The organism is Actinomadura sp. HBU206391, from assembly GCF_014323665.1.
GTDB lineage: Bacteria > Actinomycetota > Actinomycetes > Streptosporangiales > Streptosporangiaceae > Actinomadura_C.
Map to the genome: position 1 here is coordinate 1 of NZ_JABVEB010000005.1, position 56,083 is coordinate 56,083.

A 56,083-nucleotide genomic window follows, 5' to 3' on the forward strand; every position below is an offset into this window, starting at 1 on the left:
AACTGAATCACCATGTACGAACTGCTGGCCGAAGTCGTGCGCAACGACTTCGTGGAGAGCGTGCACCTCGGAAGCGTCGCCGGGATGGCACCGGACGGAACACTCGCGTACACACGTGGGGACGTCGCGGCGACCATACTGCCCCGCTCCTCCGTCAAGCCGTTCCAGGCGATGGCCTTTCTGGTGGCGGGCGCTCCCCTGACCGGTGAGCGCCTCGCCATCGCCGCGGCCAGTCACACCGGCCAGGACTTCCACATCAAGGCCGTGGAGGCCATCCTCGGCGATGCCGGGCTCGGCTTCGACGCCCTCCAGTGCCCGCCGAGCCTGCCGTGGGACGAGTCGGCCATGGCGGCCGTGATCCGAGCGGGCGAAAGCCGGAGCCGGCAGTACATGAACTGCTCTGGCAAGCACGCCGCCATGCTGGCGGCCTGCGCGGTCAACGGCTGGCCTGTCGACTCCTACCTGGAGCCCTCGCACCCCCTCCAGCAGCTCGTCCGCGCTTCGCTCACGGAGATGGCCGGCGAGCAGTCGGAGCCCTTGGCCGTGGACGGGTGCGGAGCGCCGCTGTTCGGACTCTCCCTGGTCGGTCTGGCGCGGGCGGGGCGCGCGCTGGCCACGGCCGGAGAGGGTCCGGCGTACGCGGTGGCCGAAGCCATTCAGGAGCACCCTGAGTACGTCGCCGGCACAGGGCACGTCAACACCGATCTGATGCTCGCGCTGCCCGGCACCATCGCCAAGGGCGGCGCTGAGGGTGTGCTCCTCGTCGCCACGGCCGAGGGACACGCGGTGGCGGTCAAGGTGGCCGATGGCAATGCCCGCGCGACCACCGCCATCGCGCTGGCCGCGCTGGAGGAGCTTGGAGCGGACGTCTCGGGCGCCGCCGCGCTACGAACCGTGCCGGTCATCGGCGGCGAGCGCACCGTCGGTGAGATCCGCGTTTCCCGAACGCCGGTCCTGAACGCCGGTCGGCTCAGATCCAGCCCATGGTCTCGGCGGCACGGACGGCGCCCAGCCGATTGGACTCGCCGAGCTTGGCCATGGCGCCGGAGAGGTAGTTGCGTACCGTTCCCTCGGACAGATGGAGGGTCCGGGCGATCCGGGCGGTGTCGATGCCCTTGCCGGTGAGCCGCAGGACGTCCCGTTCCCGCTCGGTCAGCGGGTTGTCACCCGCGGCCATGGCGGTGGCGGCGAGTTCGGCGTCCAGGTAGCGGCCACCCGCGTGCACCTTGCGGACGGCCGCGGCGAGCTCTTCGGCCGAGGCGTCCTTGGCGACGAAGCCCTGGACGCCCGCAGCCATCGCCCTGCGCAGATAGCCGGGTCTCCCGAGACTGGTCAGGATGCAGACGGCGCACCGGGCGTTCGCGTCGTCCCTCAGTCTCTCGGCCACGGTGAGCCCGTCGGCGCCGGGCATGTCGATATCAAGGACGGCCACATCGGGATCGTGCCGCTTGACGGCTTCGACGACCTCGTCCCCACGTCCGACCTCGACGACGACCTCCAGGTCGGGTTGCAGGCCGAGCAGCGCGGCGACCGCGCCCCGGATGAGGTGCTCGTCATCGGCCAGCAGGATGCGGATCACGCCACCCTCTCCGCCCTTTCCGCGTTGTCCACGACCTCCGCGTCGTCGGTGGAGGGCGGAAGGTCTCCGGCCTGGGGAGCCCTTTCGGGCAGTGGAATCGCGGCGCGCAGCAGAAACCGGCTCTGACCGGCGTGTTCGGCGGTGATGCTGCCGCCGAGCACCGCCGTTCGCTCATTCAGCCCGGTGAGCCCGGTGCCGATGTCGGCGCCGGCCGGATGCGCGCCGTCGTTGACCATCTCGAGCACCACCGACCCCTCGACGGGGGCGAAGGAGATCTCACAACGCCGTGCGTCGCTGTGCTTGAGCACGTTGGTCGCTCCCTCGCGTACCACCCACGCGAGCACGCCACGCACCGCGGGCGGCAGATCACCCGGTGGCTCGGCCACCGTACAGCGGACCCCGGCCGCCTCCAGCACCGCTCGTACGCCGGCCAGCTCGGCGTCGAGTTCGACGACGCGATACCCGCGCACCGCGGCGCGCACCTCACGCAGCGCTTCGCGGGCGGCCTGGCGTACGTCGATCATCTCGGCCTTGGCCCGGCCGGTGTCACCATCGGCCATCCGGATGGCCAGTTCGCTCTTGACGGCGATCAGCGAGAGGTTGTGCCCGAGCAGGTCGTGCAGGTCACGGGCGAACCGCAGCCGTTCCTCGATGACCGCCAGCCGGGTCTGTGCCTCCCGTGCCGCGTACGCCTCCTGGATGAGGTCCCACAACCATTTCTGCAGCAGGTTCGCGCCCACCGCCAGCCCACAGACCGTCGCGAGGAGGGCGAACATGACCGGCCACATGTACCAGTGCGGAGTGCGTTCGGCGGCGGGCAGCGACACCAATGCGCCCACCGCCGCGACCCCCGCGCAGAGCGCGATGATCTGGCGGCCGGACGACAGGCCGAGTGCCACGATGGAGGCCCAGGCGGGTCCGAGCATGATCCAGAGAGGATCCGTGATCATCATGCCGCTCAGCAACGCGGCGAGCACTCCGCTCACCACGACGTCCGCCGTTCGCAGACTGCCCGTCAGCACGGTGTTGATCATCCGGATGTAGAAGCCGATGAACGCGACGACGGCCGCACCGGCACCGGCCGTCAGCGGGACACCGATCTCACTCTTGCCATAGGACCCGAGCAGCGCCATCAGGGGAAAGACGGCGATGGCGAACGCCGAGCACAGGAATGTTCCGAAGACCACCCGACGAGCCTTCTCGAGGCGCCGTGTGGCACGTGCCGCTATGCCGGCGGACGTCTCTGCACTCACCCGAACCTCCAGTCGGTAAGCCTATGCCCGTCAGGCGTTACGGGGCTCCCAGCGGAACCAGCGCCGAGCGGCGTACGTCCCCACGACGACCCACCCGGCGAGGATCAGCAGTGCCGGGCCGCAGGCGGCCCAGGAGTCGACGAACCCGAGCTGCTCACGGCCGCCACCGGCGGTGAAGTCCTGGCCGAGGTACGCGGTGCGGACGATCTCGACGACCGGGGTGAGGGGAAGTCCCTGGGCGAAGGGCCGGAGGCCATCGGGCAGCTCGTCCACCGGGAACATGAACCCAGACCCCGCGATACAGATGATCATTATCGGCAGCACGGTCATCTGGGCCAGCTCCGTGGTCGGGGTGAGCCCCGACAGCGCGAACGCGAGCAGCGCGAACACGACCGCGCCGAGAAGCATGCCCAGCACCAGGAGAAGAACGTTGGCCGGGGCTCCCGCGCCCAGGGCGGTCGCGATGATCACGATGACCACGCCCGCCTGGATGAGGTAGAGCGCCGTGGCGCTCACGACGCTGCCGCCGAGGATCTCCACATCGGACAGTGCTCCGCCGCGCAGCCGCTTGAGCGTGAGATCTTCGCGGCGGGCCGTGAAGACGTTCACCAGGTTGACGAACACCGCGAAGATGACGAAGAAGGCGAGGTCACCGGTGCCCGTGTAGAGCACCGCGTCCAGCCCTGCGGTCTTGTTCCCGTTGCCGCGCGAGACCAGCAGCATCGCGCCGAAGAACAACGGGACGCCTATCACGCTGAACAACGCGGTGCGGTTGCGCCACAACAGCGTCAGGTCGAGCCGGGCGATCCGCAGCATGTATCCCGGTCGCGCCGACTGTGCGAGCCGCCTGGGGGAGGCGAGCTCCAGCGATCGCACGAGGCTCATCGGTCGTCCTCTCCGGTGGTGTGTCCCACCACGTGCAGGAACACGTCTTCCAGGGATGCGCTGCGGACCTGCAGCCCGGACAGTCGCAGGTCCCGCTCGTCGGCCCACCTCAGCAGCTCGCCCAGCGCGTGCTGCAGGCCGGCCTCCTCGGTGAGGCGGTAGGTCGCGACGGTCTGACCGCCGTTCACGGCGACCTGCGCGTCGACGCTGCTCCCGGACGGCGCGGGCAGCGTGAGCGAGGGCAGCTCGGCCACCGGCAGTTGCGGAGGAACGCGGAAACCGATCCGGTCGCCGTGACCGGCCAGCACCTCCCCCACGGTGCCCGCGATCTCGATCCGGCCCTGGTGCATGATGGCCAGGCGATCTGCGAGCTGCTCGGCCTCCTCCAGGTAGTGCGTGGTGAGGAGCACGGTCGTGCCGTCGGCCACCAGATCACGGATGATCTGCCAGGTGTCGCCGCGGGCCTCGGGGTCCATCCCGGTCGTGGGCTCGTCCAGGAAGAGCACCTTCGCGTGTCCGACGATGGCGAGCGCCAGGTCCAGCCGGCGCTTCTGCCCGCCGGACAGCTGACGGACCCGGACCTTCTCCTGCTTGAGCAGCCCGGCCAGCTCCAGCAGCTCGGCGCGGTCACGCGCTCGTGGCGTGAGGTCTCGCCACACGTCGATGGTCTCGGCGACGGTGAGGTCGGCGAAGAAACCGCCCTCCTGCAACATGATCCCCACGCTGGGCCGCACCTCACGGCGGTCACGGTGCGGATCACGGCCGAGCACCCGCACAGTGCCTGCGTGTGCGGACCGGTAACCCTCGAGGGTTTCGAGTGTGGTCGTCTTGCCGGCCCCGTTGGTGCCGAGCAGCGCGAAGAGCTCACCCGGCCGCACCTCCAACGACACTCCCCGTACGGCCTCGAAATCCCCGTACCGCTGCCGCAGGCCCACCACCTCTATGGCCTTCTCCGTATGCATGCCCCCACCTTCGCGCCCGTGCCGGCGGAGCAGTAGTCGTCGCTGTCACCGGCGCGGGCGGCGCCTGTCATCCGACCGGCATGACATCTGTCATTTGTGGGCGGGCACCGAGGCCGGCGCCATGGAAAGGGCATGGAGCGCCGAAGAGGCCAGTGACAACGCACCGCGTCAGCGCGAGAATCCGGTAAGACTCCCCGGGACATGGAGGCGTTGTGCGGAGCACGATGCAGGACTTTCCTTTGACGGTTGCCTCGATCATGAATTACGGAACGTCGGCGTTCGGCGACAGCGAGGTCGCCACCTTCACGGGTGAAGACCTGCGCCGTACGTCGTACGCGCAGCTCGGGGAACGCGCCGCCCGCCTGGCCGGTGCGCTGCGACGGCTCGGGGTGGACGGCGACCAGCGGGTCGCGACGTTCATGTGGAACAACACCGAGCACCTGGAGGCCTATCTGGCGGTCCCCTCGATGGGAGCGGTGCTCCACCCGCTCAACATCCGGCTCTTCACCGACCAGCTCGCCTACGTCGCGACGCATGCCGAGGACGAGATCGTCATCGCCGACGGCTCACTGGTGCCGTTGCTCGCGACCGTACTGCCGCAGATGGAGACGGTACGGCAGGTCATCGTGGTGGGCGAGGCCGATGTCGCGCCTCTCGCGGGGGCCGGCAAGGAACTCCACTCGTACGAGGAACTGCTGGCCGAGGCGCCGGCGTCGTTCGACTGGCCCGAGGACATCGACGAGCGGTCCGCGGCCGCGATGTGCTACACGAGCGGCACCACCGGCCACCCGAAGGGCGTGGTCTACTCCCACCGTTCGGCGTTCCTGCACTCGATGTCGGCGTGCAGCGGCAACGGGTTCGGGCTGACCAGCTCCGACAAGGTGCTGCCGGTGGTGCCGATGTTCCACGCCAACGCGTGGGGGCTGCCCTACGCGGCGATGCTCGCGGGCAGCTCGCTGCTCATGCCCGACCGGTTCCTGCAGGGCGAGGCCCTCGTTCGGATGATCGAGAGCGAGCGGCCCACCATCTCGGGCGCGGTGCCGACCATCTGGGGTGAGGTGCTGCGGTACGCCCGTGAACACGGCTCCGACCTGACGTCGTTGCGCATGGTCCCCTGCGGCGGGTCGGCGGTGCCCGAGTCGTTGATGCGCGGCTTCGACGAACTGGGCGTACGCATCGTGCACGCATGGGGGATGACCGAGACGTCGCCGCTGGCGTCGGTCGCGCACCCGCCGGCGGGCGTCTCGGAGGAGCAGGCCTGGTACTACCGCATGACGCAGGGCCGCAGAATGGCCGGCGTCGAGGCGCGGGTGGTCGGTGACGGCGACGTCGAGCTGCCCTCGGACGGAGAAGCGGTCGGCGAGATCGAGGTCCGCGGCCCCTGGGTCACAGGGTCGTACTACAAGGACGAGGACCCCACCAGGTTCCACGACGGCTGGCTGCGCACCGGCGACGTCGGCACGGTCTCGCCGGACGGCTTCCTGGTGCTGACCGACCGGGCGAAGGACGTCATCAAGTCCGGCGGCGAGTGGATCTCCTCGGTCGACCTCGAGAACCAGTTGATGGCGCACCCCGACGTCATCGAGGCCGCCGTCGTCGGCGTACCCGACGACCGCTGGCAGGAGCGCCCGCTCGCGTCCGTGGTGCTGCGCGACGGAGCGACGGTGACGGCGGGGGAGCTCAGCCGGTTCATCGCCGGCCGGGTGGCCAAATGGCAGGTGCCGGAGCGGTGGAGCTTCATCGCCGAAGTGCCGAAGACCAGCGTCGGGAAGTTCGACAAGAAGGTGCTGCGCAAGCGCTACGCCGACGGCGACCTCGCCGTCACCCGGCTCGACGCCGCCCAGCCGCACAGCGCCCCTGCGGGCGCGAGCGGCGCCGGCACAGCCCACACCACCAGGCCCGACATTCCTCAGCCCGACATCAGGTAGCCCCACACCCGAGCCCGATCGGGCTCTGTCGGCTCCCTCGGACCCGGTCAGGTGAGGAGGGAGCCGGCCCAGGTGACCGTGACCGTTTGCGGGCGGCCACCGACGCTGGTGAGCGTGATCGTGGCGTGCCCCTCCAGCTGGATCAGCCCGCGCTGGAACATGATGTCGATCCGGGTGGTGCCCCCCTTGGGGATCTTTCCTCCCTCGGCCGAGAGGGTGAGCTGCGGGCTGGACGTCGCCGCGCTCCACGTCACCGCTCCCTGGGACGCCGAGAGGTTGAGATGAGTCTCCCGCTCACGGGCGCCGAGCCCGATCTCGGTCGCGCCGAGGATCAGCCGGCCCGGCTGAGGTGGCAGCCGAGGAGTGCGCGGCCCGGGTGAGGGTGTTCTCAGCCTGCCGTCCAGCTGAGGAGCGGCGACGCGACGGCCCGAGCCGGGACCCGCGTCCCCGGGTGGGGCGGCCTGCTCCCGGCCGGGCATGGACTGGCTCGGGAGCGGTGGAGAGGGCGTCTTGTGCCGTGGCCCGGACGGCCAGTAGATCTGCGGGCCCGGCAGATCCGGTCCGATGATCACTATCGCGACGGCCGCCGTGACCAGCGCTCCGACCAGGCCGCCCGCCGCGAACATCCAGCGCCGCGCGAACGGCGGCGCGACGTCCGGCTGGCGAGGCAGGCCCTGGGTGGTGAGATTGCCGCCCCGGCCCGCGATGTCGGCGCGGTAGCCCGCCAGCTCCGGGTCGGTCGCGGTGTGGAAGACCCGGCGGCGCAGCGCGGCCGGCGGGGCGGGCGCCTGCGCGAGGTCGAGCAGGCGGTTGAGAGTGATCCGATCACGCCATTCAGCGGCCGGGTCGCCCGCACCGTCCGAGCCATCGGGGTCGGCACGGTGATCGCGCTGGGCGGTGTGGCCGCTGCTGCGCGCCTCATCCATCCCGCGGGCGGAGGCCGCCGCCGTTCCCGCCTTACCGGCGGCCTCGATGACCGTCTTGAGCGACTCCCGAGACCGCACGGGCTCTGGACGGTCTGCGGCTTCGGGCGTTTCGCGGTCCTCAACCGCCTCGACCGCCGCGGAGTCGACCGCTGCGGAGCCGAGCGCATCGGAATCGACCGATCCGGTGGCAGTGTGTTCGGTCTGACGGGTGGGTCCGGCCGGCCGGGCACCGGTCTGCTCAGTGTCGGCACATCGCCACGACAGCACCCGCAGTTCTGAGTTCAACGCCGCGTCGGCCTGGGCCCGTGCCCGGGCCAGCCGGGAGGCGGCCCGCCGGCCGGACACTCCGAGCGTCGCGGCGAGGTCGGACCCGGTGACCTCATGGCGCAGCGCCAGGAGCAGCGCCTCCTGCTCGGAGAAGTCCAGCCTGGCGAGCGTCAGTTCGAGCAGCTCCCGGCGCTCGTCAAGGGACAGACCGGAAACGTCGTACTCATCGCTCCCGAACTCGCCACGGGGCAGGCGATCTTCGGCGCCGTCATCCTCGTGCGCCTCTTCGCGAGCCGCGTGGGGTGCCTGGGCGGCGGCCCACTCCCAGTGCAGTCCCCCGCTTCGCCCGCGCTGCAGGCAGCGCCGGCGCGCGGCGCCGTACAGCCAGGCTCGCAGCCGCATCCGATCCCGCATCCGCGGCGCGCGGCGGCTGGCGTCGATGAGGCAGTCGTGGACGGTGTCGGCTGCCACCTTCGAATCACAGACCAGCGACACACAGTAGTCGTACAGTCGCTCTGCGTATGTGTCATAAAGTGCGATAAGGGTGTCTTCGTTGCCTTCGTTCAAACCCCTGACCAACCTGCGGTCAGCGTCGGGGTCGAAGGGCGACCACCTTGACATGCGCGCTCCCGACACCTAGCGGCGCAACTTGCTTACACCAAGCGGACCTGGCGGCACAACGAGATTTTCAGAACTGGCCTGCGTCACCGAGACACCATCGCACTGATCACCGTTGCCCGCCCGTACCCCGCGTGCGTTCTGCAGCGGGACATATCGCCCGATGCGGGCGACAAAGGAAGCGTAGGGGCCACGGGCCGGTTGATCAACGCCAGTAGAGGACCTTGGCGGATCCGTTCACCACGGATCCGGTGGCGGTCCCCGACTGGAGCACCTGGACCCGGAGCCGCCGGTTGACACCGAGCGTGTCCGCGGGCAGCGCGTAGAGCACGCTCGTGTCACCGCTGGTGGCGATGAAGTCCTGGATCGGCGAGCTGCCGAAGTCGGCCGTGTCGTCGGCGTGGACCTCCACCGCCCGCAACTGGCCCTCCGTACCCACCGGCAGGCCCCGTAGCGTGAGCGAGGCGGTCAGCGAGTACTTCGCCGCCCCGTTGAGAATGCTCGGGCCGCCCTGGTCACTGTGCTGGTGGGCGCTGTCGGAGAAATCCCGGCCCCAGGTGATGGTGACCCACTCGTTGGGTGGGAGCTCCTGCTCGGCGGTGATGCCGACGGATACGTACTCGGGCACGTCTTCGTCCTCCTCGTCTGGCCGGGGTGCGCCTTCCTTCACCCACGCGTACAGCGGCCCGCCGGGACAGTCGGTGGCGTAGCCGTCCCGGTGACCTTTGATCTCCGTGCCCGCGTCGCCCTCGCGGCGAAGCCATTCGATCGCGTCGCGGATGCCGCGCAGCATCGCGTTCGTCGGCTTGGTGAGACCTTTGTTGCCCACGAGGCCGCACACGGCGTAATGGCCGCTGTTGAGGCCGGCGCCGTTGGCGGCCGGCAGCGCGTGCGGTCCGCGACCCACGAAGACATGGGCATGCGGGCAGACCAGGGCCGAGTAGCCGACGTCGTTCCAGCCATTGCCGTCCATATGGGCGTTCTGGATCTGCCGGACCCGCGCGACACAGCGATCATGGTCGTCTTCGAGCCGCGGATCGACGTTGTCGCCGGTGTAGTGGACCTTGACGCCTTTGGTGGACGACAGGCGCTCGGGCGTGGCGCGAGGCGATCGGGCCCCCCATGCCTCGCGAGTCACCAATTGCATGATCAACCTCTGGGCGGGTGAGCAGGAACACGGGCGCCGAGTCGCGCAGCGTCTACGCCGATCGGCCACAGCCGGGGCAATAGTACATTTACCACGAACATCAAAAAATCAGATTCGTTGTACGTACCGCCCCAACGCGGAGCGCAATTCGCAGATCGTCCGCAATGCGGCGGAGTCATGGTGCGCACGAGGTCAGCCGGCTCGCTCTTCACCCACGGCAGGGCCGGACAGCGTGCCGGCGAAGTCGTGCTCGAGCTCTGCGTCCACCCTGAGCTTGGCCATGGCCCGCGACACGGTGCTCTTCACGGTTCCGACGCTGATGCCGAGGATGTCGGCGATCTCGGCCTCGGACATGTCCTCGTAGTAGCGGAGCATCACCGCGAGACGCTGGCGTTTCGGGAGCTTGTCGAGCGCCCGGCCGAGCGCGTCGTGCAGCTCGCTGCGCCCGGTGTGATCGTCGACGGGCAGCTCGGGAAGCTCATCGGTCGGATAGACCTCCAGCTTGCGCCGCCGCCACCAGGAGATCTGCGTGTTGACCATGGCCCGGCGCACATATCCGTCCACCGCGGCCCGGTCGTTGATCCGGTCCCAGGCGAGATAGGTCTTGGCCAGGGCCGACTGCAGCAGATCCTCGGCCTCGGCCCGATCACTGGTGAGGAGCATCGCGGCCCGGAGCAGCGCGGAACCACGAGCCGCCACATAGTCGCGGAACTCGTCGTGCTTGGCCTTGCTCACGTCACCACCGACCCCAGGGGATTGAGGGAGGTTCTGTCCGACGGCGCGGTGCGCACTGCTCCGTACGACCTCTGGGAGAAGCTGTGCACAACATGCCGATGACTCTGACGATCGCACGAAGATCGTAATTCTGGCTCAACAGAAAAGCCATATTCGGGTCAACCGGTGGAGGAACTCCTCCACCAAGTACATAGAACCTCTACCGCAACACTGGCGAATGTGGACAGATACATCGACATAGTTGAGCGCCTGAGTAACTCTTGACGCGTTGTCATCAGCGAAGTGTGTATGGGCCGACTCACCTCTGCCGGGAGGGCTCATGTCGCAACCCCGCCATCACTCCGGAGCGATGCCGGATCAGGTCGGTTACCTGCGCCGTCGTCGCCGGACCGCCGTGCTCGGCCGGCTTCCCGACGCGCCGGCCACCGATCGGCCGCCGCTGCGCTCCGTGACCGGCACGGTGATCGAGGCCGACTCGGAGTTGCTCTTGCTGCGCACGCGTGAGGGCGACGGGGACGGGGACCAGATACGCCTGTGGATCTCCAGCGCCACGACGGTCTGGTACGGCGGACGCGCCGGAATGGAGGCCGTACGCCCCGGGCGGAAGGTGCTCGTACGATGCACCGTCGACGGCCTCGGAGCCGACCGGATCTGGGTGGACTTCGTGCGGGCGACCGGCACGATCGTGGACATCGGGAAGGGTTTCGTGGAGGTGGACGCCGGCCCGCACCGCGGACGGCTGCACATCGTCATCCCGTCGCGATCGCTGAGCCGGGTGCTCGTCCGGCACCCGATCTTCGAGCCCGGCTTTCTCTTCGACGTGATCGGGATCAGCTCGACCGACGGCCCCCTGGCCCTGCTCCCTGGAACATCGCAGCCGGGCTACCGCGCCGACGAGGTCACTGCGCCGAGGACGACCGGCACGGTCTCGCGCGAACTACGGGGCACCGTCACCTGGTTCGACGCGGCGGGCCCCGGGGCCGCCTACCCGGCCCTCGACTCAGCAGGACAGGCGGGCGGCTGCCCCGACGCGCCGGTCGGCTGCGCCGGGCTGCCTTTGCTCTCCCTTGGCAGCGACCTGCTGGTCCGCAACGAGTGCGCCAAACGATCGGCCACCGTCGCCGTGACCGAATGCGGCTGTACGGCGGCGCTGTTCTGCGATCGCTGCGTCGAGTGCGGCACGTCCAGGCGAGGCCGCATCGTCGAGCTCACCGCTGCGAGCTTCGTGGATCTCGGCGGGGAGCTCGAGGACGGCTGCTTCAACGCCACGGTCACGGTGAGGTGAGCCGTGATCGAAGCCCTTCAGCACAGTCAGCTCCTGCTCGTGTCGGCCGCCCTCATCACCGCCTGCCTGACCAAACTGGCCAACCCGGACCTGCGAACCCCCGTGGCGTACGGCGACCCGGCGCCCTCACCCGCCTTCGTGGTGCGTGACAGCCGGCCGATGGCGATCGGGCTGGCGCTGTCGGAGGGGGCTCTGGGCGTGGCCCTGCTCGTGACCCCGCACCCTTCGGTCCGGGTGCTCACGGTGCTGGGATTCGCCTCCGCGACCTGGGTGGTCAGCGAGCTGCGAACCTACCGGCCGGAGGACGGGTGCGGCTGCTTCGGCGCCCTGAGCGCAGGCCGGATCGGGATCCGTTGTGTCGCCCGAACCGCGCTGTTCACCGCGGCGGCGATCGTCGCGCTCGGCGTGCCGCACACTGGGATCGACGTGCTCCGGACGAGCCTCGGCTGGGTCGGGATCATGCTCACCGCCGAGATCCTGTTGTTCATCGCGGTGTCGCCGGAAGCCGACGTACTGCTGGACCGCCTCCGCTCTCGGGTGCCGTGCGAGCTGCGCACCGCTCCTCTCAGCGAGACCTACGACATCCTGCGGGCGAGCACCGCATGGCGGGAGCATGAGGATCTGCTCGTCAGCCGCACCCCCGTGGACGTATGGCGAGAACTGTGCTGGCGCCTCTTCGCCTATCAAGGCCGGGTGGCCGGCCAGGACGTCGAGATCGTTTTCGCCGTCTCGATGGAGGAGCACCATCCGGCCGTACGCAGCGCGATCTTAGAAGGCGTGGGCTCGGAGATCTCGGCTCCGGCGGCCGAACAAACCTCGGCAGCGGGTCGACCGATCGCACCGTCATCGACCGCGGCCGACCAGCAGGACGACACGGCCGGAAAAGGGCTCCAAGGCCACGTCCCGCATGGGGGCGGGGACGGGGACACCGATCCAGGCGGGGACGGCGGCAGGGCCGATGCGGGCGGCGACACCGGCCCCGGCTCCGTGCCGGCCGTCCCCGCAGGAACCTGACGAACGCCGACATAGAGCGACCGTCTTCATGGGCGGTGGCCCGGACGGGACTCTCTGCCGCTGTCTTAGACCATCTAGCGCTGTCGCTAGAGGTGCCTAGAAAACGTCAGAAAGCGATGAGCGACAGAGCTCGATGCTGCTTTATGTCGCTCTCTAGCGACAGCACTAGAGAGCGTTAGACAGTCGTAGCGAACCGCTCTAGGCCGGTTGGGCACGCAGGAACTTGCCGAAGTGCGGAACGGTGAAGGCCACCAGACCACGTTCGGCGCTGTAGATGAGCCCCTTCTTGATCAGGCCGTCCCTGGCGGGCGACACGCTCGACGGCTTCCGGCCCAGCTCATCGGCCACGGACGCCGTCGGCACCGGGTCGTCGCCCAGCATCGCCATGGCCCGCATGTAGTCGCGCTCGGCCGGAGTCGCGCGCTCGTAGCGGCTGCCGAAGAAGCCGACGGCCAGCTCGGTCTCGGCCTCAGGGGCGGCCACCTTGATGTCCTCGGTGGTGATCGGTGTCTCGGGGGCGATGTCCCAGACCACCTTGGCGTAGGCCTGGACGAAGTACGGGTATCCGTCCGCCGCGTCGTAGAGCGCGTCGAGCGCGTCCTCGGTGAACGTCACGTTCTCGCGCTCCGCCGGAGCGAGCAGCGCCAGATCCGCGGACTCACGGTCGAGCCGGTCGATGCGGGCATAGCGAAAGAGACGCTCGGAATAGGACTTGCTCGCCGACAGAACCGCGGGGAGGTGCGGCAGCCCCGCACCGACGACGATCAACGGCCCCCCGGTCTGCGACAACTCGTGACAGGCCGCGCAGAGCGCGGAGACGTCATCGGGCGGGATGTCCTGCATCTCGTCGACGAACAGCCCGATGCCGACACCGAGATCGGTGGCGACCGAGGCGGCGTCGACGAACAGCTCGGTCAGGTCGATCTCCAGGTCGCCGGAGTCGGCACGACCCCGTGCGGCCGGCACATCGATGCCGGGCTGCCAGCGATGCACCCGCGCCTTGCCCTTGGCCCCGCTCTCCTCGCCGGCCTGCGCGAACGCCTTGAGCACGCCCAGGAACTGTTCGATGCGGTCGGGGCCGCGGTGCCGGGGGGCGAGCTCACGGATCGCCATGTGCAACGCGGCGGCGACCGGCCGGCGGATCGATTGGTCCGGCCGGGCCTCGATCTTGCCGGTGCCCCACAACCGCTGGATGGCCATGGATCGGAAGGCGTTGAGCAGGACGGTCTTGCCGACTCCGCGCAGGCCAGTGATGATCATGCTGCGCTCGGGCCGGTCACGGGCCACACGTTCGAGCACGACCTCGAACTGCCGTAGCTCCCGGTCGCGGCCGGCGAGCTCGGGAGGGCGCTGTCCGGCGCCGGGCGCGTAGGGATTCCGCACTGGGTCCACGGTCTCGGACTCTATGAGCCGATATAGCTGTGGCCGTAGATTTCCATAGAAAGTGCTACGGCGTGTCGCGCACCTTCGTCGCGCGGTACGGCGCACCGCCTCTGGCGCGGTGAGGGCAACCATCATGCCCGCCTCCCCATGCGGGGTAACCGCAGGTCGAATCTCTGTTCGAGGAATTCGAACACAGTAGCCCACGATCGGCGCTCGCGTCACCCGAGCGCGAGGTCGGACTCGAAAATATCTTCGGCCCCACCCGCCCGACGGCTTCGGTCAGGGAACTTGACCGAGAAGCACCGAATTCCCCGGGGAAACTAGTTGAATATTCAATGGATGCCGTATACTAACGATATGAGTGAACCACGTTGGCTCGATGCCGGCCAGCAGCGAAACTGGCGGGCCTTCCTCGAGGGCAGCGTGCGGCTGTGGGACCTGATCGATCGAGACCTCAAGGCCAAGCACGGTCTGACGGGGGCGGAGTACGAGATCCTCGTTCGGCTGTCGGAAGCGCCGGAAAAGCGTATGCGCATGGCCGAACTGGCCGAGTCGGCCAGCCAGTCCCGTAGCCGGCTGTCGCACACGTGCGGGCGGCTGGAGGCCAAGAAGCTCGTTCACCGCGAGACCTGCCCCGGCGACAAGCGCGGTGTCTTCGCGGTGCTCACCGACGAGGGCTTCGCCGTGCTCGACATCGCCGCACGCGATCATGTCAACACGGTGCGAGATTTCTTCATCGACGTCATGGAGCCGGGCGACCTCGAGGCGGTGGGCCGCGCCTTTCGCGCGGTGACCGACCGTATCGCCGAGGTGCAGTGACCCGCCGCCTGCGGCGGTGACCGCCCATAGGCGTCGAAGGCGGGCTCACGGATTCAGGCCTGTGAGGAAGCCGGCGGACACCAGGGTCATGAAGACCCAGCCCAGCATCAACCCGATCCCGAACGGCCGCCAGGCTCCTCTGACATGCCACACCAGCAGGCCGCCGAGGCCGAAGGCCAGCAGTAGCAAGGTCAGCAGTTGAGGCAGGAGGCTCGGCGCCTCCTTCATCTGGAACGGCGCGTACATCATCACGCAGTCGATGAGGATGAACGTCCCGAAGCCCGCGACCATGACGGCGAGATCCCTGCACCCGGGTTCATCGCCGGTCGGCCAGGTGCGCAAGGTCCGCCAGGTCGGCAGGGCTCGCCGGAGCGGCGCAGGCGTCTGCGGCCGTGACGGGGCCGGCCGCGGGGCGGGCGCCGGGTCGTCCGGCGCGGTCACGGGCTCCATGCCGAACAACTCGTCTTCCAGCGTGGGCGGCTCCCGCTCAGCGTCCCGTTCATCTGGGGAACCTGCCCGGTCGCCCGAACCGGGCGGTTCCAGGTTCGGTTCCTGCGAGGGCGGCTCTCTGCGGTCCGACATTCGTGTGGTCCCTGTGACCGGAGGTGTTGACGGCACGGTAGCCAAACGCTCCGATATCTCCAGGGCCGCACGGGAGGTGCACTTCACATGCCATCCTGCCGTTATGCAGGGAAAACAACTGGTGGTCACCGCGATGATCGTGGCCGAGGCGGCCGTCTTGCTGGCCGGATGTGGCCGCGGGGGCGGCCCAGAGCAGCCTGTGTCGCCCGGTACCGACGCCGGCTCGAGCTCCCCCTCGCCGGCTGAGCCATCGGATCAGCCGAGCCCGTCGGCCACCTCGCGCAAGCCCCGCCCTGCCACCCAGAGCTTCAGCGGCACGATCCACAAGATCCCGTCACGCGCGACGGTGAAGTATTCGTGGCGGGAGAACTGCCCGGTTCCGCTGTCGGGCCTGCGGCTGCTCCGGATGACCTACTGGGGCTTCGACCACAGGCCGCACACTGGCGAGATGATCGTGAACGCCCGGTCGGCCGCCGACGTGGTCAAGGTGTTCAAGCGGCTGTACCAGCAGCGCTACCCGATCCGGCGGATGCAGCTCGTCGACGCCTACAAGGGCAGCGACTTCGACTCGATCGAGGCCGACAACACCTCCGCGTTCAACTGCCGGGCCGCGACCGGTTCGAGCAGCTGGTCACAGCACGCCTACGGTCTGGCGATCGACCTCAACCCGTGTGAGAACCCGTACGTCACCGCGAGCGGCCAGACGGCGCACAAGAAATGCAGGAAATACACGAACCGTGCCCGCCGCGATCCCGGGGTGATCCACGCCGGTGACCGGACCGTACAGGCGTTCCGGTCGATCGGATGGGGCTGGGGCGGAGCCTGGTCGGGGACCAAGGACTACCAGCACTTCTCGTCCAGCGGCCGCTGATCGGTCACGCCGGTGGCCGTCTCGCCGGCGGCCGGTCTCGCCCGCCGCCGGCGCGACTCCCGTGCTTCCCCCTGATGGTCCCCCAGATGGGAGGCGCGCTCAGATGGCCGGATTCAGATGGCCAGATAGGCCACTACCGCGATCACGATCACGACTGCGGCGAGACCAACGAGGATCAGTGCGATGTTGGGCCCCCCGGCCGTGCTCTCGGCTTCGCCACCGCGGGCGAAGGCTCGGAACTGCTCGGTGTCCCCTGACGGTTCGTTCTGATATTCAGACATGCGCACGACCTTAACGAAGGATTCCTCGGTCACTGTCGCCTTTTAGGCAACATGTCTAGGATCCAGCCCGCCGTCCGCGAGCGAGTCAGCGGTCGTGCCGTCCAGGTGTGAGCGCGGCGACGACCCCGAGGCCGATGAAGGTGCAGCCGACCACGTAGCGCTCACCGCGCAGAAAACGCGTGCTCCGGCGCAGCCAGGGCCCCACCGCACCCGCCAGCAGCGCATAGCCGGCGTCCGTGCACAGGCCGAGCGCAACGAACACCAGACCGAAGACCGCGATCTGGACGGTGACCGCGCCCCTCGCCGGGTCGACGAACTGCGGCAGAAAGGCCAGGAAGAACAGCGCCAGCTTGGGGTTGAGGATGTTGACCAGAATGCCCTCGCTGAACAGCCGGGCGGCGCTCTTGGGCTCGCCCACCTCGACCATCTCGGCGTTCTGCCGGGTCAGCAAAGCCCGTACGCCAAGGTAGATCAGGTAGGCGGCGCCGACGTACTTGACGACCGTGAACGCGAAGGCCGACGACAACAGCAGCCAGGACAGGCCCGCCACCGCTGCAGCGACCTGTACGAGGGTGCCCACGTGGATGCCGAGCACCGCGGTGACGCCCGCCCGCGCGCCATGCCGTACGCCCTGCGAGACGACGTACAGGACGGCGGGCCCGGGAACGAGCAGGACGATCGTGGCGGTGGCCACGTACAGGGCGAGCGTCGATGGACTCGGCATGCGGCCACGTAATCACGAACCCCGCAGCATCAGCCAGCGAATATCCGGCCACCGCCCCGGTAGGCGGCGTCGAGGGAAGCGGTACGGCGGCTTTTCCCAATAACAGGTGAAACCGCCGGCCGAGAGGGGTCACATGAGCGCGTGGCAACAGTCACCGCGGGAGCCGAGTCACGCGAGTGGTTCGCGATGAGCGAATCGGGCGTGGGGTGAGGGGCGAGGTGCGGGCCCGGACCGACGCAGAGATCATCGAGGCGTCTCTGAGCGAGCCGGAGTGCTTCACGGCGCTGTACGACCGCTACCACGAGCTGATCCATCGCTATATCGCGCGCCGTCTCGGCCGGGATCTCGCCGATGATCTGATGGCGGAGACGTTCCTGATCGCGTTCGGCCGACGAGAACACTACGACCTGGCCAGGTTCGACGCCGCGCCGTGGCTGTACGGCATCGCGACCAATCTCGTCGGTCAGCATCGGCGTGCGGAGGTCCGGTTCTGGCGGCTCATCGAGCGGACCGGCGTCGACCCGGCGGTGGAGCCGCCGGCCGAGGTGGTGGTCGATCGCGTGACCGCGCAGGCGTCGCGACGGGAGCTGGCGGCCGCGCTCGCCGGACTGCCCCGCGGGCAACGGGACGTCCTGCTGCTGACGGCCGCCGGCGGTCTGTCCGCCGAGGAGATAGCGACGGCCCTCGGCATCGCCAAGGGGACCGTGCACTCCCGGCTGAATCGAGCTCGTAAGAAGACACGCCACGCGCTGGGTGGGACGGATCCCCGAGGAACAGGTGAGACCGATGAACGATCTTGAGCGCATGTGCAGCGAGGTCCCGCCGCCCGACGCGACGGCCGTGGCAGAGGGACGCCGCAGGCTGCTCGCCGCGGCCCGCGGCGACGTACCGCGAAGCTCCGAGGGCCCGCCGAGAACGCGGCGGCGCAGGTCGCGGCCGCTACGGATCGGCCTTCCGCGGATGGGCGTACGACTGGTGGCCGTCGGAACCGCGGCCGTCGCGATCGCCGCGGGCACGACGCTGGCGCAGCTCCCGCACGGCATCGACGACAAGGGCCGTCCTCGGCAGGTCATCCCCGGGCTCCCCGCGGGCCCGGTGGCCAACGCGGCGGAACTGATGGACCGGGCCGCGACCGCCGTCGAGTCGCGGCCGTTCACGCCGCCCCGGCCGGATCAGTGGATCTTCGTCGAGCACAGGCAGCGCTTCCCCGCCATCGGGACCCGGGTGAACGCCCCCGGGGTACGGCTCGTGACCCACATCGAGCGAACCTGGTGGCGCGCGGACGGCACGCAGGTCGCCAGAACCCGAAAGGGCCATTACGGCGACGGCAGGCTGCAGATCGAGGACGGTCCTGCAGGTTGGAAACATCATTACCCTTCGCTGGCCGCGCTGCCGACCGATCCGAAGGCGCTGCCCGGCGCCATGGCGGCGAAGGGGTATCTCGACGGGTTCGACGAGCAGACCGCGCGGGAACGCGCCGAGACGCTGTACCTGGAGTACAACGCGATCCTGCGCAACGGCGTGGCACCGCCGAAGCTCGAGGGCGCGATCTTCCGATCGATCGCGAGCCTTCCCGGAGTGACCCTCAGAAGGAACGCGGTGGACGTGGCCGGACGGCCGGCGATCGCGGTCGCCCGGATCATCGACGGCTTCCTCCATTACGAGATCCTGGTCGACCGCACCACCTACCGGTACATGGGCGAGCGGATCATCGCGATCACGGACCACACGTCCACCGGTACGGACGGCACCTGGCGCGTCAAGAAGGGCGCCATCCTGAACCTCCAAACACGGACCGATTCCGGCAGCATCGTCGACGCGCCGGGCCGGATCCCGTGACCTGAGCCGGTCGCTCTGGTGCGGGCTTGACCTCGACCTTGGTTGACGTAACAGGCTGAGCGCAGCAAGCCCGTCGAGGGAGAACCTGCGAGACCGCACCAGGGAGACCGCCCACATGTTCCTCGTCACCGGGGCGACCGGCAATGTCGGCCGGCACGTCGTGTCCCAACTGTCCAGTACGGGCGCCGCCGTGCGCGCGTTGACCCGCGATCCCGGCGCGGCCCGGCTGCCCGACGGCGTCGAGGTCGTACGAGGCGACCTGTCCGAACCGGGCGGGCTCGGCGCGGCCCTCGCGGGGGTCGAGTCGGTGTTCCTGGTCTGGCCCACCCTGTCGGCCGATCATGCGGCGCCCGCGACCCTGGAGACGATCGCGAAGCACGCGCGCCGCGTCGTCTACCTGTCCGCACGGGGCGTGCCGGACGCCTCCGAGGATCAGACGGCCGAGTCGATCCTCGGATCGCACGCCCGGATCGAGCGCCTGATCGAGCGGTCCGGGATGGAGTGGACCTTCCTGCGGCCCGGTGGATTCGCCACCAACACGCTGGCCTGGGCCCCGCAGATCCGCGCCGGCGGCGTGGTCCGCTGGATCCACGGTAAGGCGGGGCGGTCGCTCATCCACGAGCGGGACATCGCGGCCGTGGCGGCTCGCGTACTCACCGAGGACGGGCATGCCACGAAGAAGTACGAGCTCACCGGGCCCGAGACGCTCACCCAGATCGAACAGGTGCACGCCATCGGTACGGCGATCGGCCGGCCACTGCGCTTCGAGGAGTTCTCGCTGGATGCCGCACGGCAGCAGATGCTCGCCCAGGGGATGCCGCCCGACCTGGTGGATCCCATTCTGAACGGACATGCCGCGATGGTGTCCGACCCGGAGTCGGTCACCGACGCGGTGGAGGAACTTACCGGGACGCCCGCGCGCACCTACCTCCAGTGGGCGATCGACCACGCCGACGACTTCCGCTGACGACACCCCCCGCCCCGGCACCCGCCCGGGGGCTACTACGGTCCTCGGCTATGACCGAAGCCTCCTACCTGAACACCACCAGGACCGACTACGACGCCGTCGCCGTCCGCTATGCCGAGTTGTTCGCGAACGCACACCGCGAGGTGCCGCTGGACCGTGCGATCCTCACCGCGTTCGCCGAGCTCGTACGAGTGGCGGACGTCGGCCCGGTCGCCGATCTCGGCTGCGGTCCGGGGCAGGTGACGGCCTACTTCCGCGACCTCGGCGTGACCGCCTTCGGCATCGACCTGTCGCCGACGATGATCGCGCTGGCCCGTCAGGCGTACCCGGACCTTCGGTTCGAGGAGGGCACGATGACCGACCTCGACCTGGCGGACGGCACCGCCGGCGGCATCCTTTCCTGGTACTCGATCATCCACACCCCGCCGGAGCAACTGCCACTGGTCTTCGCCGAGTTCGACCGCGTGCTGGCCCCGGGCGGCCACATATTGCTCGGCTTCTTCCAGGCCGACGACGACGCACCGCAGCCGGCGCAGGCGTTCGACCACAAGGCGTCGGCCGCCTACCGGTGGTCGCTCAACGGTGTCGCCGAGCTTGCCCGCAAGGCCGGCTTCGTCGAGGTCGCCCGGATGGTGCGCGAGCCCGGTGACACCGAGAGATTCCGACAGGGCCGCCTCCTGGCCCGCAAACCCAGCCGAGCGTAGCCACCCGGTCACGACGGCGATCCAGGCCGGAGGCCTGTCAGCCCTCCGCTGCGAGGGCCGACAGCAGCCGGGAACGGAGGCCATCGGCATCGTCGTGGCCGGGGTGCCAGGTGCAGCCGATGTCCACGGCGACGACCCGACCGGTGGCGAAGACTCTGCGGGCCGCGTCGAGCACGGACGAGGTCGTCGGCCCGGCCGGTGCCGGATACCGCAGCCCCGCCAGTTCCGCTGAATCGATCACGTCCAGGTCCATGTGCAGCAGGAGAGGGCCTGGCGGCAGCACGTCGGCCGACACCTCGTCGACGCCGCATCGGCGGATCTCCGAGGTCGCCAGGTAGTCGGCCTCCGGTGGATCGAGGTCCCGACCGTCCACCAGGACCACCCGGTTCTCCGGCACTAGGCGCAATCCCAGACGCTCGGAGATCAGGTCAGGGCGGTAGCCGACCAGGATGCGAAGGGGCATGCCGCCCAGGTAGCCCGAGGCGGTGGTCTCGAGGGTCTGCACATCGCCATGCGCGTCGAACCAGACCACGGAGGCGTCCACCTCCGCCTGCTGAAGGCCCGCCACAGTGCCGAGCGAGGCTGTGCAGTCGCCAGACACCACGGTCGGCACCTGCCCCTTCCGCACGACTTGAGCGACGGCCTCGGCCACCGACTCGTACAGGCGCCCGAGACGCGTCCAGGTGTCCCCGTCGGGCAGCGCCACCGCAACCGTCGTGACGTCGCGACCTGGCGGGAGAGGGATGTTCAGGTCGGGGAGGTACTCGTCCAGGTGATACGGCACGGAGATGATCGCCACGCCTAGAACCGTACGCGATGCCGCCACCGACGTGCGGGTTACGAGTCGCCGTACCTGCTCGTCTTGACGTCTGCGACGAAGGCGGCCCACTCGCGCGCGGTGAACGCCAGCTTCGGACCGTCCGGGTTCTTGGAATCGCGGACGGCCACCACCCCGGGCAGCCCGGCCAGCTCGACGCAGTCGTCGCCACCCTGACCGCTGTGGCTGCTCTTGCGCCAGTGCGCGGCGGCGACCTCCACACAGTCCTGACCGCCCTGAGCGCTACGGCTGCTCTTGCGCCAGCGCATCGCGGAGAGATCCAACCTGGTCACGTAAGGTCCTCCAGCCTTTCCAGCAGCATCTGTTGGGACGCGCTACGGGGCAGCGCCTCACCCATGACCAAGTCGAACCGCGCGGCGCAGTCGGCCACGGTGCTCGGGTCCTCGATCAACTGGCTGAAACCCGGCCCCTCCTGATACAGGATCTCCGTGCCGTCACCGAGCCGCAAGAGGGTGAACTTGCCATCCAAACCGGCATAGGTCGTCGATGCGAACGGCAGAATCCGCACCTGAACGTTCGGCGAGACGACCAATCCTGCGAGCAGCTTCAATTGCTCGCGCATCACCTCTTGCCCGCCGAACGGTCGGTGCAGGACCGCCTCGTCCAGCACGAACCAGGCGTACGGCGGCCTCTCCACCCGAAAGATGCCTTGCTGCTCCATGCGTGTCGCCACCCGCTCGCCCACCGGGGCCGGGTCGGGCCAGGCGTTGATGACCGCCCGGGCATAATCCTCGGTCTGGAGCAGGCCCGGCACGAGTTGCGCCACGAACGAGCGGATGAGCACCGCCTGGGCTTCCAGTTCGATGTACGCGGGGAAGCCGGGGAGCAGCACCTGGCTGCGGCCGGCGCGCTTGATGGCTTTCCACAGCCTGTGGAAACTGCCGCCGGTTTCGAAATAGGTGTCCAGGTCATTGCCGAACTGCTCGGACGGCGGCTTCTCGGCCAGCTCGACCTGTCCGATCCATTGCGGCGTGTAGCCGAGTGCGGCGGCGAGCTGCGCCATCGACAGGTTGGCCTGGTTGCGGCGCGTTCTCAACTCGGCGCCGAAGTAGCCGACGAGTGAGTTCGGGTCGAGCTCACGCTGAGGACGAGGCATGGGGGGAGCCTCCCGGAGTTGTCCACGGCGGCCGCTTGACGTGCGGCCCGAGCCGGTTTCGTTGCGGGTGGTGACCGTTGGTAGCCGAGCGTAATGCCTTCGAGTCAGCCTGGTCATGGAAATGGACCCTGAGGAGGAATCCCCCCATGACAACAGGAACGATGACGGTGGCCCCCATGCCTCGGCCGACGGGCGCACCGGTCCGGCGACTGCTCCCCACGTGCACGTTCCTCGAGGACCTGACGCGGAGGTTCCCCGGGACGTCGTTCTGGTGGGGGCGGCATACCGGCAGCTGGTGGGCGTTCCATCCGTCGCTGCGGCGGCTGGTCGAGGCGACCTCGCCGAATGAACTGGCGGCCCTGCTGCACGCGGTACTGCGGAGGGCCCCGGCCACCGGCGTCGACCAGCACCGGACGGCGCACGCTCGATGACGGACGAGGAGCGCCTCACCAGGCTCCGGGCGGAGCATCCTGGGTGGAACATCTGGCGAGCCCGCACTGCCACGGGCGGGCCCGGCATGTGGATGGCCACGCGCGATCGCGTACTGACCACCGAGGAGATGTACGACGGATTGGCGCACACGCTCGCCGAGGACCGCTCCGACCTGCTCGGCGACGCACTGGCGGCGCAACGCCGGATCGAGATCGCGCGTGCGCAGGAGCTGATCTGAGCATGGGCGTTTCCTGGGTGGACCCCATCGGGCCACCGCTCACGCGGCACGCGGACGTAACCGCGGCGACCGGCGCTCGACAAGACACCGGTTCCGAGCCTGGCCGGCTCTGTTCAGCAGCCGAGGTCCATGATCGAACCGGCGCGGGCGACGCTGATCTGGCCGCCGAACGCCTCCCCGGCCACATGACGCGCGGCGGCCGGGTCGGTGCCCGGCCACAGATGCGTCAGGACGAGCCCGCCGACCGCGGCCTCAGTGGCCTGCCGCCCGGCCTGCCGGGCGGTGGTGAGGTAGGGGGCGTCCTCCTGTGGAACCTCGTCGACATAGGTGGCCTCGGCGAGCAGCAGATCCGCCTCGCGGGCGAGTACGACCACGTCTGGGCTCGGCCCGGTGTCGCCCGTGTAGGCGAGAGCGGCGCCCCCGGCGGTGAGCCGGATCCCCACGTTCGGCACGTGGTGCGGCAGCAGACGGGTGTCGACCCGGAACGGACCGATCTCATGCGAACCGCCGATGGTGAAGTCGGGCAGGACATAGGCGTCCGCCAGCATGGCGGGCTTGTCCAGAGCGAGGACCGAGTCCAGACCGCCGTCCGGCGCGTAGACGGGAAGGGCGGACGGCGAATCGCCGCCCAGCGCCCGAGCACGCAGCAGCGGGTTCAGGTCCGCGCAGTGGTCAGGGTGCCCATGGCTGATCCACACCGCGTCGACCTGCTCGGCCGTGACGTGTTCCAGCAGCCGTGGCAGCGTCGCGTATCCCGGATCCATGAGCAGCCGAAAACCGTCGTGCTCGACGAGGTAACCACTGCACGCCTGATCGGCCATAGGCCATGCCCCGCAGCCTCCGAGCACGGTAATCCTCACATCGGCGACCTTACGACTTGGTGCGCGATGGTGGAGCGTATGCGTCCAAGGTGGCCCGTGCCGGCGTGGTCAGTTCGCCGGGTGTGGCTGTGCGGCAGGTCGGTTCAGCGGGGATGGCCGGTGTGCGGGCCATGCGGTCAGGGCCAGCTCGGCAACCTGAGTGAGTTCGGTCTTGTCGGCTCCGTCTCGGGCGCGTTGTGACATTCCTTGGATGATGGTGGCGAAGTATCCGGCCAGGGCGCGGGGGTTGGTGTCGCGGGGCAGTTCTCCTGCTTGTTGTGCGGCGGTAAGGCGGTCCTGGAAGATTCTGAGGTTGGCGTTGCGCAGGTCGCGCAGGAACGTCTCGATGCCGGCGTCCTGTACGGCGACGTTGGTGGCGGCGGTGATGGTCAGGCACCCGGCGGGGTGGGAGGAGTCGGAGTAGATCTCCGCGGCCTCGCGCAGGATGCGGGCGAACGCGGCGTAGGCGGTGGGTTCCTCCCCCAGGGCCGCACCCACGAAGGCGCCAGCGGGTGAGTGCCCGTAGGCGGCCACCACCTCCTTGAACAGCGACTGTTTGTCGCCGAAGGCGGCGTACAGACTTGCCGGCCGGATGCCCATCGCCCCGGTGAGCTCACTGACCGAGGTGGCCTGGTAGCCGCGCTCCCAGAACAGCCGGGTGGCCGCGGCCAGCGCCGCGTCGCGGTCGAAGGTCCGGGGGCGTCCCCGTGTCGCGCCTGTCGTGCTCATGCCGCCATTGTAGAGCGATCGCTCAACAAGACGTGCTAGCTTATTTCTTGAGTCATCGATCAACAAATGGAAGGAACCGGCCATGAGCGCGCACGCACTGGACGGCAAGGTCGCATTGGTCACCGGCGGCAGCAGGGGAATCGGCCAGGCCATCGCCCAGCGGCTGGGCCGCGACGGCGCCGTCGTCGCGGTCGCCTACGCCCGCGACCAGACCGCGGCCACCGAGGTCGTCGAGCGGATCGGCAAGAACGGCGGCCGGGCCTTTGCGATCCGGGCGGCACTGGGCGGCCACGGCGACGCGGCCGCACTGTGGGCTGCCTTCGACGCCCAGATCGGCACCCACGCCCCCGGCGATGGCGTCGACATCATCGTCAATAACGCCGGGATCGGCCGTAGCGCCGACCTGGACTCGCTCACCGAGGAGGAGTTCGATGAGGTCTTCGCCGTGAACGTCCGGGCACCGTTCTTCATCATCAAGGAAGGGCTGAAGCGGCTGCGCGACGGCGGCCGGATCATCAACATCTCCAGCGGCGCGGCTCGCCTGGCCATGCCTGAGGCCATCGCCTACGGCTCCACAAAGGGTGCCCTGGACACCTTCACCCTCAACCTGGCCAAGCACCTGGGCCCGCGCGGCATCACCGCCAACTCGGTGGCTCCCGGAATCGTCGACACCGACGTCAACGCCGGATGGCTGCGCGGAAACCCCGGCGCCCAGGCCCACGCCGCCTCCCTGGCCGCCCTCGGTCGCGTCGGACAACCCGCCGACATCGCCGACATCGTCGCCTTCCTCGCCTCCGACGACGCCCGCTGGGTCACCGGCAGAGTGATCGACGCAACCGGCGGCGCCGGGCTGTAAGCCCGATCCTCCTCGCGGATCGTTCGTGGTTGTCGGCAGGTCGCACCACGGACATCATGACGCCATGACAGTCACCGATCGTGTCCCCGATAGTGCGCCGCTCGTCGCTCGGCCGCGAGTCGGCCGTCTCACCGCCATATTCGGCCCGCACATCGCCTTCTATGGTCTCTGGGCGGTGGGGGCGGTCGTGCTGTCACTGCTCTGGCTCGACACCCTCGGCAGGGTGATCGCCATCGGGATCTTCGCTCAGCTCTCGTTCTACAACATGCTGCTGTACGTGCACCTGCTCCGCATGTCCGCCTTCTCCGGCCCCTACCTCGCCGCGGACGAGAACTGGGTATGGCTGCGGGTCGGCGGTTTCCGCAAGCCACGCGTGGTGGTGCTGCCGTGGGCCGCGATCGAGCACGTCGAACTGCGCAAGGTCTCCAAGGGAATGTTCTCGGTGCAGCACATCTGCCTGTACGCCCCCTCGATGGTCGCGCAGGCCAATGCGGATCGCGGCGTCGCCCGCGACACGAGAGCCGCCATGAAAGCGACCGGCACCCCTTTCTGCGTCAACATCCGCCAGGTTCACGGCGACCCCGCCACTCTGGAGGCGAGGCTGAGGGAATACGCCCGCACGGCCTCCCGGTACTGACCACGTCGCCGTCGGCATCGCCGAGAACGCCCATGTCTTCGTTGGCGGCTAGAGGTCGTTCCTCCTCAGAGCCGAAGTCGTCACCGGCGAGCTGGAAATGAACGATGACTGCGTGTTCGACGGCCATGCGTCTCCCTCGATCGGTGGCCGCCCATCAGCCAGGCCACCCGGCTGTGCCGGATACTCAAGTAAGGCGTGCCCGTAGAGCTCCACCGTCGGCGGCGTTGCGTGGCCGGACATGGATCCACGGCCTAGGGTTGGCGGATGCGCGGAAGAGTCCTCGGGGCGGTCGGCGCGGGAGCCGTCGCGATCGCCACAGTGACGATTCTTGTGTGGCCGGGCCCGGGAGCGCCCCAGGTCGAACCGCGGCTGCGCGCCGAACTCACCCCGGTGATCCGGCAGCACCTCGAGACACGAGATGACCACGGCGGCGCGCTCGCCGAGCGGCCGGAGTCGAAGAGCCGGTGGTTCTGCCAGGTCCATCTCATCGAGACGCGCCGCGGTGGCCCGGAGCTGCTGGCAGGTATCGCCGCGCACTGCTCTGAATACGCGCGACGGGGCTCCGCCCTCCTCCAGGGCACCGGCTTCTCGGTACCGGCGCTGATCACCCTCCGCTCTCGGGACGGCTCCTACGAGGTGACGGAGATGCGGGAGGGCGGAAAGCTCAACGGCGACCCGGACTACCGACGCACGTTCACCAAGGTGGGAAAGGCCGAGTTCCTGCGCATCGAACAGCACGGGTACCCGGAGACCGCCGAGCGGCCGCTCGACCGGGCGCGCCGGGCATACGGCCTACCGCCCAACGCTCCCGTCCAGGACGCGTTCTAGGGCGTACCTCAAGGTCGGCTGCCCTACTGCGCGACCCCCCTGCTCGCCTCGCCCGGTACGGTCGCGAGAATGTTCTCGCTGCGGGAGCCCATGAGACCCGCGCGAGCCACCCCGGTAGTCCCCACGCTGAGAGTAGGTTTCGTCAATGGCATGCCGTATCAGCGAGCTCGTGCTCAGTTGCCGCGACCCTGAGGTGCTGGCGCGGTTCTGGTGCGAGGTCTTGGACTTCGTCGTGCTCGATCGCGAGGACGACGGCTCGGTGGAGATCGGGCCGCGCGAAGGGTTCGGTGGTCCGCAGCCGACGATCATCCTCAGTCGCAGGGATGAGCCGGAGAAGGGGAAATCCCGGCTGCACATCGACGTCAACGCCACCGACCGCGATCAGGACGCCGAACTCGAACGCCTCCTGAAGCTCGGGGCACGCCCGGCCGACATCGGCCAGACCGGCGAGGAGCCCTGGCACGTCCTCACCGATCCCGAAGGCAACGAGTTCTGCCTGCTCAAGACTCGCCTCGACCCACTCTGACGGCCCTCGACATGGAGCGGCGATCCCTGGATCGAGGGCTGAAGCGCGGCAGTTTCCTGCCGATCCTGGCCGGGATCGCCTCGGCTGCCCATGATCGGTTTCAGCGGGTGGCGCCCGGCCGTGTCGCCGTCACTGCTTCTTCTGCCATGAGGCGGCTTCGAGAATACCTGCCACGTGTTCTGCGGCTCCAGGATCAAGCAAGGGCAGATGCGTGGCCAACGGCTCGACGATCTCAGGGGGAACGACGCCATACTCGACCAGATGCCCTAGCGAGTGAGCGATCTCTTCTTGAACGTCGGCTTCAACCTCCCGAAGAAGAGCGCCAACCAGCGCGTTGACGACACCGCTGACATCCCACCGGCTTCGGCACGCTCCTATGAGCCAGTCACCAAGGTAGGCGGCTGCCGGCTCACGGACTCGCCGGTCGTGGCTATCGAGATCGGCGATGTGGTTTTGCGCGCTTTGGTCCACGCCCTGATTCTGCCGCGTGCGCCGCGCACACCCGGCCGCACATGCCGATCAAGGTCTCTCGTCAGGTTCCCGGGGCTTGACCTGCGGAGATCGAGGTGAGCGGAGGGTGTGGGATTCGAACCCACGAGACCGGTCACCCGGCCTAGCGGTTTTCAAGACCGCCGCCATCGTCCACTAGGCGAACCCTCCTGGTGGTGCCCCACCCTACCGCCCAAGCGATCTGGGCCGCGACGCGATATCGCCAGGCCGCGCCGTGATCCCGCCGACGCGACGGGATCACGGGCGGGCCCGGCTCGGCTCAGCGTGAACGGCCGAAGCCGTCGCCGATCGTCGCGGCCAGCACGAGGTAGGCGTCCTGGGTCGCGGGGGTGAGCTGGTCGAGCTCGACCTCGGCGCCCTCCTCCAGATGCGCGTCGTACGGGATGCGCACGACGGCCCGGCAGCGGCTCTCGAAATGCTGCTGCAGCCGGTCCAGGTCCACCGTGCTCTTGCTGCGCGATCGCACCATCGAGAGCACGACCACGCCGCCTCGCACGAGATCGCCGTGTTCGTGCGCCTCCAGCCAGTCCAGGGTCGCGCTCGCCGACCGGGCGCCGTCCACCGACGGGGAACTGACCAGGACCAGCTGGTCGGCGAGCGCCAGCACACCGGCCATGGCCGAGTGCAGCAGGCCGGTGCCGCAGTCGGTAAGGCAGATCGAGTAGTAGTGCTCCAGCACCCGGGTGACCGAGCGGTAGTCCTCCTCGCTGAAGGCCTCCGACATCGCGGGGTCCCGGTCCGAAGCGAGCACCTCCAGCCTCGAGGAGGACTGAGAGGTGAACGCCCGTACGTCGGCGTAACGCTGGATCTGCTCCCGCTCGTTGAGCAGGTCGCGTACGGTCGCCGCCGTCTCGAGCCGCACCTTGTCCGACAGCGTGCCGCGGTCGGGGTTGGCGTCCACGGCGATGACGCGGTCACCGCGCAGCGAGGCCAGGCTCGCGCCGAGCCCCACAGTGGTCGTCGTCTTGCCGACGCCACCCTTGAGGCTCATGACCGCGACGCGGTGGTGGCCGCTGGCCACGGGCGTACGAGCGCGTGCCAGCAGCTCACGCCGGCGCAGTTCGCCGGGCGCCTCGCCCGGATGGATCGCACCTGCCGTGGCCTTGTAGACCGCCCGCCGCCAGCCGCTCGCCGGGGCGCTGCGCCGGTTGCGGAGCAGCGTGTCCGCGCTCAGGCTGTCGGAGGTCTGCGGCACGGCCGAGCCGGCCTGCTGTGGCACTCCTGGAATGGACGGGGAGACCGGCGGCTGCTGCTGGAGCGGGTACGCCCCGGCCGGGGGCGCCTGGCCCGGGCCCTGACCCTGTTGCGGCGGGTACGGAGCAGTCCCGTCGGTCTGCTGATGCGGCGCGTACGGGGCGGCGGCGCCCTGCGACTCACCCTGCTGGTACGGGGGGTACGGGGCCTGCGCCTCACCCTGCTGCTGGTACGGAGGGTAAGGGGCGGCCGGGCCTTGGGCCTCACCCTGCTGCTGGTAGGGCGCGTACGGGGCGGCCGAACCCTGGGCCTCGTACGGCGGGTACGGAGCGGCGGGCCCCTGCGGCTCACCCTGCTCGTACGACGAGTAAGGGGCCATGGGCTCAGGTCCCTCCGCCTGCTGCTGCGGGGGCGCTTCGTAGGACTGGGCGGCGCCCCACGGGTAGGCCTGCTGAGGCTGCTCCGGGAGGTTCTGCGTGTTCTGCTCCGGACCGTATTCCGGCAGCGGCTCGAGCGGTGGCGGCGGCTGGCTGCCCGCCGGCGGCGTACCCGGATAGAAGTTCGCAGGCGGGTACTGCGCCTGCTGCTGAGCACCGTAGTCCGGCGCCGGCGTGGCGTAACCCGGCGGAGGTGGCATCGGAACGTGCTGCTGCTGCCCACCCTGGACCGGTCCCGCGGAGCCGGGCGGCGGCAGCGGAGCGTACGGCGCGGGCTGCTGCCCGGAATACGGGGGCGGCGGGTCGTTCAGCCACGGATTGACCGGGAACTCGACGTCATTGCCGTTCTGCAGCTCATCGAGAGATTTAAGGTCGTCCGCCGGAAGTGTCGGCTCCTCGGCGTCTTCGGGCCCACCGGACGAGGTTTCGAGCTTCGATTCGTCGGTCACGGATTCCTTGGCCGCCGATTCGTTGGTCATCGCGTCCAGGGAAGCGAGCTGTTCCTCCAGGGAACGGCCATCATGCTCGTTCTTTGCCACCGGTTCCCCCTCGATGCCAGGCGTCGCACGCTAGTCAAGAAAGGCAACTGAAAGCCTAAGGCACTGCGCGACCGACCCCATACCGTCTGCTCTCTCCCAGCGTCTCAGGTGACCTACTAACGTGATCGGCATGCGCGCAATCGTTATCAACGAACCCGGCGGTCCCGACGCTCTGCAGTGGACCGAGGTCGACGATCCCATCCCAGGTCCCGATGAGGTTCTGCTCGACGTCGCCGCGACGGCCGTCAACCGGGCCGATGTCATGCAGCGCCAGGGCCACTATCCTCCGCCGCCCGGGGCCTCCCCCTACCCGGGACTGGAGGCCTCGGGGCGCATCGCCGCCCTGGGCGATGGTGTCACCGGCTGGAAGGTCGGCGATGAGGTCTGTGCCCTGCTGAGCGGCGGCGGATACGCCCAGCGCGTGGCGGTGCCGGCCGGCCAGTTGCTGCCCGTACCGCACGGTGTGAGCCTGGTCGACGCGGCGGCGCTGCCCGAGGTCGCGTGCACGGTTTGGTCCAACGTGTTCATGATCGGTCAATTGCGTGCAGGCGAGACGTTTCTCGTACACGGCGGAGGCAGCGGAATCGGGACGATGGCGATCCAGCTCGCCCACGCCCGCGGGGCACGCGTGCTGTGCACCGTGGGCAGCGAGGAGAAGGCGGCCAGATGTCGCGAACTCGGTGCCGACGTGGCGATCAACTATCGCGAGGAGGACTTCGTTGAGATCGCCAAGCCGGTCGACGTCATCCTCGACAACATGGGGGCGAAGTACCTGCCTCGCAACGTCAAGGCCCTCGCGGTCGGCGGCCGGCTGGTGGTGATCGGGCTGCAGGGCGGCGCGCGCGGTGAGCTGGACCTCGGCGCGCTGCTGCGCAAGCGGGCGGCCGTGCACGCAACCGGGCTGCGAGCCCGTCCGTTGGACGAGAAGGCCTCGATCGTGGCCTCGGTGCGTGAGAACGTCTGGCCGCTGATCGAGTCCGGTGACGTACGGCCGATCATCGATCGCCGGTTGCCGATGTCGGAGGCCGCCCAGGCTCACCGGGTCATGGAGGGCAGTGGTCACGTCGGCAAAATCCTGCTGGAAGACTGAGGACTTATGAACCACCCGTTGAACAACGACTCCGAACAGGACCCGCAGGTCGTCGTGGTCGGCCCGCACGGCATGGGCGTCGAGGGCGGCGACGAAGAGCGCAAGATCACCGACATGGTCGAGCAGCCCGCCAAGGTCATGCGTATCGGGAGCATGATCCGGCAGTTGCTCGACGAGGTCCGGGCGGCACCCCTCGACGAGGCCAGCCGCGTGCGGCTGAAGGACATTCACGCGTCATCGATAAAAGAGCTGGAAGACGGGCTCGCTCCGGAGCTGATCGGCGAACTCGAGCGACTGTCGCTGCCGTTCACCGAGGACGCGATACCGAGCGAGGCCGAGCTGCGGATCGCCCAGGCCCAGCTCGTGGGCTGGCTGGAAGGGCTCTTCCACGGCATCCAGACCACGCTCTTCGCACAACAGATGGCCGCCCGGGCGCAGCTCGAGCAGATGCGCCGCGCATTGCCCGCGGGAATGATCCCCCCAGGAGCCGAGCCCGAACAGGAGCAGCGCCGCAGTTCCGGTCCCTACCTGTAGAGGGCCCCGCTCGCCGGGGTGCTCGCCCGGTCCCCGATCAGGGGAACAGCCGCTCGAGCACCTCGGCGACGCCGTCGTCGTCGTTGGCCCCGGCCCGCCTGCTCACCGTTCGCAGCACCTCAGGGTGCGCGTTGGCGACCCCGTACGAGGTACCGGCCCAGGTCAGCATCGGCAGATCGTTCGGCATGTCGCCGAACGCCACCACGTCGGCGGCGTCGATCTCGTGCTCGGCGCAGAGCTCCGCGAGGGCGCTGGCCTTCGTGACACCCTGCGCGCTCATCTCCAGCAGCCCTCGCCCGGACGAGTGCGTCACGGTGACGAGGTCGCCCACCTCCTTGCCGGCCCGTTCGGCCAGCCGGTCGGGATCCCTGTCCGGGTGGAAGGCCAGCAGCTTGGTGCCGGCGACGCCGACCAACTCCTCACCGTCGACCCGGCGTCCGCCGATGGACTCGGCATCCCACCTGCCCAGGTCGTAGTTCATCTCGCAGACGAACTCGGACTCGTGCTCCACCGCGAACCTGAAGTCCGGGAACGCCCCGCGCAACCGATCGACGACGGTGGCGAGGATCTCCGGCTCGATCAGCCGGGCCCGGACGGTGCTCTCGGTGTGGAGATCGTGGACGACGGCGCCGTTGGCGCAGATGGCGATGCCCCGGTGACCGACGACGTCCGCGATGTCACGCATCCAGCGCGGCGGCCGTCCGGTGACGAGCACGAGCATCCGCCCGGCGCGTTCGACTCGGGCGAGGGCGGCGACGGTGCGGGCGGACACCGAGCCGTCCGTACGGACTATGGTCCCGTCGAGATCAGTGGCGATGAGGCGCGGCATGAGATCAGACATATTGCTCCATAGTCTGCCCCGAACCCGGACCCCATCGAGCCACGCCCCGGTTGGTCAGAGTCGAGGACCGGGACGTGCCAGAGGGCCTCGGCGATCAGCGGACGGGCTCGATGACCTCTCGGCCGAGGTACTTCTGCAGGGCCTTGGGGACCCGTACCGAACCGTCGGCCTGCTGGTGGTTCTCCAGGATGGCGACGATCCAGCGGGTGGTGGCCAGCGTGCCGTTCAGCGTCGCGACCGGCTGCGACTTGCCGCCCTCTTCGCGGAAGCGTACGGCCAGGCGGCGGGCCTGAAAGTCGGTGCAGTTCGACGTCGAGGTCAGCTCGCGGTAGGCCTTCTGCGTCGGGACCCACGCCTCACAGTCGTACTTGCGGGCCGCGCTGGAGCCGAGGTCGCCCGCGGCCACGTCGATCACGCGATAGGGCAGCTCGACCTTGGCGAGCATTTCCTTCTCCCACGCCAGCAGCCGCAGGTGCTCCTCGTGCGCGTCGGCCGGGTCGCAGTAGGAGAACATCTCGACCTTGTCGAACTGGTGCACCCGGATGATCCCGCGGGTGTCCTTGCCGTACGAGCCGGCCTCGCGGCGAAAGCACGAGGACCAGCCGACATAGCGCCTCGGCAGCCGGTCGATGATCTCGTTCATGTGGTAGGCGGCGAGCGGGACCTCCGACGTGCCGACCAGATACAGATCATCCTGCGGCAGTTGGTAGACCTCCGCGGAGTGCGCACCGAGGAAGCCGGTGCCCTCCATGGCCTCGGGCTTGACCAGCACCGGCGGGTACATCGCGGTGAACCCGCTGTCGATCGCCTGTTCCATGGCCAGGTTGAGCAGGGCGAGCTGCAGCTGGGCGCCGATGCCGGTGAGGTAGTAGAACCTCGCCCCCGACACCTTGGCGCCGCGCTCGGTGTCGATCGCGCCGAGCATCTCGCCCAGTTCGAGATGATCACGCGGCTCGAAGTCGAAGACCGTCGGCTCGCCGACGTGCTCGAGCACCACGAAGTCCTGTTCACCGCCGGGCGGGGCGCCCGTTTCGATGATGTTGGGGACGGTCCGGAGCGTGGCGGTGAGCTCCTCCTGGAGCCCGCCGGCCTCGGCCTCGGACTCCTTGACCTGCTGGGCCAGCTCCTTGGCCCGGGTCAGGAGCTGCTCGCGCTCGTCGCCCTTGGCCTTGGAGACCGACTTGCCGATGCTCTTCTGCTCGGATCGCAGCTGCTCGAAGCGGGTCAGGGCCGCTCGGCGGCGCTCGTCCACATCCAGCAACCGGTCGACGACGGCCTCGTCCTCGCCGCGGGCGCGCTGCGAAGCGCGCAGCCGCTCGGGATCCTCTCGAAGAGCTCGCAGGTCAATCACGTCAACGAGGCTACCGGTCCGCAGGCCGTGGCCGCGCGTTGATTAGGCCCGGCGAGCGAAGATCCACAGCAGTGGACCCCGCTCGCCGGGCACCGCGTCAGCGGACGTCGACGTAGTCGCTGCCGCTGGAGCCGGGCAGATAGCTCGTGGCGCCCTTGTACTTGGCCATCCAACTGCCGTCCCGGCTCGCCTTGAAACCCTTGCGGAACTTCCCGTACCGGTCGGTCTTGGCGACCGCCATATACGTCCAGGTACTCGACCCGCGCGGCTGGAAGTACAGGTACACCCACTGACCGCTCCACGAACCCCACGACGACACGTACCTCTTCAACGTCCCGCCCACTGTGATCGTCCGGCCGCGCTTCACCGGCTCTGGCGCGGCATTGAAGGACGAGATCGTCGTCCGGTACTTCACCGCCGCGTACGCGGTGACGCTGACGGAACCAAAGTCCCGGTCCCCGTAGTCGGGCAGATAGTTCAGCCGCCAGTAGCCGGAGGACCCGGCGGTCGCACGCAGCGACACCTGCCCCTCGGTGCCGGAACGGCCCTCTGCCGCCACCGACCAGTTCTTGCGATCCCTGGAGAAGTGCAGCTCAACCCTGCCGTTCGTCAGCGGAACCACCGCTCCGGTGGCGTCTTGCATGGTCAGGAGCCCGCTCCCGGTGATCTGCGCGCCCTTGCCGACCGGATTCGGAGATACCTTGAACCCACTGATGGACGTGCGGTGTTCGGAGTAGATCACCTCCCTGGTGCCCTGGCTGCTAGGCAGATAAGGGCCGAAGACCCAGTTGCCGTCCCCCGTCAGGTACTCCGGCCGGAAATACACGACCCACTGGGTCGCCTGCGGCACTTTGACCGACTGCGAGTAGCTCCCGTCCGATCCCGTCCGCGCCGTCGCGACGCGGGCCTGATATCCCAGGTCGGAGTCGTAGGTGTAGATGTCGACATCCTGATTCGCAGCGCCGGTCCACTGGCCCTCGGCGGTCTTGCGTTCGAGCCGACCGCTGACCTGGACGGTGTCGCCGATGACCTCCGGCCGCGAGGACAAGCTCATGGACACCCGGGTCTCTTGGCGGAGAACCTTGAGACGGCTCCGCGGGGACTCAGCGGGCCGGTACAGCCGGGCTCCGTGATAGGACACAGAGGCGTCACTGTCGACCATGTTCGTGCGGTGATCGGGCCTGACGTACAGGCGGACGGGGCTGGAGAACCTTCCGTCCGGGTCGGTCGTCGTGTAGTCGGCGCAGGCGCCATTGAGGGCCAGGCAGAGCTGCGCGCCCGGTATCCCGTGTTCGTTTCCGTCCCTGTCCTCGAAGACCAACCGCCCCGCGTACGTCACGGTGTCGCGGTCGATGTCCACGGTGGACGGGGAGAAGGTGAACTCGCTGAACCGCGTCTTGCCGAGCCTGTCAATGATGCCGGCCACCTTCCTGGTGACCGTGGCACCGGAGGCGTCCGTGGCGTCGACATCGACGTGGATGACACCCATCTCCAGCATCACGGGCTGGGAGGTGCGCCAGATGCCGCCGGTGGCGGTTCCGCTGACCAGTTCGAAATCCTCGACTGTCGTGAACGGGTCCGCGGTGTCGCCCAACCGCAGCCTTGCGGTGATCTTGGTGATGTCACTGTCCGAGGCCGCGTTGACCTCTATCTGGGTGGTCCACCCCGGCGTCGTGGCGGCCGCGGACCGTACCGTCAGCGACCCGGCCAAGGCGGGGCGGGGGATGCTCACCAGCAGGGCGGCGAGCGCGATCCCCAGAGCAAGCGCGATCAGTCTTCGCCAGGAGACCGCATCAATCGACTTTGTCGGCACGCAGGACAGACGCCCGAAAGATCATCAAGGTTTACCTGTCGGAGCACATGGTTAAAAGTCGGGCCCAATGGCCTCATGGTCCGGTTCGCCGGTTGCGTGGGTGCATGTTGACCAGGTTCGGCGAGCGAAGATCCACAGCAGTGGACCCCGCTCGCCGGGCACCGCGTCAGCGGACGTCGACGTAGTCGCTGCCGCTGGAGCCGGGCAGATAGCTCGTGGCGCCCTTGTACTTGGCCATCCAACTGCCGTCCCGGCTCGCCTTGAAACCCTTGCGGAACTTCCCGTACCGGTCGGTCTTGGCGACCGCCATATACGTCCAGGTACTCGACCCGCGCGGCTGGAAGTACAGGTACACCCACTGACCGCTCCACGAACCCCACGACGACACGTACCTCTTCAACGTCCCGCCCACCGTGATGGTCGCGCCCTTGCGCACCGGCTCCGGAGCCGCGTTGAACGAAGAGATCGTCGTCCGGTACTTCACATCCACGTAGTCGGCCGGACCGGTCGAGGGCACCAGGTTCCAGTGATCGACCACGGCCCTCCAGTAGCCGTCCCGGTCTGGGGACGTCCGAAAGGTGACGTTGCCGTTGGCGTCGGTGAGCGCCGACGTCCAAACACTCCACTTCTCGCCATCGGCAGAGAACTGCAGGTCCACGTTCGACTGGGGGGCGCCGGTCAGCGTGCCGTCGGCCATCCTGCGCATGATCCTGGCACGTGCGGTCAGCGTCGCCCCCTTTCCGACGGGTTCGGGACCCGCGTCGGAGCCCGTCACGGAACTCGCGTACCTGGCGCTACGTGCGCCGTCGTCGCGTGCGTAGGCGTACTCGTAGCCCCTGGTGTTGTAGAGAGACTCCTCAATCGGGACGAAGTTCGCGAACCACGAGCCGCGCCCGGGAAGCGGGATCCGCAGCGTGAAGGTCCCGTCGTCGGCCGTCGTCACCGTGCCCGCTTTCCGGGAGGTCTGCGCGTCCTCGTCATACAGTTCGAGGGTCACGAGCTTGCCGGGCAACGCGCCCCACACGCCGTCCACGCTCTGACGCTCCAGGCGGCCGGCCAGGGCCACCGGCTGTCCGATGACCCCTGCACTCGGCGACGCCTTGAACGTCAGGCGCGTCGGCAGCCTCCACAGCGTCACAGGGATCACGGCCGAGCTCACGGGCCGATAGGTGCGGTCTCCGGTGAAGACCACCTTGGTCTCGCCGGTCCCCCACAGCGCCGCGGTGCCGGCGAACCTTCCGTCGGCGTCAGTGCCGCTGCTCACCTCGTTCGCCCCGGAAGCACGGAAACCCACCGAGGCTCCGGCGACCGCGTGCTCGACGCCCGCGGCGTCCCGGTGGACCAGGCGGCCACGGAACGAGGTGGTCGCGTGCTCGATGTCGAAGGTTCCGGGGCTCACGTCGAACTCGCTGAACACCACGTCGAGGCCATTCTCGATCACCCCGCGGTCACGGTGCAGGACCGTACGGGTGTCGTTGGCGAGCTCCACATCGATCGTGAAGCGGCCCTGTGCCACGGTGACGGACGACAGGCTGCGCCAGATGCCGTCCTGCCGGGTGCCGCCGACCAGTTCGAAGCCCTCGACCGTCTGATCCACGGTGGTGACGCCGACCGGTCGCAACAGCGCCTTGATGGAGGTGATGTCGCTCCACGACGTCGCCGAGATCTCGATCTTGGTGGTCGCCCCAGGAGAGACCGCCTTGGCATACCGGGCCGAGAGCGGCAACGGCGCCTCGGCGACGGCGGCGGGCGTCGCGGCGACGCCCATGACCGCGCAGAGGCCGAGGACCGACACGACGGCCACGGCTCTCCGCAGGCGATCCGCGTTGATCAATTGTGTGAGCACGCCGGGGGGACGCGGCTCGGGCCGAATCGGTTTACCGGTGAGAACGGGCGGCCGGGCACAAAATGATCACGATGGCCGCCCTGGAAGGCGGTCCCGGGCCGACCGATGGTGGAACGGTCAGGGGTGGCCGGCTCTGATGGCGCGGAGCCAGGCCGATGCCTCGGTGAAGTCGTCGTCGTGGGTGCCGCGGCGGATCTCCGGCCGAGCGTGATCGGCGCCGGCGTACGAGCCGAGGAAGCGGACGTCGGCGCACACCCGGCGCAGGCCCATCAGGGCCTCACCGACCCGGGCGTCGGCGACGTGGCCCTCGAAGTCCATCCAGAACAGGTACGACCCGAGCCCGGCACCGGTCGGCCGGGACTGGATCAGCGTCAGGTTGATGCCGCGCATCGAGAACTCGGTGAGGATCTCGAGCAGCGCGCCCGGATGGTCCTCGCCGATGAAGGCGACCACGGTCGTACGGTCGGCGCCGGACGGCTCGGGCGCCACGCACGGGCGGCGCAGGACGACGAAACGGGTGACCGCGTCGGCCACGTCGTGGATCTCGTCGGCCAGCACGGACAGGCCGTACCTGGCGGCGGCGAAGCCCCCGGCCAGCGCGGCGTCGTACAGCCCGTCGGCCACGTGCTGGGCGGCCTCGGCGTTGGAGGTGGCGGCCCGCCACTCGGCGTCCGGCACGTTCGCCGCCAGCCAGCGCCTGCACTGGGGCTGGGCGTGCGGGTGGCTGGCCACGGTCTTGATCGACGAGAAGGTCGTGCCGGGCCGTACGAGCAGCGCGAACTCGACGGGAAGGTGGATCTCGCCGACGATCTGGAGCGGCTCGCCGGTGGCGAGTTCGTCCAGCGTCGCCGGCACCGAGCCCTCAACGGAGTTCTCCAGCGCCACGACGGCCGCGTCGGCGTCGCCGCGCCGGACCGCGTCGAGCGCCGCGGGCACCGTGGCGAACGGCAGGTGCTCGGCACCGGCCGCTTCCGGAAGCGTGTGCAGTGCCGCTTCCGTGAAGGTGCCGGCCGGGCCGAGGTAGGCGTAGCGCATGGTAGAAGAGGTTACGTGCCCGCGGTCACGCATGTGTCGTCGACGGGGTACCGGAGCCGAAGTCGGGCAGCGGATCGCTCATCCGCACCACCGGCCCCTTACCGAGCCGCGCGGCCCGCAGAGCCTGATCCTCCTCGGGCGACAGCGCCTCGATGCCGCGCCCGTCCCTGACGACCTTGGCATAGGTCCGGGTCTCGGTACGCCCGTTGATCGAGGTCACCACCACGCCGTCACCGGCCGCGTTGATCACTGCGAGCGAGAAGGACAGCCGGCCCGACATCTCCTTCAACGCGTCGTAGTGCACGATGGCCAGGTCTCGCAGGGCCTGGTTGTCGACGACGCCGCCGGCCACCTGCAGTTGGCGCCGCAGCACGTCCGCGCACTCCTCGACGACGAGGTTCACCCGGTTGTGCGCGGCCAGGGCGATGGAGAGCCCGGCCACCCCGGCGACCAGGCCGGCGAGCGCGACAGTGACAAGAATCACGGGGCGAGCGTATCCAGCCGGACCTTCCCAGGCGAGGACTCGCGATGGTCGTTTACCAAATCCAGCCTTCTCACCAGCCACGATCCGAGCAGCAGCACCAGAGACACGGCGATCAAACCGTACGAACTCTGGACCAACCGCCCCGCGAAGCGGAGGACGACGGAATGATCGGGACCGATCAGTTTCGTCCCCCACCACGGCAGCGGCAGGACGTACACCAGCCACATAACGCCTGCGGCGAGGCGTCGTCGCGGGTCGCGCCCGTCCCCGACGAGCACGCCGAGAACGAGAACGATCCACACCAGGTGGTGGATCCAGCCCACCGGGGACAGCAGAACCGACAGCAGGCCGACGATCGCGATGCCCGCCATCTCGGCGCTGCGGGCGTCCGGCCCGTCCAGCCGGGCGACCGTCAGCGAGGCCCGGCGCGCGTTGCGGAAGCCGAGATAGCCGACCGTGATGAGGCAGGCGCCCCACAGCAGCGTCGTCAGGCCACCGGGCCAGTACAGCCGGAGCAGCATGCCGTGGATCGACTGGTTCGTAGTGCCGTTGTTGGCCCCGACCCGGTCGTTGTCGAGCAACGCGCCGAACCAGTAGTCGACGGAGTCTCCGGGCAGGATGGCGAAGGCGCACAACGTGGCCACCACCGCCGTCGTCATGGCGTTGAAGGAGGCCTGCCGCCGCCCGCTGATCAGCAGATAGATGATGAAGACCCCGGGGACCAGCTTGATCGCGGTCGCGAGCCCGATCAGCACGCCGCGCGGCCAGCGCGGCGACTCCGTCGCGCAGTCCGCGACGCACATCACCAGAAGGAACAGCCCGACCTGGCCGAACCGGATCTGATCGCTGACCGACATGAGATGCGCGGTGGCCCCGAACAGCGCCCCCATGGCGAGGGGCGCCCAGCGGCCTGCCCGGCGGATCAGATCACGGAAGGCGTACCAGACCGCGATCGTCAGTGCCGCGTAGACCATGGCGACCCACACCCACTGCACGACCGGCCACGAGATCACCGCCAGCGGCGCGGCGAGCAGCGCGGCGAACGGCGGATACGTGAAGGGCAGCAACTGCGGGGGCTGGGTGAGCACGTCGTAGACCGGAGCGCCCCTCAGCACCGCCTGGCCACCGGAACGGTAGACGTCGAGATCGACGAGCCGTTGGTCCGGCGGATTGGTCAGCCAATGCATGAGGATCGGCGCGACCGCCGCCACGGCGACGAGAATCCCCGCCGCCACGATCGCGAGGTCGGCGGGGGCCGGCCGTCGCCCGCGTACGGTCGTCCGTTCACCCATGCGTCCATCCTGGCCCAAGACGCCCACTAACCTGAGATCGACCTTGACGATGGAGGTGCCAGGTGTCGCAACGGGGGGCAACGGCCGCCGCATGCTGTGCAGCGGCGCTGCTGGCCTTTCTCGTGCTCCTGGCGCCGCCGTCGGCCGCGGCACCGGGCCCGGCGGGCGGCACGGGCACGGCCGTGAGCCAGAGTACGCGCTCCCACGCCGCAGTAGGCCCGACCCTGCCGGGGACCGGGCGCGTCGCGATCATCGGGGTGCCCAGCCTGCTGTGGAGCGACATCAGCGAGACCGGCACCCCCGCGCTCTGGCGGCTGACCGGCACCGGATCGGCCGCCGCGCTCAGCGTCCGCGCGACCACCAGCATCACCTGCCCGGTCGACGGCTGGCTCACCGTCTCGGCCGGGCAGCGCGCCCGCCTGGCCCACGGCAACTGTGCCCTCCCTCCGGCCCCGGCCGTACAGGGCGAGAACGCCCAGGCGGCCGGCTGGCCGGGGATCCACAAGGACAACGCCGGCACGTCGTACAAGGCCCAGGTCGGTCTCCTCGGCAACGCCGTACGCCAGGCCGGAGCCGTGAAGACGGGCACCGGCCAGGCGCCTCCGGCCCAGGGGCAGCAGGCTCCGGGTGCGGCGGCCCAGCGATGCACGATGGCGGTCGGACCGGGTGCCGTCTACGGGGCGGCCGACGGCACCGGCGCGGTGGACGTCTATGCCCCCTCGGTCGACCGGGTGCCCCCTGGTGGTTGGACCCGGTGCGCGCTGACCGTGGTCGAGGTCGACGACGTCTTCCGGGCGTACATCAACGCCGGCGTTGACCTGCGGGGCGCGCAGGTGCCGCTCAGCGCGAAGAGCCGCCGGGCCGCGGCGGCCGCCGCCGACCGGCGGGTCGACCAGGTGCTCGCCGCGCTTCCGCCGGACACCACCGTGCTGGTCGCGGGGCTGTCCGACACCGTGCTGGCGCACCTGCACGTCGCCCTGGCGGCCGGGCCGGCCGGGGACGGGTCGAGCTTCGGATCGGTCGCCGGCTCGCACTCGGGCGACGCCGCCGGCGGCCCGGGTTACCTGACCGGCAATTCGACCCGCCGGACCGGGCTGGTGGCGCTCACCGACGTCACCGCCACGGCGTTGCAGGCGCTCGGGCTGCCCCAGCCACCGCAGGCCATCGGCTCCCCATGGCGTGCGAAGGCCTCCGCCGACGCGGCCGCCACCAAAGTGCACAACCTGAACGACGAGGACGTCGCGGCGCAGGTGGTCAGCCGGATGCAGGCCGCCTTCTTCATCGTGCTGTTCGGCGGGCAGTTGCTGGTCTATGTGATCGCCTCGATGGCGCTACGCCGCCGCCGGGGCGGCGCGGACACGCGGCGGCGCATCCTGGGCGCCATCCGCGTCGTGTCGCTGATCGGCGCGGCCGCCCCGGTGGCCACGTTCCTGGCCAATCTCGTGCCGTGGTGGCGCAATCCCCATCCGCTGGCGGGGCTGCTCCTCAGCGCGACCGCAGCGCTGGCCGTGGTGATCGGGCTGGCCCTGGGCGGCCCATGGCGGCGATCGGTCATCACCCCCGGCCTGATCATCGCCGGAGTGACCGCCCTTGTGCTCGGCCTCGACGTGGTGACGGGCTCGCACCTGGAGCTCAACGCGTTCATGGGCTACAACGCGATCGTCGCCGGCCGTTACTACGGCTTCGGCAACCCGGCCTTCGCCCTCTTCGCCACGGCGGCGATCCTGTCGGCGGCATGGCTCGCGGAATGGCCGCTGCGGGCCCACCGGAGAAGGATCGCGGTGGCGGTGGTGCTGGTCGTGGGCTTCGGCGCGATGGCGATCGACGGCTGGCCGGCCTGGGGCAGCGACTTCGGCGGCGTGCTCGCGATCGTGCCCGCCATCGCCGTGCTCACCCTGATGGTCGCGGGCAAGCGGGTCTCGGCGCTCAGACTGGGCCTGTTCTGCCTGGCCGGAGCCATCGTGGTGCTGTTGATCTCCTACGTCGACGCGCGCCGCCCGGTCGGTGACCAGTCACACCTCGGCCGGTTCTGGGAACAGCTCATGGCCGGCGAGGCGTGGGACGTGATCGTGCGCAAGGCCGGGGCGATGCTGCACAGCCTCGGTTACTGGCCGTTCACCGTGATCGCCATCACCGCGCTCAGCTTCCTGTACTTCGTGCTGGCCCGACCGCTCGACTGGCGCGCCGCGCTGCTCGGCCGCGCCTACTCCTACTCGGCCACCCTGCGGCCCGCGCTGCTCTCGGCGCTCACGGTGGCGATCATCGGCATGCTGATGAACGACTCGGGGGTGGTGGTGCCGGCGCTGGTGTTCAGCCTCGCGATCCCGCTCGTACTGGCGGCTTCGGTCCGGGCGCTGGAACTGGACGGGGAGCCTGGCGAGCCCACACCACCAGAAGGACCAGCACCACGGTCAGAACCCACGGGACGATCACCGGCCGCACCACGGTGAACAGCCAGGACAGGCCGTCCGGAAGATCGATCAGCTTGGGAGCGCGAGCCGGCAGATAGGCCAGGCTGATCGCCACCGTCCGCGCCACCAGCAGCCGGTCGAACCGCGACCACGGCAGCAACGCCAGCACCGCCCAGCCCAGCCCGTCGTACCAGGGCAGCGCGTACGGCGCCGCGAACAGCCAGGCGAGCACCAGCGCGGCCGCGATCCGCCGGCTCTCGTGCCCCGGCTCGACGGGCAGCGCGCGTGCGAGCAGCGCGGTCAGCCCGACCAGCAGCAACAGCGCCCCGGCCTGAACGACCGGGCGGTTGGTCCCCTTGCCGAGCGCCACGTCGACCAGGTGCCACGGCGTGGCCAGCGACACCGAGCTCGAGGCCCTCCTGACCTGGGCGAACGCCTGCCATCCGACCAGGCTGTAGGCCACCGCCGTGACCGTCGCCGCCGCGCCGAACAGCGCCGCCGCCGGGAGCAGCGGCCGGACGGAACGCAGTGATCGCGCTTGCCGCCAGGGCCGCCCGCGCAGGAGCAGCCAGGCGGGCCCGCCGCCGACGAGGGCGGCCGGCAGTTTGAGCGCGACCCCGGCCCCGATGAGCGCCCCGGTGGCGAGGATCTTCGAGGCCGTGGGGGCCGTTCTGACCTGGTCGACTCGGCCGACCGGCCCGAGATCCCCGGATCCCCCCCGGCGGCCCGCGAACACCGCGAGGGCCCCAATGGCGACGGCGATGCTCAAGGTGTCGTTGTGGGCCCCGGACACCAGGTGAAAGAGCATCAACGGGTTGAGCGTCCAGAACAGGACCGACCGGACCGGATCGGCGTACCGGTAGAGGATCAGGCCGACGAGGGCGAAGGCCAGCGCGCCCGACAGCGACAGGGCGAAGACCGTCAGCCGGACCGACTCACCACCGATCCAGGAGGCGATGGCCTGCTGACCGGTCGCGATCGGCCCGTACAGCGACGGCGTGGAGCGCCACTCCTGCACGGTGCGCGCCACCGGGTCGGCGGGCAGGTCCACGGCCGTGGTGGTGTACGGATCATGACCGGTCACCGCCATCCGGCCGTAGGCGGCGTAGTTCAGATGATCGGCCGAGCCGACCGGTGGCATGAACGCGAACGCCGCCGTCGCGAGCAGCCCGGCCAGCAGGAGCGGTCTCGGCGCCGGGCGCCAGCCTCGGCCCACCGCGTGCAGGCAGAGCCCCAGGCCGAGCCCGGCGAGCAGCACGCCGCCGACCACGAGACCGATCACGAGGTACGGCGAGGGATCCGCGGTCAGGGAGAACGGCGGACCGGAGCCGGGCAGACCGGGCTGCATCGCCGACGGCCCGAGCAGGGCCGTGACGAGGAAGCATCCGGTGCTCAGGCCGATGCCGCAGAGCCCGGCGGTACCGATCCTGCCTGGGATCACTTGAAGCCGCGGAGCCGGTCGAGACGGCCGGCGATCACCGGCTCACGGACGGCCAGGGCGCGGGCCACGTCGCGGAACTGCCTGGCCCGGTGGACCTGCGCCTTCCAGTCGGTGCCGGTGGCCCGGTGCGCCAGCGGCACCTCGACCTCCTTCACCCGGAAGCCCTCGCGCACCAGGTCGATGGTCAGCGCGGTCTCGACCCCGAAGCCCGGGGCGAGCGGAAGCGCCGCGGCGAACGCCGACCGGGTCAGGCAGCGCTGCCCGTTGAGCGGCTGCGTCGCCTGCCAGCCGGTCGCCCGCCTGATGCCGTCGCGCGACAACCGGACCACGAAGCCATGGCCGCCGAGCTTGACGATCGAGGAGAACACCGCGATCGTCATGTCGGCCTCGCCGCGCCTGACCGGTTCGATCAGCGGCGCGGCGTCGCGGGCGGTCTCGGCCAGGTCGGCGTCGAGGAACAGCAGATGCCGCGGCATCTCCCGCCCGTCGTCGAGAAGACGCACGGCCTCGGCACCGGTCTCCATCGCGGCGCCCTTGCCCCGGTTCCGGCTGTGCCGTACGACCTTGGCGCCCGCGTCCTCGGCCAGCCGGCCCGTCCGGTCGGCCGATCCGTCATCCACGACGACGACAAGATCGACACCGGGCAGTTCCAGCGCGGCCTTCACCGTCGCGGCGATACGGTCCTGTTCGTCCTTGGCCGCGATGATGACGGCCACGTCAGCCTGCATACAGGCGATGGTAGTGCCGCCAAGCCGTGCTGACCGGTCAGCGACGCCGGAACGGCGGCATCAGGTCACATCGAGAGCCGGCACGGCGTCGTGCACCGAGAACACGGTGTCGAGACCCGTGACCTGCAGGATTCGCCGTACGGCGGGTCGCGGTGCGGCCAGCTCGAGCGTGCCGCCCTGCTCCTTGAGCCGCTTCATGGCGGACAGCAGCACGTTCATGCCGGTCGAGTCGCAGAACTCGATACCGCTCAGGTCCACCACGACACGGTCGACGCGGTCGCGCAGCAGCGAGGCCAGTACGGTCTGCAGCCGCGGAGCGGTGTAGAGGTCCAGTTCGCCGCTCGCGGTGACGACGGCGTGACCTCCCTGAGACGTACTTGAGACATTTAGCTCCACCTGCCGCACACTATCGGGCCGCGGGTCCATGGGCCAGAGAGTTCGCATACTCAGATCCCATTCACCGACGGTCTTTACCAGATACGTCACGATCTGGGCCATGTTCTGCGACGACGAAGTATGGAATTCGCCTCTCAGCCCGAGCCCGAGTGCGGGAGGCTAGGGGCCGTGCAACAGCGGCTTGGCAACTCGAGGCGTGTCATGCAAGGCCCCGGTCATCCATCGATGACCTCGGCCGCATCCTGCCCGGACACGGGTCGGCCGAACGCGAGTCGTCCAAATTCGGAGCAACAAATGGCCGAATGTCCGGAGATCACGCCATGACCGCCGACAGAACCGCAGACAGATTCGCCGATCCCCGACAGGCGAGACTGCGGGAACGCCTCGAGACGATCCGGATCCGCTCGGAGAAGTCGAACTCCTGGCGTTCTTCGACACAGTTCCTGTCCCGGTTGATCAATCGGGAGGGCTTCGTCCCGGTGAAGACCACGCTGTCGCGGGAGGACATCGCGTTCCTGGCCGGCGCCCGGAGCGACGTGATCGCTCTGGCCGAGCTGGGGATCCGCCTGCTCGAGATGCATCAGCCCCGGGACGCCGGAGGCATCTCCAGCGATCCCGACAACCCGATCCGCCGATGCCGGGCCTGCATGTGGCGGTGGCCCTGCCCGACCTACCGTGCCATCGACGAGGCCGTCGACCACTGAACCACCGGTGCGGCTCGAACTTCTGCAAGATCACGACCGAGGCGGTGTGACCTTGCAGAAGTTCGCGGATGCCGGCAGAGGGTCAGCGGCAGGGGGTCAGCGGCCGAGGACGCGGCCCAGTTCGGCGTTGCGGCCGCCCACGCTCCACGTGCCCGTCCCGAGCCAGAGCGAGCCGGTCACGGGCAGGACGCCGGTGGTGCCGCCCTTGATCCACGTGATCGCGCCATCGGTCCCGTTCTCGCGCGGCGCGCCGACCGTCAGGTCCCCCGCGCCGTCGTTGTTGTTGTCGAGCAGCGTGACCTGGAAACCGAATTGGTCATTGGTCTCCGAACCGCCGCCCACACCCTCGGTGTCCTGCGTCACCTGCTGTGAGCCGGCGCCGGTCAGACCCGTGGCCGAACCGAACAGCACATACGCACTGCCGGCGTCGACGACCGTACCGACCTCGTCGTAGGGGGTCCCCACCGCGAGATCGGCCTTGCCGTCCTTGTTCACGTCGCCCGCCGCGACGTTGAGACCGAAGTAGTCCTTGGTCACCGGATCGCCGGGGACGTCCGCGGTGCCCTGATGGACCGACGTCCTGTTGGTCGCGTCCACTCCGGTCGCGGAGCCCTTGTAAACGGTGATCCTGCCGCCGACGATCCCGTTCGGCTGGCCGACCGCGACGTCGCCATGGCCCTCACCGTCGAAGTCGCCCACCGCGACCGACGTCACCTCGGCGAGAACGCTGGTGGCCAGGTCGGGGTTGAGGCCGCCGTCGGCCGTCCCCGGGTACACAACGAACCCGCGCCGCTCGGACGGCTCGGCCCAGTCGGCGTCGTACCAGGCGTAGACCGCGTCGCCGATACCGTCACCGGTGACGTCCCCGTTCGCCACCCACGAGTTGGTCACGTCCTCGAGGGACTTGGTCGAAGCGCCCTCCTTCTTCCCGCGCGGCACGACCTGCGAGCCGGCCGCCTTCGGGCTCCGAGTGGTGCCGGCGGCGCGTGCGCTCTCGGCGCCGCCGAAGACGACGAACTTGAAGATGGACATGCCGGGAACGGTGACGAACAGCTTGGGCGCGCCGCTCGCCTCGATCATGCCGGCGGACAGGTACTCGCCCCAGCGGTTGTTCGGGAGGGCCTCGCCCGCGTCGAGCTCCTCGAAGGAGTCGGAGACGTCGCCCAGGCCGCTCGGCGTGCCCCACACGACGGTGACCAGACCGGCGTTCGCACCGGTGGGAGTGTCCTCGTCCGGCGTACCGATCGCCAGGTCGGCGTAGCCGTCCGCGTCGAAGTCGCCGGACGCGAGCCCATGGCCGAAGTGGTCACCGGCCTCGGCGGTCCCGGAAACGCCGGCGCTGTCCTGGCTGATGACCTTCTTCTTGGCCGTGTTGAGCCCGGCGCTGCTGCCGTAGATCACGCTGACGAAACCTGCGGTCGTCTTGGTGCCCACCGTGCCGTTCGGGCTGCCGATGGCCAGGTCCTGGTAGCCGTCGCCGTTGAAGTCGTACGGCTTGGCAAGAGGCGCCGCCGAAGCCGATGGAGCCAGACCCGCAAGACCGAGTCCCCCGAGCGCAGTCACCGCGGCAATGGCCGCAGTGCGTACGAGAACGCGAGATTTCAAAATGGAGCCCTCCCGTCGATGCGCGCCTTCGATGCCGCGCAGTACAACGAAGACGCGCAGACATTACATGAGGTTTACCGTGTTATGCCCAATTGTCAGCGAGTTTGTTGTATGGGCGGTGATGAGACGCGTGCCGGGGGTCGCCATCGTCGACGTCATGGTCTGGCCGGGGTCGGCCGAACACCGTCTCCGTGCAATTGCCGTCAATGCCGCCCTGCGCCCGCGAACTCCGGCATCCCGGCAAGTCCGGTCGCGCGGTCAGCCGCCGAGGGAGGCGCGCTCGCCGCCGAGGGGCAGCCGGACGACGAAGCGGCAACCGGGCAAGGCGTTCGTGACGCCGATCTCGCCCGCGTGGGCCTCGACGATGCCGCGCGCGATCGCCAGCCCCAGGCCCGCCCCGCCGCCCGGGGACCGCGCGGCCTCCCCCCGGAACGCCACATCGAAGACCCTCGCCAGGTCCTGTTCGGGGATTCCGCCACAGGCGTCGGTGACCGTCACGCAGACCATGCCGTCCCGCAGCTCGCCGAGCACCTCGATGGTCTCGTCCCACGGGGTGTGCCGGATCGCGTTGACGACAAGGTTGCGCAGGGCACGGCCCAGCTCGGAGGCGTCCACCTCCACGGGCACGCCCGCCTGCGACTTTCCGCGCAACCGCACCCCCTTGGCCACGGCGAGCGCCTCGGTGCCCGCTATGGCCTCGGCGACGAGATCTTCCAGGCCGATCCGCTGCCGCGACAGCCGCAGCGCTCCGGCATGAATGCGGGACAGCTCGAAGAGGTCGTCCACCATCTCGGTGAGCCGGTCCACCTCGACCCTGATCCGGCCGTGGTAGCGGCCCACGGTGGCGGCGTCGACCACCACCTCGTCTTCGAGCGCCTCCGCCATGGCGCGCAGGCCCGCCAGTGGCGTACGCAGATCGTGGCTGACCCAGGCGACGAGCTCACGCCTGCTGGACTCGAGGGCCTGCTCTCTGCGGTGTGAGGCGTCGAGCCGCTCGTAGGCGGCCGCCAGTTCACGCGCCAGCTCGGCGAGCTCCGCGGGCAGCCGGGTCCGGGGAACGCGGAAGGAGTCCGCCCGTACGGCCTGCACGAGCGCGCGGTTCGCCGCGATCAGCCGGCGGCCCAGCAGGAGCGAGACCCCCAGGCTGACGAGTCCGGCGGCCAGCACGACGGTCAGCGCGACGTTGCGATCGTGCTCGGAGAGCATCATGCGGACGGTGATGGCGACGATGCCCGCGACGGAGCTCACCACGGTCGCCGTGGCGACGACCGTGAGCTGGGCCGCCACCGAACGACCCCGCAGGGCGTACAGAGCGGCGAGGCCGACCAGGGCGACGAGCAGTGCGGCTCCGGCGGCGTAGGCCGCCACCTCGATGAGATCTCGTAGCGGAATCATGCGGGACCGCCCGCGTCGCCGGCGGCGTCACCACGGCCGTCCCTCGCCCCGTGACTCGGCGTACCGCGCGGCGCGTCGGCAGGCGTGCCGCCCGGCGCACCGCCGGAGGATGACGCCGCGTCGCCGTCGGCGGTCTCGTACCTGTAGCCGACGCCCCACACAGTGACGATCCGGCGGGGGACGGTCGGGTCGTCCTCGATCTTCTCCCGGAGCCGCCGCACGTGCACCGTCACAGTGGAGGAGTCCCCGAACGACCATCCCCAGACCTGGCCGAGCAGGTCCTCGCGGGTGAACGCGCGGCGCGGGTGCCGGAGCAGGTACGCGAGAAGGTCGAACTCTCGGGCGGTGAGACGAAGTTCCACACCGCGCAACGTGGCCTCGTGCGCGCCGACGTCGACCACGAGGTCTCCGTCGCGGATCAGGCCGACGCCGATCGACGTCAGCGTGCCGCGAGCCCGCCGCAACACCGACCTGACCCGCAGGGCGAGCTCACGGGGGCTGAACGGTTTGGTCACGTAGTCGTCCGCGCCGGTCTCCAGGCCGATCAGCCGGTCGGTCTCCTGTCCCAGCGCGGTCAGCATGACGACCGGGACGGGCGAGCTCTCGCGGAGCCGCCGGCAGACCTCCAGACCGCTCATGCCGGGGAGCATCAGATCGAGCACCACCAGGTCGGGCGGATTGCGCAGAGCCAGGCGAAGCGCCTCGGCTCCGTCGGCCACGCACTCGACCTGGTGCCCGTCGCGCAGCAGATACCGGGCGACCACCTCGGCCACGGTCGGGTCGTCGTCGACCACCAGGATGCGCCCGGCCTCCTCGGCGGTCACCGCGCCGACGCCCTGGACACCGTACGGGCGAAAGGACCGGCCACTGGGGGAACAACACGGGAGGTCACGCTGTCCACCATAAGGACCATTTCGGCCACCGGGCTTCGACGTCATCACTCCGTAAGGGTCGCCGAGGCCGTACCCGACATAGCGTCCGAGCAATGATCGATGTCGTTCTTCCCTGCCTCGATAAGGCGGAGGCGCTCCCCTGGGTCCTGACCCATATGCCGCTGGGCTACCGGCCGATCGTCGTGAACAACGGATCAGGCGACGGCTCCGCCGCCATCGCAGCCGAGCTCGACGCCGAGGTGGTGCACGAACCACACAGCGGCTTCGGAGCGGCCTGTCACGCCGGCCTGCGGGCGGCGACGAACGAGATCGTGTGCTTCATGGACGCGGACGCGTCACTCGACCCCGGCGAACTGCCGAAGGTCGTGGACCACCTCGACTCCGCCGACCTGGTGCTCGGCCGCCGCCGGCCCACCTCCTTGGGCGCGTGGCCTCTGCATGCCAGGCTCGGCAACGCCGTCCTCACCGCGCGGTTGCAGCGCCGTACGTCCACCAGGCTGCACGACATCGGTCCCATGCGAGCCTGCCGACGTGAGCGGCTGCTCGGCCTCGGGCTCACCGACCAGGGCTTCGGCTACCCGCTCGAGATGGTGCTCCGCGCCGCTCAGGCCGGCTGGGTGCTCGCCGAGATCGACGTCGCCTACCACCCGCGCCAGGGACGGTCGAAGGTCACCGGAAGCGTGCGCGGCACCGCACGGGCCGTGCGCGACATGCGCAAGGCGCTCGCCGGGGGACCGCCCTCGTGAATCGCCACGTGGGCCGCCTCGGTGCTCCCGCTCGCATACGGCACCGATTCGGCCGGGCTCGTGGCCGTTATCGGCCGCTGCCGAGATGCCGCGGCGGTTGCCGCCGCGTACCGTAGAGGCATGACTCGGACGGTCCTGACTGTGCTCGGCGTTCTACTGGCGATCTGGTTGGTCATCACGGTGATCGGCGCGCTCATCGCCACCCTGAAGTTCCTCCTCTACGTGAGCTTCGTCGTCCTCATCGTCATGGGTGTCGTGACAATGATCGGACGGTCCGCCAAAAGCGATAGGTAGCACCTTGTCGCCCCATCGTCGGTTCGCGCATGATGCCTGGAACGTTGCCGACGAGAGGGCCGAACGTGTCACTGCTGACCGATGTGCTGCGCGACCGCACGCGTGAGATCCCGGATCAGATCGCTTTCATCAGTGGGGACGAACGGGTCACCTATGCCGAGTTCGACCGTCGCGTGCATCGCGCCGCGAACGCACTCAGGGCCGCAGGCGTCGAACGTGGCGACCGCGTCGCGATCCTGGACAAGAACTCCATCGAATACGTCGAGCAGTTGTTCGCCGCCGCGCGTCTCGGCGCCGTGCAGGTGCCGGTCAACTACCGGCTGAGCGCCGACGAGGTCGCCTACGTCGTCAACGACGCCCAGGCGCCGGTGTTCCTCGTCGGACGCGAGTTCGTACCGCTGCTCGACGCGATCGCGGACCGGCTGGAACACACCGAGCACCTCGTCGTGGTGGGCACCGGCGAGCACGCCTACCAGGACTACGCCGCATGGGTCGGCGCCTATGACGCCACTCCGGTGAACGTCGAGCTCAGCTCCGACGACGTCTTCGCCCAGCTCTACTCCTCGGGCACCACGGGTCTGCCCAAGGGCGTGATGCTGACGCACGACAACTTCGTCGGCGCGCTTCGCCCGTCCAACCGCACCTGGTCACCGGAGCCGTCATCGGTCCTGATGGTCGCGATGCCCGCGTACCACATCGCCGGTTGCATTCTGAGCATCAGCGTCATCTACGACGGCATCACCGGCGTCATCGTGAGCGACCCCGACCCCGGCCTGATCCTCGACGCCATCTCCGAACACGGCGTCACCCACACGTTCCTCGTACCGGTGCTGCTGCTGTTCATGCCGCAGATGCCGCAGGCGCAGACCGCCGACCTCTCGAGCCTGCGCGTGATGCTGTACGGCGCCTCGCCGATCAGCGACGACGTCCTGCGCGGCGCCATGCGACTGATGCCGCACACCGACTTCATGCAGGTGTACGGCCTGACCGAGACGACCGGCGCCATCACCATGCTGCCGCCCGCCGACCACACCCTCGACGGGCCGAACACGCACCGGTTGCGCAGCGCCGGCCTCCCCACACCGGAGACCGAGCTCAGAATCGTCGATCCGGCCACGGGCGACGAACTGCCGACCGGCCAGGTCGGTGAGATCCTTTCGCGCACCGAGCAGAACATGCGGGGCTACTGGCGGCTGCCCGAGGCGAGTTCCCAGACCATGCTGCCGGACGGCTGGCTGCGTACGGGCGACATCGGCTACCTCGACGAGGACGGTTACCTCTACATCCACGACCGGGTGAAGGACATGATCATCTCGGGCGGGGAGAACATCTACCCGGCCGAGGTCGAGAACGTCCTGATGAGCCATCCGCAGGTGGCCGACTGCGCGATCATCGGGGTGCCCGATCCGAAGTGGGGAGAGACCCCCAAGGCGTTCGTCGTCGTGTCGGGCGAGGTCACCGACCAGGAGCTCATCGACCACTGCCGCGAGCGCCTCGCCCACTTCAAGTGCCCCACGTCGATCGAACGCAGCGAGGCCATCCCACGCAACCCGACCGGCAAGGTGCTCAAGCGTGACCTCCGCGCCCCGTACTGGGCCGATCAGGACCGCGCCGTCCACTGACCCCTGCCCCCCGCAGAACTGCAGGGACGCCGACTCTTCCTCCGTGCTCGTGCGGCGAGCGCCCCGCGAACGTCTGCATGATCACGGCCGGGGATCTTTCCCACAACCGTGATCATGCAGTTGTTCGCGCCAGCGGGACCGCGCCGCCGGGATCGCGTTACCGGGGATCGCGTTACGGGGATCGCGTTACGGGCATCGCGTTGCCGTCAGTCGAGCAACGCGGTGACCGTGCCGGCGCCGACCGTACGGCCGCCCTCGCGGATCGCGAAGCCGAGCCCCTCGGTCATGGCGATCGGCTTGCCCAGCTCGACCGTCATCTCGACGGAGTCACCGGGCAGTGCCATCCCGCCCTCACCGAGGTCCACGTCGCCGACCACGTCGGTCGTGCGGAAGTGGAACTGCGGCCGGTAGTGGGTGAGGAACGGCCTGCTCCGGCCGCCCTCGTCGGCGGTCAGGACCCGTACCGCCGCCCGGAACCGCAGGTGCGGCCGGATGGAGCCCGGCGCACCCACCACCTGGCCGCGGCGGACCTGGTCCCGCTTGATCCCGCGGAGCAGCAGGGCCGTGTTGTCGCCCGCCTCGGCGTGGTCCATCGTCTGCCCGAACGTCTCGAGCCCGGTCGCGACCGACGAGAGCGTGTCGCCGAGGCCGACGATCTCGACGTGGTCGCCGAGGCGGATCGCGCCCTGGGCGACCACTCCGGTCACGACGGTGCCGCGGCCGGTGATCGTCAGTACGTTCTCGATCGGCATCTGGAACGGCTCGTCGAGGATCCGCGGCGGGATCGGCACGTACGCGTCGATCGCGTCGAGGAGCTCTCCTATCCGGGCCGTCCAGTACGCGTCGCCCTCGAGAGCGCGCAGACCCGAGACGCGGACGATCGGGATCTCCTCGCCCGGGAACCCGTACTCGGTCAGCAGGTCACGTACCTCCAGCTCGACCAGGTCGAGCAACTCGACGTCCTCGACCGCGTCCGCCTTGTTGAGCGCCACCACGATGTGGCGAACGCCCACCTGGCGGGCGAGGACCACGTGCTCACGCGTCTGCGGCATCGCGCCGTCCTGAGCCGACACCACGAGTACGGCACCGTCGAGCTGGGCCGCGCCGGTGATCATGTTCTTGACGTAGTCGGCGTGGCCCGGCATGTCGACGTGGGCGTAGTGCCTGGTGGCGGTCTCGTAGTGGACGTGCGCGATGTTGATGGTGATGCCGCGGTCGCGCTCCTCGGGGGCTCGGTCGATCCCCTCGAACGGCACCGGACGGGCCAGCCCTCGGTCGGCGAGCACCTTGGTGATCGCCGCCGTGAGCGTGGTCTTGCCGTGGTCGACGTGACCCATCGTGCCGATGTTGAGGTGCGGCTTGCTGCGCTCATAAAGCTGCTTGGCCATGACAGTCGTCCTCACTTCTGCGTGGAACAGGAATGTGAGAACCGGGCAGGCGATGCCTGCCTCAGTGACCACCCTCCTCCGCGGGTTCTCGTGCGAAGTCGGAACGGAGGAGGGTCAGCTTCGCGCGCCGTCAGCGTGTGCCGAGACAGATGCGTCGGCGAGCGGCGACAGGGTGACGGGCGCCGGGAACACGGCCGAAGCGTGGGCGGCCGGCACCGCGCCGTGCAGGGCGAACCCTGCCGGGGTGCTGGTGACGGCCGCGAAGAACATGCGTCAGACGGTAAGGCCGCCCATCCCCGTCAGTCGACAGGTTTTCCGGCCCGTGCACGGGCCGGCGACCCCAGCCGTAGGCCGATCAAGGGAAGCGGTGGTCCAGGGCACCCCGACGCTTGATCAGGACGGGTTCCCGGCGGGGCTGCGCCGAGGACGCAGGAGGACGAGCCCGGCGGCGGCTCCGGCGAACTGCAGGGCGGCCATCCCGAACAGCAGGCCATCGGCGCCCGCCGCATCGGCCAGGGCGCCGGTCAGCGCGGCGCCCACGGCCGCTGCGCCGATCTTGAGGCTGCCGCCCGTTGTGTTCACCTGCCCGAGCCGGTCGGCGGGGGACTCGCGCTGCCGCAGCGTCAGGGTGGCCGCGAGCACCGGGCCGTCCCAGAATCCCGCTGCCGTGAACCAGACGATGGCCCAGTACACCGATGTGGCGGTCGCCGCGCCGGCGAGGCTGACTCCGAGCGCCGCGATCCCGATGAGCACGATCCATTCGGCCTGTCGCCGGGACGACCAGCGGGCCGCGGCGAGGGATCCGGCCAGCGCTCCCACGGCGAACGCCACCAGGAAGTGACCTCCGACGCCGGCGTCCGCGCCCAGATGCTCGGCGAGCAGCACCGCGACCACGGGTACTCCGCCGATGGCGGCGAAGGCCAGCACGGTCGCGACGGTGATCGCTCGTAGTGGCCGGTTGCCGAACAGCACGACGACGCCGCCGGTCAGCACGCCGGTCATCGGGGCCGGCCCGGTGCGAGCCCCCGGCACGGGCGGCGTGACCGGATCGGGCGCCCACCCGGCCGGCAGAGCGGGATCGGGCACGGCCGGCCCGGGGGCGGGAACCGAGGGTACGGCGGGCACCGACTCCGTGGCCGGCCCGGGGACCACGCCTGGGACCGATCCCGGGGCAGGGTCGGACGGCGCCGCGGTGTCCGGGGCAGGGATGGCGAGGAAGAGCATGACCAGTGCCCCGAGCACGCCGAAGGCCACGACGACCACCGCCGCCTGCTGCGGTCCCTGCCAGGTCGCGACGCCCGCCACCACTCCCGGGCCGGCTATTCCAGCGACGTTGAAACTCGCCGACTCCAGGCCGTACGCCCTGGTCAGGCGGTCAGGTGCGACGATGCGCGGCAGCAGGCCGGCCACCGCCACCACGACCGGCTCCACACATCCCACGGCGATCGCGGTCACCAGGGCGAGCGCGATCGGCACGTTCCCGGCCACGGTGAGCAGGAGGGCGACCGCGACGGTGTAGGCGATCGCCAGCACCGCCACCTGCCGGCGGGGCCGGCGGGTGCGATCGAGGGCGTTGCCGACCAGTGGGCCGGACACGACGTACGGGAACAGAGCGGCGGACAGCAGAAAACCCGCCGAGGAGGCGTGTCCCGTCCGGTCCTCGACCAAGAGGACCAGCGCGGTGC

Annotated in this window: 55 protein-coding genes, 1 tRNA gene and 1 pseudogene (1 of these 57 cut by a window edge); 23 read left to right on the plus strand and 34 right to left on the minus strand. The window is 69.5% G+C overall.

The genetic code is table 11. The features are described from left to right. Positions 1–12 precede the first annotated feature (12 nt). A pseudogene (locus tag HKK72_RS04145) lies at positions 13–924 on the plus strand (asparaginase); the annotation flags it as partial. 46 nt (positions 925–970) lie between these two features. Here HKK72_RS04145 and HKK72_RS04150 read toward each other — a convergent pair. Genes HKK72_RS04150 through HKK72_RS04165 form a run of 4 tightly spaced genes read right to left on the minus strand, consistent with a single transcriptional unit; the run spans position 971 to position 4,679 of the window. Continuing rightward, positions 971–1,579: a DNA-binding response regulator gene (locus HKK72_RS04150; RefSeq protein ID WP_187232882.1), complete on the minus strand. Its 609-nt coding sequence runs from the start codon at positions 1,577–1,579 to the stop codon at positions 971–973. Then, complete coding sequence (locus tag HKK72_RS42000; protein ID WP_187232883.1) at positions 1,576–2,832, minus strand: sensor histidine kinase; 1,257 nt, start codon at positions 2,830–2,832, stop codon at positions 1,576–1,578. The genes HKK72_RS04150 and HKK72_RS42000 overlap by 4 nt, the downstream gene beginning before the upstream one ends. Positions 2,833–2,862: 30 nt before the next feature. Then, positions 2,863–3,717, minus strand: coding sequence for an ABC transporter permease (locus HKK72_RS04160; RefSeq protein ID WP_187232884.1), 855 nt, complete (start codon positions 3,715–3,717; stop codon positions 2,863–2,865). After that, positions 3,714–4,679, minus strand: a complete 966-nt coding sequence (locus tag HKK72_RS04165) for an ABC transporter ATP-binding protein (protein WP_187232885.1) — start codon at positions 4,677–4,679, stop codon at positions 3,714–3,716. Before HKK72_RS04165 ends, HKK72_RS04160 begins: the two co-directional genes overlap by 4 nt. Positions 4,680–4,903: 224 nt before the next feature. Between HKK72_RS04165 and HKK72_RS04170 the strand changes: the two genes are divergently transcribed. After that, complete coding sequence (locus HKK72_RS04170; protein WP_222720318.1) at positions 4,904–6,607, plus strand: long-chain fatty acid--CoA ligase; 1,704 nt, start codon at positions 4,904–4,906, stop codon at positions 6,605–6,607. 47 nt (positions 6,608–6,654) lie between these two features. On the opposite strand, the gene HKK72_RS04175 is transcribed toward HKK72_RS04170, so the two are convergent. From HKK72_RS04175 to HKK72_RS04185, 3 genes are all read right to left on the minus strand, one after another. Then, entirely contained in the window at positions 6,655–8,421 is a 1,767-nt protein-coding gene (locus HKK72_RS04175) for an RNA polymerase sigma factor (RefSeq protein ID WP_187232887.1), read from the minus strand. Positions 8,422–8,623: 202 nt separating this feature from the next. Then, entirely contained in the window at positions 8,624–9,565 is a 942-nt protein-coding gene (locus HKK72_RS04180) for a hypothetical protein (RefSeq protein WP_187232888.1), read from the minus strand. Between the two features lie 192 nt (positions 9,566–9,757). Beyond that, positions 9,758–10,300, minus strand: coding sequence for a SigE family RNA polymerase sigma factor (locus HKK72_RS04185; RefSeq protein ID WP_187232889.1), 543 nt, complete (start codon positions 10,298–10,300; stop codon positions 9,758–9,760). 319 nt (positions 10,301–10,619) lie between these two features. Between HKK72_RS04185 and HKK72_RS04190 the strand changes: the two genes are divergently transcribed. Then, a complete protein-coding gene (locus HKK72_RS04190) occupies positions 10,620–11,585 on the plus strand; it encodes a hypothetical protein (protein WP_261986528.1) in 966 nt (321 codons plus the stop codon). Positions 11,586–11,588: 3 nt separating this feature from the next. Beyond that, positions 11,589–12,599, plus strand: coding sequence for a MauE/DoxX family redox-associated membrane protein (locus tag HKK72_RS04195; protein ID WP_187232890.1), 1,011 nt, complete (start codon positions 11,589–11,591; stop codon positions 12,597–12,599). 198 nt (positions 12,600–12,797) lie between these two features. On the opposite strand, the gene HKK72_RS04200 is transcribed toward HKK72_RS04195, so the two are convergent. Next, positions 12,798–13,991 carry an AAA family ATPase gene (locus tag HKK72_RS04200; RefSeq protein WP_187232891.1) on the minus strand — a complete coding sequence of 398 codons (1,194 nt, stop codon included), beginning with the start codon at positions 13,989–13,991 and terminating at the stop codon, positions 12,798–12,800. A gap of 348 nt (positions 13,992–14,339) precedes the next feature. On the opposite strand from HKK72_RS04200, the gene HKK72_RS04205 reads away from it, so the two are divergent. Then, positions 14,340–14,801, plus strand: coding sequence for a MarR family winged helix-turn-helix transcriptional regulator (locus HKK72_RS04205; protein ID WP_187232892.1), 462 nt, complete (start codon positions 14,340–14,342; stop codon positions 14,799–14,801). A 45-nt stretch (positions 14,802–14,846) separates the two neighbouring features. Here the strand turns inward: HKK72_RS04205 and HKK72_RS04210 are convergent, their stop codons facing one another. Next, entirely contained in the window at positions 14,847–15,383 is a 537-nt protein-coding gene (locus HKK72_RS04210; protein WP_261986529.1) for a hypothetical protein, read from the minus strand. A 103-nt stretch (positions 15,384–15,486) separates the two neighbouring features. Between HKK72_RS04210 and HKK72_RS04215 the strand changes: the two genes are divergently transcribed. Next, positions 15,487–16,254, plus strand: a complete 768-nt coding sequence (locus HKK72_RS04215) for a M15 family metallopeptidase (protein WP_261986530.1) — start codon at positions 15,487–15,489, stop codon at positions 16,252–16,254. 113 nt (positions 16,255–16,367) lie between these two features. Here the strand turns inward: HKK72_RS04215 and HKK72_RS04220 are convergent, their stop codons facing one another. Together HKK72_RS04220 and HKK72_RS04225 are read right to left on the minus strand one after the other, a co-directional pair. Further along, complete coding sequence (locus HKK72_RS04220; protein ID WP_187232893.1) at positions 16,368–16,535, minus strand: hypothetical protein; 168 nt, start codon at positions 16,533–16,535, stop codon at positions 16,368–16,370. Between the two features lie 85 nt (positions 16,536–16,620). Next, a complete protein-coding gene (locus HKK72_RS04225; protein WP_187232894.1) occupies positions 16,621–17,259 on the minus strand; it encodes a LysE family translocator in 639 nt (212 codons plus the stop codon). 218 nt (positions 17,260–17,477) lie between these two features. Here HKK72_RS04225 and HKK72_RS04230 point away from each other — a divergent pair, with 218 nt between their 5' ends. The 4 genes from HKK72_RS04230 (at position 17,478) to HKK72_RS04245 (ending at position 20,769) form a co-directional block, all read left to right on the plus strand. Beyond that, the gene (locus HKK72_RS04230; protein ID WP_315987063.1) at positions 17,478–18,059 is read left to right on the plus strand and encodes an RNA polymerase sigma factor; all 582 of its coding nucleotides are present in this window, start codon (positions 17,478–17,480) and stop codon (positions 18,057–18,059) included. Next, on the plus strand, positions 18,046–19,098 hold the full coding sequence (locus tag HKK72_RS04235; protein WP_187232896.1) for a CU044_5270 family protein: 1,053 nt from the start codon (positions 18,046–18,048) through the stop codon (positions 19,096–19,098). Before HKK72_RS04230 ends, HKK72_RS04235 begins: the two co-directional genes overlap by 14 nt. Before the next feature lie 115 nt (positions 19,099–19,213). Continuing rightward, positions 19,214–20,065: an NAD(P)H-binding protein gene (locus HKK72_RS04240; RefSeq protein ID WP_187232897.1), complete on the plus strand. Its 852-nt coding sequence runs from the start codon at positions 19,214–19,216 to the stop codon at positions 20,063–20,065. Between the two features lie 50 nt (positions 20,066–20,115). Beyond that, positions 20,116–20,769 carry a class I SAM-dependent methyltransferase gene (locus HKK72_RS04245; RefSeq protein ID WP_187232898.1) on the plus strand — a complete coding sequence of 218 codons (654 nt, stop codon included), beginning with the start codon at positions 20,116–20,118 and terminating at the stop codon, positions 20,767–20,769. 37 nt (positions 20,770–20,806) lie between these two features. On the opposite strand, the gene HKK72_RS04250 is transcribed toward HKK72_RS04245, so the two are convergent. From HKK72_RS04250 to HKK72_RS04260, 3 genes are read right to left on the minus strand one after another with little or no spacing between them, the layout of a single operon-like run. After that, positions 20,807–21,568 carry an arginase family protein gene (locus tag HKK72_RS04250; RefSeq protein ID WP_315987064.1) on the minus strand — a complete coding sequence of 254 codons (762 nt, stop codon included), beginning with the start codon at positions 21,566–21,568 and terminating at the stop codon, positions 20,807–20,809. 38 nt (positions 21,569–21,606) lie between these two features. After that, a complete protein-coding gene (locus HKK72_RS04255; RefSeq protein ID WP_315987065.1) occupies positions 21,607–21,879 on the minus strand; it encodes a DUF397 domain-containing protein in 273 nt (90 codons plus the stop codon). After that, positions 21,876–22,703 (minus strand): helix-turn-helix domain-containing protein, encoded by an 828-nt coding sequence (locus HKK72_RS04260; protein WP_187232899.1) that lies wholly within the window; start codon positions 22,701–22,703, stop codon positions 21,876–21,878. The genes HKK72_RS04255 and HKK72_RS04260 overlap by 4 nt, the downstream gene beginning before the upstream one ends. Before the next feature lie 146 nt (positions 22,704–22,849). Here HKK72_RS04260 and HKK72_RS04265 point away from each other — a divergent pair, with 146 nt between their 5' ends. Together HKK72_RS04265 and HKK72_RS04270 are read left to right on the plus strand one after the other, a co-directional pair. Continuing rightward, positions 22,850–23,134: a hypothetical protein gene (locus HKK72_RS04265; protein ID WP_187232900.1), complete on the plus strand. Its 285-nt coding sequence runs from the start codon at positions 22,850–22,852 to the stop codon at positions 23,132–23,134. Next, positions 23,131–23,373 (plus strand): hypothetical protein, encoded by a 243-nt coding sequence (locus HKK72_RS04270; RefSeq protein ID WP_187232901.1) that lies wholly within the window; start codon positions 23,131–23,133, stop codon positions 23,371–23,373. The genes HKK72_RS04265 and HKK72_RS04270 overlap by 4 nt, the downstream gene beginning before the upstream one ends. A 113-nt stretch (positions 23,374–23,486) precedes the next feature. On the opposite strand, the gene HKK72_RS04275 is transcribed toward HKK72_RS04270, so the two are convergent. Together HKK72_RS04275 and HKK72_RS04280 are read right to left on the minus strand one after the other, a co-directional pair. After that, complete coding sequence (locus HKK72_RS04275) at positions 23,487–24,194, minus strand: MBL fold metallo-hydrolase (protein ID WP_222720313.1); 708 nt, start codon at positions 24,192–24,194, stop codon at positions 23,487–23,489. Between the two features lie 108 nt (positions 24,195–24,302). Continuing rightward, the gene (locus HKK72_RS04280) at positions 24,303–24,962 is read right to left on the minus strand and encodes a TetR/AcrR family transcriptional regulator (protein WP_187232903.1); all 660 of its coding nucleotides are present in this window, start codon (positions 24,960–24,962) and stop codon (positions 24,303–24,305) included. An 82-nt stretch (positions 24,963–25,044) separates the two neighbouring features. Between HKK72_RS04280 and HKK72_RS04285 the strand changes: the two genes are divergently transcribed. From HKK72_RS04285 to HKK72_RS04300, 4 genes are all read left to right on the plus strand, one after another. Further along, positions 25,045–25,818, plus strand: coding sequence for an SDR family oxidoreductase (locus HKK72_RS04285; RefSeq protein WP_187232904.1), 774 nt, complete (start codon positions 25,045–25,047; stop codon positions 25,816–25,818). Between the two features lie 64 nt (positions 25,819–25,882). Then, positions 25,883–26,455, plus strand: coding sequence for a hypothetical protein (locus HKK72_RS04290; RefSeq protein WP_187232905.1), 573 nt, complete (start codon positions 25,883–25,885; stop codon positions 26,453–26,455). Between the two features lie 264 nt (positions 26,456–26,719). Further along, positions 26,720–27,283: a hypothetical protein gene (locus HKK72_RS04295; RefSeq protein WP_187232906.1), complete on the plus strand. Its 564-nt coding sequence runs from the start codon at positions 26,720–26,722 to the stop codon at positions 27,281–27,283. Between the two features lie 145 nt (positions 27,284–27,428). Next, entirely contained in the window at positions 27,429–27,809 is a 381-nt protein-coding gene (locus HKK72_RS04300) for a VOC family protein (protein ID WP_187232907.1), read from the plus strand. Between the two features lie 129 nt (positions 27,810–27,938). Here HKK72_RS04300 and HKK72_RS04305 read toward each other — a convergent pair whose 3' ends face one another. The 3 genes from HKK72_RS04305 to HKK72_RS04315 all read right to left on the minus strand — a co-directional run bounded on the left by HKK72_RS04305 (position 27,939) and on the right by HKK72_RS04315 (position 30,489). Beyond that, entirely contained in the window at positions 27,939–28,280 is a 342-nt protein-coding gene (locus tag HKK72_RS04305) for a hypothetical protein (RefSeq protein ID WP_187232908.1), read from the minus strand. Positions 28,281–28,380: 100 nt separating this feature from the next. Then, a tRNA-Ser gene (locus tag HKK72_RS04310) sits at positions 28,381–28,469 on the minus strand. Between the two features lie 109 nt (positions 28,470–28,578). Continuing rightward, on the minus strand, positions 28,579–30,489 hold the full coding sequence (locus HKK72_RS04315; RefSeq protein ID WP_315987066.1) for an AAA family ATPase: 1,911 nt from the start codon (positions 30,487–30,489) through the stop codon (positions 28,579–28,581). A gap of 130 nt (positions 30,490–30,619) precedes the next feature. On the opposite strand from HKK72_RS04315, the gene HKK72_RS04320 reads away from it, so the two are divergent. Together HKK72_RS04320 and HKK72_RS04325 are read left to right on the plus strand one after the other, a co-directional pair. Then, the gene (locus HKK72_RS04320) at positions 30,620–31,579 is read left to right on the plus strand and encodes an NAD(P)H-quinone oxidoreductase (RefSeq protein ID WP_187232909.1); all 960 of its coding nucleotides are present in this window, start codon (positions 30,620–30,622) and stop codon (positions 31,577–31,579) included. A 6-nt stretch (positions 31,580–31,585) separates the two neighbouring features. Then, positions 31,586–32,113 (plus strand): bacterial proteasome activator family protein, encoded by a 528-nt coding sequence (locus tag HKK72_RS04325; protein ID WP_187232910.1) that lies wholly within the window; start codon positions 31,586–31,588, stop codon positions 32,111–32,113. Positions 32,114–32,150: 37 nt separating this feature from the next. Here the strand turns inward: HKK72_RS04325 and HKK72_RS04330 are convergent, their stop codons facing one another. The 7 genes from HKK72_RS04330 to HKK72_RS04360 all read right to left on the minus strand — a co-directional run bounded on the left by HKK72_RS04330 (position 32,151) and on the right by HKK72_RS04360 (position 40,775). After that, positions 32,151–32,954 (minus strand): HAD family hydrolase, encoded by an 804-nt coding sequence (locus HKK72_RS04330; protein ID WP_261986531.1) that lies wholly within the window; start codon positions 32,952–32,954, stop codon positions 32,151–32,153. A gap of 94 nt (positions 32,955–33,048) precedes the next feature. Beyond that, positions 33,049–34,305, minus strand: coding sequence for a serine--tRNA ligase (gene serS / locus HKK72_RS04335; protein WP_187232911.1), 1,257 nt, complete (start codon positions 34,303–34,305; stop codon positions 33,049–33,051). Between the two features lie 97 nt (positions 34,306–34,402). Then, entirely contained in the window at positions 34,403–36,118 is a 1,716-nt protein-coding gene (locus tag HKK72_RS04340) for a hypothetical protein (protein WP_187232912.1), read from the minus strand. 166 nt (positions 36,119–36,284) lie between these two features. Next, positions 36,285–37,922 (minus strand): hypothetical protein, encoded by a 1,638-nt coding sequence (locus tag HKK72_RS04345; protein ID WP_187232913.1) that lies wholly within the window; start codon positions 37,920–37,922, stop codon positions 36,285–36,287. 159 nt (positions 37,923–38,081) lie between these two features. Next, on the minus strand, positions 38,082–38,999 hold the full coding sequence (pheA, locus tag HKK72_RS04350) for a prephenate dehydratase (RefSeq protein ID WP_187232914.1): 918 nt from the start codon (positions 38,997–38,999) through the stop codon (positions 38,082–38,084). 25 nt (positions 39,000–39,024) lie between these two features. Then, positions 39,025–39,483 (minus strand): DUF4446 family protein, encoded by a 459-nt coding sequence (locus HKK72_RS04355; protein ID WP_187232915.1) that lies wholly within the window; start codon positions 39,481–39,483, stop codon positions 39,025–39,027. Then, positions 39,480–40,775: a glycosyltransferase 87 family protein gene (locus tag HKK72_RS04360; RefSeq protein WP_187232916.1), complete on the minus strand. Its 1,296-nt coding sequence runs from the start codon at positions 40,773–40,775 to the stop codon at positions 39,480–39,482. The genes HKK72_RS04355 and HKK72_RS04360 overlap by 4 nt, the downstream gene beginning before the upstream one ends. 62 nt (positions 40,776–40,837) lie before the next feature. Here HKK72_RS04360 and HKK72_RS04365 point away from each other — a divergent pair, with 62 nt between their 5' ends. Next, positions 40,838–43,225, plus strand: a complete 2,388-nt coding sequence (locus HKK72_RS04365) for a hypothetical protein (protein ID WP_187232917.1) — start codon at positions 40,838–40,840, stop codon at positions 43,223–43,225. Positions 43,226–44,623: 1,398 nt separating this feature from the next. Here the strand turns inward: HKK72_RS04365 and HKK72_RS04370 are convergent. Next, on the minus strand, positions 44,624–45,355 hold the full coding sequence (locus HKK72_RS04370; RefSeq protein WP_187232918.1) for a glycosyltransferase: 732 nt from the start codon (positions 45,353–45,355) through the stop codon (positions 44,624–44,626). A 60-nt stretch (positions 45,356–45,415) separates the two neighbouring features. Beyond that, the gene (locus HKK72_RS04375) at positions 45,416–45,751 is read right to left on the minus strand and encodes an STAS domain-containing protein (RefSeq protein WP_187232919.1); all 336 of its coding nucleotides are present in this window, start codon (positions 45,749–45,751) and stop codon (positions 45,416–45,418) included. A gap of 320 nt (positions 45,752–46,071) precedes the next feature. Here HKK72_RS04375 and HKK72_RS04380 point away from each other — a divergent pair, with 320 nt between their 5' ends. After that, entirely contained in the window at positions 46,072–46,455 is a 384-nt protein-coding gene (locus HKK72_RS04380) for a hypothetical protein (protein ID WP_187232920.1), read from the plus strand. Between the two features lie 96 nt (positions 46,456–46,551). On the opposite strand, the gene HKK72_RS04385 is transcribed toward HKK72_RS04380, so the two are convergent. The 3 genes from HKK72_RS04385 to HKK72_RS04395 form a co-directional block, all read right to left on the minus strand. Next, complete coding sequence (locus HKK72_RS04385) at positions 46,552–48,018, minus strand: FG-GAP-like repeat-containing protein (protein WP_187232921.1); 1,467 nt, start codon at positions 48,016–48,018, stop codon at positions 46,552–46,554. 300 nt (positions 48,019–48,318) lie between these two features. Beyond that, positions 48,319–49,455, minus strand: coding sequence for a sensor histidine kinase (locus tag HKK72_RS04390; RefSeq protein ID WP_187232922.1), 1,137 nt, complete (start codon positions 49,453–49,455; stop codon positions 48,319–48,321). Continuing rightward, positions 49,452–50,279: a response regulator transcription factor gene (locus tag HKK72_RS04395; RefSeq protein WP_315987067.1), complete on the minus strand. Its 828-nt coding sequence runs from the start codon at positions 50,277–50,279 to the stop codon at positions 49,452–49,454. The genes HKK72_RS04390 and HKK72_RS04395 overlap by 4 nt, the downstream gene beginning before the upstream one ends. 161 nt (positions 50,280–50,440) lie before the next feature. On the opposite strand from HKK72_RS04395, the gene HKK72_RS04400 reads away from it, so the two are divergent. The 3 genes from HKK72_RS04400 (at position 50,441) to HKK72_RS04410 (ending at position 53,010) form a co-directional block, all read left to right on the plus strand. Next, positions 50,441–51,094, plus strand: coding sequence for a glycosyltransferase family 2 protein (locus HKK72_RS04400; RefSeq protein ID WP_187232924.1), 654 nt, complete (start codon positions 50,441–50,443; stop codon positions 51,092–51,094). Positions 51,095–51,214: 120 nt separating this feature from the next. Beyond that, entirely contained in the window at positions 51,215–51,388 is a 174-nt protein-coding gene (locus HKK72_RS04405; RefSeq protein WP_187232925.1) for a hypothetical protein, read from the plus strand. Between the two features lie 65 nt (positions 51,389–51,453). After that, positions 51,454–53,010 (plus strand): long-chain-fatty-acid--CoA ligase, encoded by a 1,557-nt coding sequence (locus HKK72_RS04410; protein WP_187232926.1) that lies wholly within the window; start codon positions 51,454–51,456, stop codon positions 53,008–53,010. 206 nt (positions 53,011–53,216) lie between these two features. On the opposite strand, the gene tuf is transcribed toward HKK72_RS04410, so the two are convergent. The 3 genes from tuf to HKK72_RS04425 all read right to left on the minus strand — a co-directional run. Continuing rightward, positions 53,217–54,398, minus strand: a complete 1,182-nt coding sequence (tuf, locus tag HKK72_RS04415) for an elongation factor Tu (RefSeq protein ID WP_187232927.1) — start codon at positions 54,396–54,398, stop codon at positions 53,217–53,219. Positions 54,399–54,512: 114 nt separating this feature from the next. Beyond that, positions 54,513–54,668, minus strand: coding sequence for a hypothetical protein (locus HKK72_RS04420; protein ID WP_187232928.1), 156 nt, complete (start codon positions 54,666–54,668; stop codon positions 54,513–54,515). 123 nt (positions 54,669–54,791) lie between these two features. After that, positions 54,792–56,083, minus strand: the 3' portion of a protein-coding gene (locus tag HKK72_RS04425; RefSeq protein WP_315987074.1) for an MFS transporter. 70 nt of this gene lie beyond the right edge of the window; the window shows 1,292 of its 1,362 coding nt (coding positions 71–1,362); the start codon falls outside the window, past its right edge; it ends in the stop codon at positions 54,792–54,794.

Bases quoted from the DNA above. Each gene is read 5' to 3' on its own strand.
- HKK72_RS04160 (WP_187232884.1), bottom strand. From the start codon at position 3,717: ATGAGCCTCGTGCGATCGCTGGAGCTCGCCTCCCCCAGGCGGCTCGCA.
- HKK72_RS04165 (WP_187232885.1), bottom strand. From the start codon at position 4,679: ATGCATACGGAGAAGGCCATAGAGGTGGTGGGCCTGCGGCAGCGGTAC.
- HKK72_RS04170 (WP_222720318.1), top strand. From the start codon at position 4,904: ATGCAGGACTTTCCTTTGACGGTTGCCTCGATCATGAATTACGGAACG.
- HKK72_RS04175 (WP_187232887.1), bottom strand. From the start codon at position 8,421: ATGTCAAGGTGGTCGCCCTTCGACCCCGACGCTGACCGCAGGTTGGTC.
- HKK72_RS04180 (WP_187232888.1), bottom strand. From the start codon at position 9,565: ATGCAATTGGTGACTCGCGAGGCATGGGGGGCCCGATCGCCTCGCGCC.
- HKK72_RS04190 (WP_261986528.1), top strand. From the start codon at position 10,620: ATGTCGCAACCCCGCCATCACTCCGGAGCGATGCCGGATCAGGTCGGT.
- HKK72_RS04205 (WP_187232892.1), top strand. From the start codon at position 14,340: ATGAGTGAACCACGTTGGCTCGATGCCGGCCAGCAGCGAAACTGGCGG.
- HKK72_RS04210 (WP_261986529.1), bottom strand. From the start codon at position 15,383: ATGTCGGACCGCAGAGAGCCGCCCTCGCAGGAACCGAACCTGGAACCG.
- HKK72_RS04215 (WP_261986530.1), top strand. From the start codon at position 15,487: ATGCAGGGAAAACAACTGGTGGTCACCGCGATGATCGTGGCCGAGGCG.
- HKK72_RS04220 (WP_187232893.1), bottom strand. From the start codon at position 16,535: ATGTCTGAATATCAGAACGAACCGTCAGGGGACACCGAGCAGTTCCGA.
- HKK72_RS04225 (WP_187232894.1), bottom strand. From the start codon at position 17,259: ATGCCGAGTCCATCGACGCTCGCCCTGTACGTGGCCACCGCCACGATC.
- HKK72_RS04235 (WP_187232896.1), top strand. From the start codon at position 18,046: ATGAACGATCTTGAGCGCATGTGCAGCGAGGTCCCGCCGCCCGACGCG.
- HKK72_RS04240 (WP_187232897.1), top strand. From the start codon at position 19,214: ATGTTCCTCGTCACCGGGGCGACCGGCAATGTCGGCCGGCACGTCGTG.
- HKK72_RS04245 (WP_187232898.1), top strand. From the start codon at position 20,116: ATGACCGAAGCCTCCTACCTGAACACCACCAGGACCGACTACGACGCC.
- HKK72_RS04260 (WP_187232899.1), bottom strand. From the start codon at position 22,703: ATGCCTCGTCCTCAGCGTGAGCTCGACCCGAACTCACTCGTCGGCTAC.
- HKK72_RS04265 (WP_187232900.1), top strand. From the start codon at position 22,850: ATGACAACAGGAACGATGACGGTGGCCCCCATGCCTCGGCCGACGGGC.
- HKK72_RS04270 (WP_187232901.1), top strand. From the start codon at position 23,131: ATGACGGACGAGGAGCGCCTCACCAGGCTCCGGGCGGAGCATCCTGGG.
- HKK72_RS04275 (WP_222720313.1), bottom strand. From the start codon at position 24,194: ATGGCCGATCAGGCGTGCAGTGGTTACCTCGTCGAGCACGACGGTTTT.
- HKK72_RS04280 (WP_187232903.1), bottom strand. From the start codon at position 24,962: ATGAGCACGACAGGCGCGACACGGGGACGCCCCCGGACCTTCGACCGC.
- HKK72_RS04285 (WP_187232904.1), top strand. From the start codon at position 25,045: ATGAGCGCGCACGCACTGGACGGCAAGGTCGCATTGGTCACCGGCGGC.
- HKK72_RS04290 (WP_187232905.1), top strand. From the start codon at position 25,883: ATGACAGTCACCGATCGTGTCCCCGATAGTGCGCCGCTCGTCGCTCGG.
- HKK72_RS04295 (WP_187232906.1), top strand. From the start codon at position 26,720: ATGCGCGGAAGAGTCCTCGGGGCGGTCGGCGCGGGAGCCGTCGCGATC.
- HKK72_RS04300 (WP_187232907.1), top strand. From the start codon at position 27,429: ATGGCATGCCGTATCAGCGAGCTCGTGCTCAGTTGCCGCGACCCTGAG.
- HKK72_RS04320 (WP_187232909.1), top strand. From the start codon at position 30,620: ATGCGCGCAATCGTTATCAACGAACCCGGCGGTCCCGACGCTCTGCAG.
- HKK72_RS04325 (WP_187232910.1), top strand. From the start codon at position 31,586: ATGAACCACCCGTTGAACAACGACTCCGAACAGGACCCGCAGGTCGTC.
- HKK72_RS04330 (WP_261986531.1), bottom strand. From the start codon at position 32,954: ATGTCTGATCTCATGCCGCGCCTCATCGCCACTGATCTCGACGGGACC.
- pheA (WP_187232914.1), bottom strand. From the start codon at position 38,999: ATGCGCTACGCCTACCTCGGCCCGGCCGGCACCTTCACGGAAGCGGCA.
- HKK72_RS04360 (WP_187232916.1), bottom strand. From the start codon at position 40,775: ATGGGTGAACGGACGACCGTACGCGGGCGACGGCCGGCCCCCGCCGAC.
- HKK72_RS04370 (WP_187232918.1), bottom strand. From the start codon at position 45,355: ATGCAGGCTGACGTGGCCGTCATCATCGCGGCCAAGGACGAACAGGAC.
- HKK72_RS04380 (WP_187232920.1), top strand. From the start codon at position 46,072: ATGACCGCCGACAGAACCGCAGACAGATTCGCCGATCCCCGACAGGCG.
- HKK72_RS04390 (WP_187232922.1), bottom strand. From the start codon at position 49,455: ATGATTCCGCTACGAGATCTCATCGAGGTGGCGGCCTACGCCGCCGGA.
- HKK72_RS04400 (WP_187232924.1), top strand. From the start codon at position 50,441: ATGATCGATGTCGTTCTTCCCTGCCTCGATAAGGCGGAGGCGCTCCCC.
- HKK72_RS04405 (WP_187232925.1), top strand. From the start codon at position 51,215: ATGACTCGGACGGTCCTGACTGTGCTCGGCGTTCTACTGGCGATCTGG.
- tuf (WP_187232927.1), bottom strand. From the start codon at position 54,398: ATGGCCAAGCAGCTTTATGAGCGCAGCAAGCCGCACCTCAACATCGGC.
- HKK72_RS04420 (WP_187232928.1), bottom strand. From the start codon at position 54,668: ATGTTCTTCGCGGCCGTCACCAGCACCCCGGCAGGGTTCGCCCTGCAC.